Below are 46,140 nucleotides of genomic sequence, written 5' to 3' on the forward strand. Positions count from 1 at the left end.
TGGCTCGCGGATGGCGTAGTTTTCCAGAATCGTACAGACCTGATCGGTGATCTTGGACTCGCGACGGGACGTTTCGGAGGCGGCATCGTACTGGATGTCCTCCGGATTCACGACAACCTCAATGGTGTCAGAGTGGTCCAGTTCCTTCAGCTCCAGTGGAGTGAACTTTGCCTGAGCCGGACCGCGACGGCCAAAGACATGGACTTCGCGGGCGGCATTCTTTGCCAGGCCGTCGTAGACGTTGTCGGCGATTTCGGTGACGTGCAGCTCATCGGCAGTCTTGGCGAGAATACGGGCGACGTCGAGACCCACGTTACCGACGCCGATCACAGCGACCGACTCAGCAGAGAGGTCCCATTCGCGAGCAAACTCCGGGTGGGAGTCGTAGAAACCTACGAACTCACCGGCGCCGTAGTGCTCCGGCAGATCCGAGCCCGGGATGTTCAGATCGCGGTCGCCGGTCGCGCCAGTGGCGAAGATGATGGCGTCGTAGAACTGGCGCAGTTCATCAACGCTGACCTGCTTGCCGACGTCCACGTTGCCCAGCAGTCGAACCTGCGGCTTGTCCAGCACTCGGTGGAGGGACTTAATGATGCCCTTGATTCGCGGGTGGTCTGGCGCAACACCGTAGCGGATGAGGCCGAACGGCACTGGAAGGCGCTCGTAGAGGTCGATGGCGACATCGCGGCCGGACTTCATCAGCGCGTCGGAGGCGTAGATGCCGGCCGGGCCCGAGCCAACCACGGCTACACGCAGTGGCGTGGTGGAGTTGGCGAGATCGGGCAGTGAGGAAGCGGCCGTGTTCTGGGCTGCAGTCTGGTCGTTGGTCATTGGGTGGAATCCTTTTTCTACGTTTTCTTTGTCGCGATTGCTTATCGTAGACCAACCGGTCTATGCTTGCTGAAACAGAATATAGACAAACTGGTCTACAAAAAGCAAACACAAAACACCGCAAGAATCACTGCTTTGGCTTGAGAGGGTTTTGCTGCGCATCGCTTCTGCTGAATGAGCTCTGAAAGGGGCTCGTCGTGCGAGCATCGTGGCAACGGCAGGCTCTGGTTGGGTAAGCGGGGAAGGGCTTGTCATGGAAAAACTCATAGTCTTCGTGCTAATCGGCCTTGGCGCGCAATTAGTCGACGGCACTCTGGGGATGGCTTTCGGTGTCACCGCTACTTCGCTGTTTATTGTCGCTGGTAGTAGTGCTGCCACTGCGTCGGCGGTGGTTCACGTAGCAGAGGTGGGTACGACACTGGCCTCCGGTATTTCACACTGGCGATTCGGCAATGTCGACTGGCGACGCGCGCTGAGTCTTGGCGTGCCGGGTGCTATCGGTGCCTTTATTGGTGCGACCTTTTTGGCGAATCTCGACGGTGATGCCGCGACGCCTGTGACCTCGACAATCTTGCTTTTCCTCGGTCTGTGGGTGATTATCCGCTTCGCCTTTTTGGCCAATGTTAAGCGCAAGAAGAAGGCCTGGGGGGCGAAGAAGCTCGCTCCGCTGGGGCTCTTTGGTGGCCTGCTTGATTCCACTGGAGGCGGTGGTTGGGGGCCTGTTACCACCTCAACTTTGCTCGGCGCTGAGGCTGACCAGCCGCGCAAGATTATCGGTACTGTCTCTGCGGCGGAATTTCTCGTTGCCTTGGCGGCTGTACTGGGCTTTTTGCCCAAGCTGCGGGAGGAATTCACTCAGCATGCCGCACCGGTAATTGGTTTGTTGTGCGGTGGTGTGATTGCGGCACCCTTGGCTGCGTACCTGGTGGGGCGCATTAATCCGCGGCTGCTTGGGATTGCGATCGGCGGCGTGTTGGTGGGGCTGAATATTCGCACTCTGTTTTCGTCGCTGGTTTCTGGGGGCGTACTGACGACAGCGCTGCTCGTGTGGGCTTTTGTTGTCGTTGTGCTGGTGCTGTGGGCGCGTTCGCACGACACTCTTCCGGGGCTGCGTCAGCGGGTCCAACTTGAGCCGACTTCTCAGTCTTCCTCGGCTGATGTGCCTAGTTCTGGATCTCCATCACCCGCTTCGGTTGATGCCGGGGCCGAGGATGCTTCTGAAGGTGTCAAAGTGGGTGCGAAAAACGGTGTCCGCGTGGGCGAAGCGGAAGTCCGCTAGGTATCCGAGCGTGTCCCGGCTTGCACTAGCCAGACTGGTCGGTCTAATGTTGCCTGCAATGCAACGTAGACCAAACGGTCTATAAAGATTAGAAACTAATTCGGTCAACGAGAACAAAACGAAAGTGATTCGGTAGATTCCCCATGAGCTCTCCTACGAAAACCGCCGAGCGTCCAGCTTCCGCAGCGGCTACCCGACGTAAGAAGCGCGCACCGAAGCCACAGGGGCAGTGGCTTATCGACGGCCGCGAGCCACTTAACGACGACGAGCGCATTAAGAAAGAAGATGCTGGCATCGCCGTTAAGCAGCGTGTTATCGACATCTACTCCAAGCAGGGGTTTGACTCCATCCCCGCGGAGGACCTAGCGCCTCGCTTTAAGTGGATTGGCCTCTACACCCAGCGCAAGCAGGGGCTTAGCGGTGAGCACACCGGCGTGAAGACCAACGCCGAGCTGCAGGACAAGTACTTTATGCTCCGCGTCCGCCTCGACGGTGGCCAGACCACCACCGAGGGCATTCGCACCATCGGCGAGATTTCCCGCGACTTCGCCCGCGACACTGCGGACTTCTCCGACCGCCAGAACGTCCAGCTGCACTGGATTCGCGTCGAAGATATGCCGGAGATCTGGGACCGCCTTGAGCGAGTTGGTCTCGACACCAACTTTGGCTGCGGCGACGTTCCCCGCGTTATTCTAGGCAGCCCGGTTGCCGGTGTTGCGGCCGATGAAATTGTCGACGGCACCAACGCCATCCGCCGCATCAAGGAGGAGTACCTCTCCGGCGACGAGTTCTCCAACCTACCGCGTAAGTTTAAGTCGGCAGTTTCCGGTTCCCCGCGTCTCGATGTCACCCACGAGGTCCAGGACGTTGCCTTCGTCGGTGTCAATCATCCAGAGCACGGCCCCGGTTTCGACGTTTGGGTCGGTGGTGGTCTCTCCACCAACCCGATGCTCGCCCAGCGTCTCGGCGCCTGGATCCCAGAGGACGAGGTTCCCGAGGTATGGGCGGGCGTGTGCCGCATCTTCCGGGACTACGGCTACCGTCGCCTGCGCAATCGTGCGCGTCTGAAGTTCCTCGTTGCCGAATGGGGCGCGGAGAAGTTCCGCCAGGTACTCGAAGACGACTACCTCAACCGCAAGCTTATCGACGGCCCCGCACCCGAACCTTTCGAGGGCGACCGGGACCACATCGGCGTGCACAAGCAGGCCGACGGTCTCAACTACGTCGGTGTTAAGCCCGCTGTTGGCCGTGTTCCGGGCTCTGACCTGGTCAAGCTCGCCGACATCGCCGAGCGCCACGGTGTTTCCCGCGTCCGCACCACCGTGATGAAGGAGCTCATTCTCCTCGACGTCGCCGACGACCAGGTCGACTCCCTGCTCGCAGAACTCGACGAAATTGGCCTGTCTGCCAAGCCTTCTGCTTTCCGACGGGGCATCCTGGCCTGCACCGGCCTAGAGTTCTGCAAGCTCGCACTTGTCACCACGCGCCAGCGCGCAATTGATTTGGTGGGCGACTTGGAGGAACGCCTCGGTGACCTCGACGTCCCAATCACCATTGCGCTCAATGGCTGCCCGAATGCCTGCGCCCGCACGCAGATTGCCGACATCGGACTCAAGGGGCAGATTGTCACCGACGACGAGGGCAACCGTGTCGAGGGTTTCCAGGTTCACCTCGGTGGTTCGCTGGGGCTCGATGCCAACTTCGGCCGCAAGGTTCGCGGACACAAGGTCACCTCGGCAGAACTGGGTGACTACATCGAGCGCGTCGTCAATCACTTCAAGGAGCAGCGCCACGAGGGTGAACAGTTCCGCGAGTGGATTGTCCGCGCTGATGAGGAGGACCTGAAGTGAGTGAATCTCCCAATGGGGTTCGGTCGCAGGGGCCGTCGTCAAGCGAAAAAGACGAGACGCCAGCGCGACTGGGAATCGGTGGCCGAAGCGCACACCCCAATCCGAACCGGGGTGCGGTGATGCATTGCCCTTACTGCGGCGGTGATGATCTGTGGCCCGACCTGGAAACCGATTACGCCTGGCAATGCCGCGAATGCTGCCGGGTATTCACAGTGAAACTGCATGGTCATATTGATAGGAAGGTGGCGTCATGAGCACGGGACTGAAAACCGCTGAAGTCATTAAGACTCAGGAGGCGCTCGCGCGTCAGGATGTGCTGGACAATCCGGAGACCGCTCGTCGTCTGATCGAGCTCGCGCTGGAGTGGGGCTCCAAGCTGGAGACTGCCACTGCCGGGGAAGTACTGGAATGGGGTGCGGAGCACCTGCACACGCCACTGGCTGTGACCCTGTCGATGCAGGACACGGTATTGGCGGAACTGGCTGCTCGGCACGCGCCGGAAGCCGACCTGGTTTTCCTGGATACGGGTTACCACTTCCCGGAGACCCTTGATGTGGCGGAGCAGGTTGCACAGCGCTACGACAACCGACTGCTGTCGATTGAGCCGAAGCGCACCCGCGCCGAGCAAGACGCCGAAGAGGGCGTCGACCTGTACAAGACCGACCCGACGCGATGCTGCGCACTGCGGAAGGTCGAGCCGCTGTCAGCTGTGAAGCGCCCCTACGAGGGCTGGGTCACAGGTCTGAAGCGCGTCGACGCGCCGACCCGCGCACACACGCCGGTACTGGAAATCGATAAGACCGGTCGCATCAAGCTCAACCCGCTGGCCACCTGGACGGATGAGGACGTTGCCCAGTACATCGAGGACAACGACCTCATTGTGCATCCGCTGACACAACAGGGGTTCCCGTCGATTGGGTGCGCGACATGCACTGCGCGAGTGGCAGAGGGTGCGGATCCGCGCTCGGGCCGCTGGGCGGGCAGCGAGAAGACAGAGTGCGGATTGCATCTCTAGTTTGAGTGGCTGGCGGCTAGACGATACCGACAGCCACTAGTCACTAGCCAATTGCCGCTCATGGCTAGCTGCGACCTGCAGCTTATACAGACAGTTTTTTTTAAAACAGCCGAAAGGCTAACACAGCTAACACAGCCACAACAGAAAGAACCCCATGACAAGCTCAACCACCGTTTCCGTACAAAACCGCCTCGACCCGCGGCTTGCCGAACTGGAAGCCGAGGCCATCGACATTATCCGCCAAACCGCCGGCCAGTTTGACCGTCCGGCACTGCTTTTCTCCGGCGGAAAGGACTCCGTCGTCGTGCTCGAGCTGGCCAAGCGCGCCTTCGCACCGGCGGGTATCCCGCTAGAGCTGCTCCACGTCGACACCGGCCACAACTTCCCCGAAGTCATTGAATTCCGCGACAAGATTGCCGCTCAGCCGGGCATTAAGCTGCACGTAGCCAAGGTCCAAGACTGGATTGACAGCGGTGTGCTCACCGAGCGTGCTGACGGCACCCGCAACCCCTTGCAGACCGTGCCACTGGTGGAGACCATTGCCAACCGTGGTTACGATGCCGTCCTCGGTGGCGCCCGCCGCGATGAGGAGAAGGCCCGCGCCAAGGAGCGCGTGTTCTCCGTCCGCGACTCCTTCGGCGGTTGGGATCCACGCCGTCAGCGGCCGGAGCTGTGGGGGCTCTACAACGGTCGCCACGCCGCTGGAGAGAACGTTCGCGTTTTCCCAATCTCGAACTGGACCGAGGCCGACGTCTGGGCCTACATCGAAGCCCGTGACATCGAGCTGCCACCCATCTACTTTGCCCATGAGCGTGAGGTATTCAACCGCGGCGGCATGTGGTTGGCACCGGGCGAGTGGGGTGGACCCCGCGACGGTGAGACCCTAGAGGTTCGCACTGTCCGCTACCGCACTGTCGGTGACATGAGCTGTACCGGCGCTGTCGAATCGACTGCCACCACTATTGCGGAGGTCATGGAGGAACTTCGCACATCCAAGCTCACCGAGCGCGGCGCTACCCGCGCAGATGACAAGTTGTCCGAATCCTCCATGGAAGACCGCAAGAAGGAAGGTTACTTCTGATGAGCCAGCCAAATTCCCCAGCTACCCTGATTACCGCCGACCGCGCCACTCGCGCTCGTCGCACTCTTCGCCTGTGCACCGCTGGCTCCGTCGACGACGGTAAGTCGACCTTTGTCGGGCGCTTGCTGCACGACACGAAGAACATCCTCGCTGACCAGTACGAGGCCGTCGTCGCCTCCTCGCAGGCGCGCGGTCAGGAAAATCCTGACCTCTCGTTGCTGGTTGATGGTCTGCGGGCCGAGCGTGAGCAGGGCATCACGATCGACGTTGCCTACCGCTACTTCGCCACCGACGTCCGCTCGTTCATCCTCGCCGACTGCCCTGGTCACGAGCAGTACACCCGAAACACCATCACTGGTATGTCCACCGCTGAGGCCGTCGTTTTGCTTATCGACGCACGCAACGGCGTCGTGACGCAGACCAAGCGACACGCAACGGTGGCCGGTCTGCTGGGTGTTCGCCACGTAATCTTTGCCGTCAACAAGATCGACCTGCTGGACTACAGCGAAGAAGCCTTCCGCAAGATTGAGTCGGATGTAGCAGTGCTGGCAGAGCGTTTGGGTCTTCAGAACACCTTCGTTGTTCCAGTGTCGGCTTTGGTCGGCGACAACATTGTCGATCCGTCTGAGCACACCCCGTGGTACGAGGGGCCGACTGTGTTGGAACTGCTGGAAAACCTCAACATCGGTGCCGACCTGGAAACCGATGCCGAGGCCGACCTACGCCTGCCCATCGACTACGTCATTCGTGATCACGCCACTGAATACCGCGGTTACGCTGGCCGTATCGCCGCAGGCAGTGTGCGTGTGGGTGACACTGTCTCCGTAGACGCCAACCGTCAGGCTACGGTCACGAAGATCACCGTGGCAGCCGAGGATGTCACTGAGGCCGTGGCCGGTCAGTCGGTTGCCATCAGCTTGGATGCCGAGTTCGACCTCGCCCGTGGTGATCTCATCAGTGGCACCCGTCCGGAGGACGTCCGCCGCTTCTCCGCCGTGGCTGTCCACCTTGCGGACAAGCCGCTGGCAGTCGGCCGTGTCGTTGAGGTGCGCTACGGTGCCGCGCTGGTGCGTGGGCGTATCGCTTCCGTCGATGCCCTTATCGACATCGAGATCGGCGAGCCCACCGGCGTTGCCGACCAGCTCGCGGTCAATGATGTCGCTGAGGTGACCATCGAGGTCGCGCAGCCGCTCCCGGTCGATGCCTACCGCGTCGGTGGTCGTGTCGGTGCCTTCCTGCTTATTGAGCCGGGCACCGGTGACACCCTCACCGCAGGCCTCGTGCGTGGCGCTGCCCAGTAGAGCTGCCAGGTAGAGAAACCAGAAAGCACAGCTAGCGAGCCTGAGGAGACCATCGATGACCGCACTGATTCTGCTTGCGCACGGTTCTCGGCACTCAGAGACCAAACCGGTGCTCGAAGACGTGGTCGCGCTCGTGCGCGAGAAGATGCCGCTCACCCGTCTGGATGCGCCCTCTCAGATTCGCCTCGCCTGGCTGGACCTCGACGAGCCCTCACTGGATACCGTCTGTGCCGAGCTCGCCGCTGCCGGCGAGACTCAGGCACTGGCCGTACCGCTGCTGTTCACCGATGCGTTCCACTCGCGAGTCGACGTTCCCGAGCAGGTTCGACTCTGCGATCGGCATGGTGTTGACATCACAGTGGCTGAAGGACTCGGGCTTGGCGACGGCACGAAGCGCGCCGTCGTAAAGCGAATCATCGAAGCGGCGGAGAATGCATCTTTTTCCTGGCCGGTCGATGCGCTGGTGATGGGGGTCGGCTCCTCTGATGAGGATGCCAATGCGGCGGTGCACCAGTTTGCGGCAAACCTTGGCGGGATGCTGCCGGGACATGTGAGCGCGGCATTCGTGGTCGGTCCTGAGAAAATCAAGGGAGCCGATGCTGTGGCCGCGGCGCAGGAGCGCGCGGCCAAGCGCGGACGCGGACTCGTAGTGGTGCCGCTGTTTACCGCGCCGGGCCTATTGTGGGATCGAGTCATCGATGCAGGCGCTGCCGACGGTGCTGGTCAGGTGGCTTTTGGTGAGCCATTGGCCGAGCTGTTGGCGCCGATTGTGTGCTGCCGCTGGGACTCGCGCGCCGCGTACACGGACGTGAAGGTAGTGGCGTAGCCGACGCTTTTTATCCGTCCTAGTTACTCGCCGTTACTCGCCCTTGGAGTGGGTGACCATCTCATCCCACTCGACGTACTTCTTGCGTTCGCGACCCTCGGCCTCGCCGGCGGTGCGTTCGGCAGCATCGAGCTTGTGCCAACCTTCCCAGTCCAGGTAGTCGATACCCTTGGACTCCAGCAGCTCGTTGACAGCGGACAACTCCGGCTTCGACGGGTTGAATTTCTTGCCCTCGGCGGCATCGGCCAGCAGATTGGCTACGGCCTCGTTGGCATCGCCCTTGGTATTACCAATCAGGCCGACCGGTCCGCGGCGAACCCAACCGGTGGTGTAGAGGCCAGTGATGGCCTCGGCTGCTTCATCCTCGGTGTTATCGGATTCGATGACTCGACCACCGACGTTGGAAATGACATTCTTCACGTTGTCGAACGGGATACCCGGCAGCGCATCAGAGCGGTAGCCCACGGCGGAGTAGACAGCGCCGACCTTCCAGTCGGTGGTCTCGCCGGTCGGCCGCAGCCCGCCAGCACCGTCGTATTCCATGCGCTGAGTGCGCAAGCCTGTCACATGCTGCTGGCCGTCGGTACCCTCCTCGCTGAGGATTTCCACTGGCGACTCGAAGAAGTGAATGTAGAGCTTGTGCGGTGCGTTCTTTGGCTCACGGATGGCGTAGTTCTCCAGGATGGTGCAGACCTGGTCAGTGATCTTGGAGTTGCGACGCATAATCTCGGATGCGGAGTCGTAATCAATATCGCGCGGATCGACAACGACCTCGACGTTCGGTGAGTAGTCGAGCTCCTTGAGCTCCAGCGGGGTGAACTTGGCCTGTGCCGGGCCGCGGCGGCCGAAGACGTGGACTTCCTTGGCCTTATTTGTCTTCAGAACCTCGTAGACATTGTCCGGGATTTCTGTGACGTGCAGTTCCTCACCGGTCTTCGCCAGGATTCGGGAGACATCCAGCGCGACGTTGCCGACTCCGACGACGGCCACGGACTCCGCCGAGAGATCCCAGGTGCGCTCAAAGAGTGGATTGCCGTCGTAGAAGCCCACGAATTCACCAGCACCAAAGTGCTCCGGCAGATCCGCACCCGGCGTTGGCAGCGCGCGGTCGCCGACGGCACCGGTGGCGAAGATGACGGCGTCGTAATGCTCCTTTAATTCGTCGAGCGTGATGTCCTTGCCGAACTCAACGTTGGAAAACAGGCGCAGCTCCGGCTTTTCCATCACACGGTGTAAGGCCATAATGATGCCCTTGATACGTGGGTGGTCGGGGGCGACGCCGTAGCGGATTAGACCAAATGGAGCCGGCATCTTTTCAAACAGATCGACTTCCACGTCAGTACTGGATTTCATCAGTGCATCGGAAGCATAAACACCGGCCGGGCCAGAGCCAATTACGGCAACGCGGAGCGGGCGATTCATGAAGCGTGTCCTTCTTTCTCTAATGCTTTACGACGGCCACGAGACCGCGGCGTAAGTAGCTGCCAGCGGTGACCTCGTGGGGAAAGGAGTTATTGGTGAGCTATCGGTTTATTCGACATTCCCAATGGTAGCGCCCCCAATCGTAGCGATAACTTACGAAAAATCGAGAGGCGAGCATCACATCATCGGTGAGATGCTTTTGAAGGCGTACAAAACTAAATGTGACCTTAGTCACGTCCAATGTGGGAATTTGGGATAGTTCACTAGAAAAACCGCATAAAAGGCGCGATTGTGCGGGAAAATTGTTGGAATCTGTGGGGAAAAGTGTGGCTACCAGGGGTAACCAAAGGGGTTTGAGTCCGTCGTGAGATGTAAGGTGACTCACAATAAGATGAAAATAATGATTTGGGACTCAGCGGGATTGGAAGCTCAGCATGATCTTGAGCCTCCGGCAGTCCAATGGCTCGAGCCAAGTCAACGTTCAAATAAGTCAACGATTAAGCGCAGTGCGAGAAAGGAACGTCGGTGAGCGATAAGAACGCCCAAGCGTCCACCAACAACTCCGCAGTCCTGATTACTTCAGTGGACCGCGCAGACGATCTACAGGATGTCATTACGGCATTGTCTGAGGCACTGGGTGGGGCACGTTGCCTCCACACTGTCGGTGGGGCTCACGGCGCCACTGTGGATCAGGTTGTTGTGGATCCGGAATCCGCGCTTGACACCATCGTCAGTGCTGTTGAGGACGACCGCGCTGCTAACGAGGGGGCGGCTGTTCTGACCGGCTCCGGCAACCTCGATTTTGACTTCCGCATCGCCACCGTCGCCGGTGCCGGTGTCATCGTTGTCGCTGGTGGCGAGGGCTGTCACACAGAGGCCGCAAAGGCTCGCGTTCGTTTGGCGCTCAGCAGTGCAGCTCAGCGTCACAGCGAGGTACTCGCTGTTGTTCTCACAGGGGAGGAAGCAGTCGAGGCTGCTAAGACTCTCGATCTCGACGTTCCCGTTGTTGCCGTTGACGATGCTGAGGGGCTTCGCAAGGTCGTAAGCCGCGAGGTCACCGCAGTGATGACTCCACAGCGTTTCCAGTGGTGGCTGTTGCAGCGCGCCAAGACTGATAAGCGCCACATTGTGCTGCCAGAGGGGGATGATGACCGCATTCTTGAGGCCGCTGATTACCTCCTGCGCGAGGACATCTGTGAGCTTACTATCCTCGGTGACCCGGATGCTATGAAGGCGCGCGCCGCCGAACTGGGTTTTGACATCGACGCCGCCCATCTCTGGAACCCGCAGACCTCCGAATATGTTGAGCAGTTCGCGGAACAGTTCGCAGAGATGCGCAAGGCCAAGGGGGTCACGCTGGAGCAGGCCCGTGAGACGATGCGGGACATCTCCTACTTCGCGACGATGATGATTCACAACGGGCTTGTCGACGGCATGGTGTCCGGTGCAGCCCACACAACTGCGCACACCATTCGTCCGTCCTTGCAAATCATTAAGACCAAGCCGTCGGCTTCCACGGTGTCGTCGCTGTTCCTCATGGTTATGGACAACTCGCTGTGGGGTTTTGCGGACTGTGCGGTGCTGCCGAAGCCGGCTCCGGAACAGCTGGGTGAAATCGCGGTGGTATCCGCCGAGACTGCAGCTTCCTTCGGTATCGACGCCCGCGTCGCCATGCTGAGCTACTCCACTGGAGCATCCGGCACAGGTGAGGATGTTGACCGTGTGAAGGCGGGTCTGGCCAAGGCCAAGGAGCTGGCCCCGGACCTCGCTGTCGATGGTCCGCTGCAGTTCGATGCCGCTATTGACCCGTCTGTGGCTGCGAAGAAGATGCCGGATTCCTCCGTTGCGGGTAAGGCAACTGTTTTCGTGTTCCCGGATCTGGACGCCGGTAACATCGGTTACAAGATTGCCCAGCGCTGTGGTGGTGCATTGGCAATCGGCCCGATTCTGCAGGGCTTGAACAAGCCGGTCAACGACCTCTCTCGTGGCGCCACGGTGCCGGACATCATCAACACGGTTGCAATTACCGCTATTCAGGCTGGAGGAAACTAATTATTATGTCCCGTCACGTACTTGTTTTGAACTCCGGTTCCTCCTCTATCAAGTTTCAGCTGGTAGATCCAGAGAAGGACTCAACGCAGCCGCCGTATGTCTCCGGTCTGGTGGAGCGCATTGGTGAAGAAGACGGCATTATTAATCTGAAGTTCTCCGGACAGAAGATTGAAATCACTGAGCCTATCGCTGACCATGCCAGTGGCCTTGACCGCGCGTTCGAGCTGATGGATGAGCACGGTGTTGGTCCGGAGTCGGTGGATATTGCCGCCGTCGGTCACCGCGTCGTTCACGGTGGTCGCCTGTTCTCTGGACCGGAGCTGATTACCGACGAGATCGTGGGCATGATCCGCGACCTTATTCCGCTGGCGCCGCTGCACAACCCGGCCAATATTGTAGGCATCGAAGAGTCTCGCAAGCTGCTTCCCGACGTGCCGCACGTCGCCGTCTTCGACACTGGTTTCTTCCACACCATGCCGCCAGCTGCTGCTCTGTACCCGCTAAATGCAGAGGTCGCATCGAAGTTTGATATCCGTCGTTACGGCTTCCACGGCACCTCGCATGAGTTTGTTTCCAAGCAGGTGCCGGACCTTCTGAATAAGCCGGCAGAGGAAATCAACCAGATTACGCTGCACCTGGGTAACGGTGCGTCGTGTGCGGCTATCCGAGGTGGCCAGGCGGTGGATACCTCGATGGGGCTGACTCCGCTGGCTGGTCTGATGATGGGCACTCGTACCGGTGACATTGACCCGGGCGTCATCTTCCACCTCTACCGCAACGGCATGAGCATCGATGAGATCGACAATCTGTGCAACCGCCAGTCTGGTTTGAAGGGTGTCTCTGGTGTCAATGACTTCCGAGTCCTGCAGGAGCGCATGGATGACCACGACCCGGATGCTTGGGCTGCATACCAGATGTATGTTCACCAGCTGCGCCGCTACATCGGCTCGTACATGCTGATTCTCGGTCGTCTCGATGCCATCACCTTCACCGCCGGTGTCGGTGAGAACCACGTCGGTATCCGCCGTGATTCGATGGCTGAGCTTGAGAACTTCGGTATCAAAATTGATGACGAGCTCAACTCCCAGCCGAATGACGGCCCACGTCTGATTTCGGCGGATGACTCGAAGGTCAAGGTCTTCGTGGTACCGACCAATGAGGAACTGGCCATTGCCCGCTACGCAATGAGCTTCGTGGACTAGTTCTTTGGACCGGAACCCTGACGAGTAGGCAGGGTTGCGGTAACCCGTAATCGACGGCTGCCGTGTACCTCACCTGTTGAATCCGCGACTGTAACTCAACAAAAACTCAACAAAAATGAGCTCGCCCCCACTGTCCTCCAAACTGGAAGACTCTAGTGGGGCGAGCTCATTTTTCACCGCCAGGGAAAACTGCGCCTATGCCTCAATAGGCTCAGTCACCTGGTCATTATTTCAACGCATCAGTGCAGGTAACTACCAGATGTAGACGCCGTCGCCGACCTGCAGAGTGTTGAAGTACATCACAGCATCATCGTGATTCAGATGAATGCAGCCGTGGGACATCTGATTGACCGAACCCTCGTGGAAAGCTTCGCCGTCGTTGGTGAAGTACACAGAGAACGGCATCGGACCGTTGTAAGGAACCGACCACTCATCGCGAACCTTGCGGGTAACGCTCAAGTGCCCACGGGTGGTTTCGTAACCTGGCATACCGGAGGACATGGGCACCGGGCCGTAGGTGATGTTGCCGTTTTCCTGCAGCCAGGTCTTCTGGTTAGCCAGGTCAACGCATGCGCGGGCGCTCGGCGGGCACGGGTTGTTTGGCTCTGGACGTGGTTCAGGGCGTGGCTTCTGCTCTGGCTGTGGAGCGGGGGCAGGCGCCGGCTCAGGCTGCGACGGCTTGTCTTGGCCCTCCAGCAAACCGAAAATCTCGTTGACGACGCGGGTGGCTTCGGCCTTCTGCGCAGCTGGCAGCGGCAGGCTGTCGATGGCGTTCAGCAGCTGAGTTTTGACCTTGTCCGCCACCTGCTTGTTGTTTTCAGCGAACCTGAAGTTTTCATTGATTAGGGCGACGACCGAATCCGGCAGCTTCACCGAAGAGGAATCCAGAACCTCAGAGAGCTCAGGAGCAAGGTCGCCCGGGTTCAGAGTCGAGATCTCCGGCAGCTTGAGGTCCCGAACACTCTGGCTGAGCGACTGCAGGTCTGGGGAAACTGGCAGGGCAACGGCAGTGCCGGCCCCAATACCAAAGGCGGTGGTGAGAGCTGCAGCGCTGATAATGACACGCTTAGCGCTGCGGAGAGAGGATTTCGAAGAGGCAAACATAGAGGATATCTTAAACCACGAACGGCAATTCTCTCTTTATTCACCAATTCTGGGTTGGCGCTCACGCCCACAACCGCATGTTTGACCAGGTTCAGTAAAGAGCTGGTACAGAGCTAACGCCAAGTTCGTGGCCGAATGAGATTTGCGATATCCACCAAGTTGTAGCGGTGTCGCGGAAACTGTGAAGAGCGCGCCAGCATCCGTAAGTCTTTTTCCAGTCCTTCACGCAGGCCAGCCACGGTAAAGGGCGCATCGAAAAGACCATTGGAGCTAGCTGCATGGTCGAGGTTCGAGCTGCGCAACCAGTTCAGCGCGGACGCCATCACGGCGATGCGCAGCTGCGGCATGCGCGGTTCATTTGTTGGTAGCTCCACCAGGCGACGCGCAGCACGGCGAATTCTCGATTCGGTCAACTCGGAGGGCATCCCGGAGGTGAGCATCAGAATCGTCGTCAAACGTGCCATGCGATGGTGGCGGGAGTTACCGGGAACGCGGTCAAGCTGGGAGATAGCCATTTCGTGTTGGCGCTCAGAGGCCAGCTGACGAGCTAGCCCGAAGGCGGAGGATACCGTCGTCGGGTTGGCCGCCCACACGACGGCGTAGAGACGCAGGGTGTTGAAACGAATCGTCTGAGGCGACAGGGACTCGCTGGCCCAGGCGGGGGAGAAGATTTCGGGCGTATCGGCAGCGACATTATCCAGCGCGCTGCTCAAGTTCGCGGCGGCGCGGGCGACAGAGGGCTCGAGGAGAGATGCGTTGGCGATGCCCAAGCGCTGTTGAATCAACTCGAGAGTTGCGGCCAGCGCCAGCTTTGGCGCGGGCTCGCCGGGCAGCATTGTCAGCACGTGGTGGAACGAGGTGAGGGCATCGTTGAATTGGTCGAGAAGCAAATAAGTCACGCCCTCGTACCAGTGGTAACGCCAATCGCGCTGCAAGCGTTCAGAGACATCGCAGAGGCTGTCGCGGGCCTCATCAATTAATCCGAGGTCCAGTTTCGCACGCACGATGCCCAGCGGAATTTCCACCGAAGAACCATACTCGGGTTCGGACAGCGCGTTGGTCAGTGTTTCGATTAGTTCGTTGGGTTCCGTAAACGACGAGGCGCTCAGGATGCGCGCACCCGGATCTGTCGGGTTAATCAGTGGCACAGGCAGCGCGAAGGTCACTTCTTGTGGAGTGATTTCCACGCCGCGGGTGATGCCGTCGACAAGCTGGTCGGTGCGGAACACCAGGTGCTTAGTGCCGTACGTGGAACGCTGCGGCGAGAAATTCGACACCGCCTGTGGGAATTGCACGCCGTCGCGCACCGCCAGAATCTCGCGCAATACGCCGATGAGCTGCACACTCATCTCTTCGGCAGAACCGAAGCGAGCCTCCGGGTTCTCGTGGCAAGCGCGTAGTAGGAAGCGGTAGAGCGAGTAAAAACGGCGGAATAGAGGCTCTTCGACAGGTGAGGGTAGCCCCGGGTCGTAGATGCCGTTGGTCGCCGGCAACTTCAGAATCAGCGAGGCCAGCGTGCGGCCGACTGTGTAGATATCGCTGGCAATCGTTGGTCCCGTCGTGGCAATCTCCGGCGCCTGGAAACCGGGCGTGCCGTAGATATGGCCGTAGGCGCCGATGCCGGTGACCGCGCCAACGTCGATAAGCGTGACGTGGTCTTCGCTGAGCAGCACGTTGTCCGGCTTCAAATCGTTGTAGACAACGCCGCGCGAGTGCAGGTAATCCAGCGCGGGGAGCAGCTCCAGGATGTAGCCAATCGCTAGGTCACAGGGCATGACGCCGTCTGGGTAGCTCCGTCGCTGCTTGCGTAACGACGGGCCGCCGACGTACTCCATCACAATGAAGCCGGTGGCGCTGTTGGCGTCCGTCTCATCGATGAAGTTGATAATCTTCACAATTCCCGGATGCGAGATTTCCGCGAGGAACTCGCGTTCCGCCTGGACTACGGCGAAATCCTTCTCGTTTTTCGCTGCCATCATGCCCTTGAGCACGACCCAACGATCCGAGACATTGTGGTCAATCGCCAGGTAAATCCAGCCGAGCCCGCCGTGGGCAATCGGGCCCACGATCTCGTACTGATCCGCCACGATATCGCCGGCTTTCAGGCTCGGCGCCGGCTTATTCGTCGCTCGAATCTTCTCATCACTCATTACTGCATCGCGCGGATCCTGCGTTGTGATGTACGGCAGGTGCACCATGCCGTCGGCGACAGTGCGTCCGCGGTGTGCATTCGATCGCCTCCGGCGGAAGTCCTCCAACGCTTTCCGGTGCGAGGCCATCGACGGATCTGGCGTCTGGGCGCCGGGTTGGGTCGTCGCGCTTGACGACGAGCCCCCGCGCCCCAACAATTCGGCGATATCGAACTCTTCGTCATCGTCATCATCGTCCGCAAAAGGGTCGAAGGCGACAGCGGCAGTGCCGGGCTCTTGTTCGTCGTCTTCATCGGCGAATGGGTCGAAGGCGACGGCCTGAGTGGCAGCTGCCTCTGCCTCTGCGTGAGCATCCTCCTGGGGCTCCGGCGTGTACTGGGGATGCTGGGCTTGCTGGGCATGCTCGGAGTACTGGTTTTCGTCGCTCATCGGTTATCCACCTCGCCTTCTGGAGCAGCTTCCGGTGTGGGGGAGATTCCAAGTATGTCTTCGTCGTCGCTGTACTGTGGCGATGGCTGTGTACCGCTTGGCAGGAAGGGGCCGAACCAAGTGTCGTAGAGGGACTGCCAGGTGCCGTCGCTCGCCATACGCTCCAGGGTCGCGTTGATTTGGCGAACTAGGCCTGGGTTCCCCTTGGATACACCGGCCGCGTAGCTTTCCTCGTTCAAGCCCCGCTGGACAATGGCGGTAGCCGGATCTTGGTCGTTGATACCAGCGAGGATGGTGTCATCGGCAACGACAATCTCTGCCTGGCTGTTTTGAAGTGAAATGAGGCAATCCGACCAGTTACCGACCAACAGCAGCGTATTGTTCGGCGAGAGCCGTCGAATCAAATCCTCGGTAGTGGATCCCCGGGAGACACAGATGCGACCGTCCTCGACGTCCTCGGGGGAAGCATCGCCACCCGGCGAAGAGACTAGAACTCCAGCTCGTGCTGTCAAATACGGTGTGGAGAACAGCACCCTTTCGCGCCGGGCATCGGTGACCGTCATAGTGCGCAAAACGACATCGACAGTGCCGTCTTCGAGTGCGGCAGTGCGTTCGTTGCTGTCGACGAACCGAAACTCGACAGCATCGGGATTGTCAAAGATGTCCCGGGCAATCTCTTGTGCCAGGGATACTTCAAACCCCGAGAGCTCTCCGCTGCTGAAGTCGCGGAAGCTGAGCAGGTTCAATGATTGGTCAACACCAACGATGATGCGGCCGCGCTGGTAAATCTCCGGGATTCGCTCTTCCGGTGTTTGGTCATCGGGGGCGAGTGTGGACAGATCTGGGGTGTTGGCTTCTGCCGCAGGCTTCCTCGAGGAGGCTTTGTCGTAGAACGCGCCCGGTGGCAGGGGGAAGTCACCGGTGGCCTCCAGGATTGTGCGCGAGTAGGGATCGTCGGCAAGCGAATCGGTCGCGCAGGCACTGACGGTGAGCCCGGCGATGGCGAGTGCACCAAGGACGGCCCTGCGCCGCCAACCGGCGAGACTGTGGAGCGACGGGGAGAACGAAACAATCATAGGTACTCCAGAAGCCGGTGTCGGAAGCCGAAAACAACCAGAACTGCCGCGATGACGGTCAGCGTAACCGTGGCGAGGGACAGTGCCGCGATAGCGCGACGGGATTGGTCGAGGTTCTCACGGGCGGTCAGGCGGGACTCGGCGATGGAATTCTGTAGCGACTCATCGACCTGGTTGAACGCAGTCGCCGACGAGCTGGCATTATCCACATCGGTCGCGATGCGAACCGCACCGGCGTAGTCGCCTGAACTCAAGTGCTCCATCATCAGGTTGTGGCCGGACTCCCAGCTGTAGATACCGTGGATGGCGGCTCTGACATCGTCGTCCGGCGCGTTGGCGTCCACTCTTTCCAGCTCGCCGACCAGGGTGCGCACCGACTGCGAGAAGGACTCCGCATCCGCGGGCTGACGGCGCACTAAGCCGAGGGTTTCGCTGGCGCGTAGCTGCTGGGCATCAATGCGTACTTGGGTTAGGGCATGAACGTCCGGGCGCTGCTCTCCGAAGAGGGAGTTAGACTGCCACGGCTGAGTGGTGGCGATTCCCACACCGACAAGTGCGATGGCCATCAGCATGGTTGCACCAAACAGGCCGACGTTGAATAGTCGACCGGTGCGGCGAGTCAGCCACCACTGTGTGATTAGCAGCATCAAAATTGCCGCTGCCAGGCCTGACATCGAGAAAAGAGGTGGTTTCGATAGTTCGCGCTGCTCCTCATTAGTGGTGGTACTGGTGCGTTCGTAGAGCGATTTTGCAGCTGGCAGAATCTGGACCTGCATCAAGTTTGAGGCAGAGGCGAGGTACGCGACACTGACGGGGTTGCCCTGGCGCGCATTCGCGCGAGCTGTCTCGACCATGCCGGTGTAGACCGGCAACAGTCGCTGTACAGTCGCGACATCCTTCATCTCTGGATCATCGACGTTTTCAATGCCCGTAGCTGCGCGGGTAGCGGACATGGATGCTTGTGCGATGACATCGTCGAAGTTGCTGACCAAGTCCTGGCTGCTGTTGAGCGTGCCGCGGGAAAAAGCGGTGTTGGCCGACGCATCGGCAATCGTCAGCGAGGCATAGAGATTCTGCGAGGCATTGGCCATCGGCTCGCTCAGCTGCGAAATGCGGGTGAGCTGCTGCTGGCGTTGCGAGGTTGTTTGCCACATGGATAGGCCGGCGGCCAGGATTGCGACGATGAGGATGAGGGCGACTATGGTCAATCGGCCCGGCGACGTTATCAAAAATGACGCTGACCGGCGCACATACGTGGCCGACGGGCCGAGCTTGTCGTAGAGGCGCTCACCGAGAAAACGTGTCAATCTCCGGTTGCGCGGGCCAATCTCCAGGGCATCCACGCGCAAGTCTGTATCGCGCGGAGAGTCTGCTAGGGCTGTTGGGGTTGTGGCCGTTGCTGGGGCATTAGCCGAGGACTCTGTAGTTTCCAGAGCAGTTGATGGTGCCGCACTCTCGGTAGCCGGGGTGGTGTCGGGAGTATCTTTCGATTCTTTTGCCGCCTGAGCCGCAGTGTGTATGTCTAAGCTTTCGCCACCGGGAGTGGTGCGACCGCTGAAACGAGTTCGGCGTGGAGCACGATTCTTGCGGTGGAATGGGTTTCGGTTTTTGTCGTGGGCACGGGAATGAGGCGCACTTGAAGTGGTTTCACCCATGTGCACGTGTCCTTCCGACGTGACCGAAGTCGCCTGCGACGATCTCTCCGCTCAGAGCAACGTTAGTTCCTTGCAAATCTTAGTCGCTCGGGCTTGTGACGGAAAACACAAGGGTATCTGGCGTAGGGTGGAGACATGCTTCAGGATGGAAATGGTTGGGCAGCCGGCCCCAACGGTACGCGCTGCTGGGGACGCTTCGGAGCTGCAGGGCTGCTGATTGTGAGCCCTCAGCGCACGGTGCTTATGCAGTATCGAGCTGACTGGACATCGTTCCCCCTAACGTGGGGTGTTCCTGGTGGGGCTTGTGATTCTCATGAGACTCCTGAGGCGACCGCGCTGCGTGAAACGGCTGAGGAAACTGGGCTGCTGGAGCATCAGCTTCGCATCCTCGACACGCAGGTCACCACCGGGCCCTTCCCAGCCGATCCGAATCGCCCCGAGCTCGCCGGCGGCTGGAAATACCACACGGTCTACGCACTAGCTGCCGAAGAGCTGGAGACGAATCCGAACGAGGAGTCCCTAGAGTTGCGCTGGGTTCCGCTTGACGACGTCGACAGCCTCGATCTGCTGCCGCCTTTTGTGGAATCGTGGCCCCGGGTGCGCGCGCACCTCGAGAAACTGCTGGAGGCCCTTGACTAGGTGTCGGCTTCGCACCTACCGGCGCTCTCTGCGTCGACTACTTGGAGTCGGCAACTGCTGCTGCGCCAGCAGCCAGCGCGGTGACGGTCAGGACGGACGGCCATGCGCCAATCTTCTTAGCCAGCGGGTGTGAGAGGCCGAAAGCGCCGAGGTAGGCGGCCACCAGACCAGTGGCTCCCAGGGCGCCGGTCTTTGCGTTCCAGGTGCGTGCTGCATATGCGCCGGCGGCGCCCAAGATGACGCCACCGAGCGGGCGAATGCCTGTTTCGCGAGCGGTGAGCCAGCCGCCGATGAGGCCGGTGGCCACCAATGGAGCGGTCTTTACGTCTTTTGCCTTCTTCAAAGTAATAGCCATGAGCATCATCGTACCTAGTAAGAAGGGTTTAGCGGCGCGCTTTTAGAACGGCTCCTGGCGGCGCTGGTGCTCCTCAACATAGCTTTCCGAGTGCTCCGCCAGCTTCAGCAGCGAAGGCAGTGCCTTAATTAGCGCACGCACGTCCTTTTGCGACATTGTCCGCACAATTTCGTACACCAGCGCACCCCAGTGGTCGATAAGCTGCTCCAGCAGGGTCTCGCCATCGCTGGAGACATAGAGGTTCTGCGCACGGCGATCCTTTGCATTGTTCTCGCGTTCAATCAGCCCGTTGTCGAGTAGGCGGCGGACTGTTGCCGAAACGTTGGACGGGCGCAGGAAACGCAGGCGTGCAATGTCGGATACGCCGCAGCCCGGGTGGGTCGAAATAAAGTGCAGTACTTCCATTTCCGACTGGGAAATGTCCATCCTGGCATTCGGGCGCTCACCGAGGCGGCGAGTCGACGCAAGGAAGTCATACAGGCCGATGGAAATCTTCTGCACGCTTTCGCGCAGGGATTCATCGGACTCAGTTGGGTCATCCGCGGTGGGGAAGCCGCTCGCTGGCTCCGGGGTAGTGGTGCGCTGAGGGGAGCGTGCAGAAGTCATGATCTTCCTTCCCGACGTAATGAATTGATGTTCTGAATAAACACCTTATATCGTCGAAATAACTTTCTGTGGTGAAAATTTGTAGATTGAACAAAAAGTTAGACTCATAAGTGTTGTGCGGGTGCTTTATCGCCCATTTCTGCCCCTGATTTTAGGGGCTGGCAGCAAAGACTCCGCTTTACGACGGCCCCAGCGACACCCCCTAGTAGGAACTAGGCCTACGCGCTTTTCCGCCCGTTTATCTACACTTCGTAATCCACAATCACCGGAGCATGGTCGGATGCGCCTTTGCCCTGACGCTCTTCGATGTCGATGAATCCGGCGGACGCCTTTGCCGCGAGGTCGGGGGAGGCGAGCTGGAAGTCGATGCGCATGCCCTCATCCTTGAAAAAGCGGCCAGCCTTGTAATCCCAGTAGGTCCACTGGTTTGGGGTGAATTGGCGAGTTACTTCCTTCATGCCCGCCTGCTCCAGCGCATAGAAAGCTGCGCGTTCAGGCGGTGTGACGTGTGTTTTCCCTGCGAAGGCTGCCATTGACCAGACATCGCCGTCGGTCGGGGCAATGTTGAAGTCGCCGCCCATCATGAAGGTGGCCTCCGGGTCGTCGTCAAGCGTGGCGATGATGTGCTGACGGAGCCGCTCCAGAAATTCGAGCTTGTACTCGAAGTGCGGGTCGGTGATGTCGCGGCCGTTCGGGATGTAGAGGCTATGGACGCGCACGCCACCGCAGGTAGCGGCGATATGGCGGGCCTCCAATGCGGGAGTTGCGTCGGGGTCCTTGTTGAAACCCGGCTGACCGGGGAACTCTGCCTGGATGTCCTCAAGGCCGACGCGGGAGATGATGGCAACGCCATTCCACTGATTCAGGCCGTGGTGGGCGACTTGGTATCCCAGCTCTTCAAAAGCAGCGGTGGGGAATTGGTCGTCCTTGCACTTGGTTTCCTGGACGGCCAGGACATCAATGTCATTCCGGCGCAGCATTTCCACCATTCGGTCGAGGCGAGTTCGAGCCGAATTGACGTTCCAGACACAGATTCGCATATCAACGATTGTAAAAGGGGAACGAAACGGCGGCCTCATGCGTTGAACAAAGCAGTGACAAAATAGGCGGACAAAAACGGATAAGGTGGGCGGAAGCCCGGTAGGAAAGGGAGTTTCGAGGTTGGCTAACTGGGACGATCGCCGTTACGGCGGCGAGTACAGTCCGACGGATTACCTGGGTAGTAGTGGCAGGAACGCTTATCGGGAACACGACGCATATGCGGCGTACGATGCGGCAATGCCGTATCAGGAAGTGCCATATCCGGTAGCAAACATTCCGGTCGGCTATGAAAGCGGGTACCCCGCTAGCTATGGGGTGTCTTCCTTCGGTGAGCTCAGTGCCAATCCCAAAGTCGCGCCGCTGACCGCTCAAATGGCAGTACACCTGGGCTTTGACCCCAATCTGGCCAATGGCTCAGTGGCACGTCGTGGTGGTGCGCTGTTGGTGGATTCTGTCATCTACACTGCATTGATTGCCTCCATTGCAGTTCTCACTAGCATCGTGGGGACATCGGACAGCGGCGTAATGGTGATGCTGATCAGCCTCTTCCTCGGTCCCGGTGGTTTTTACCTCTACCGCGTGGCGGGGGACTCCATCTTCGACGGGTCGCCGGGTAAACACGCCATGGGCATGAAAATCGAAGGTGCACACGGGATGCCAGTCTCAGCCCGCGATGGTTTTGTGCGCAATGCCTGGATTCTGCCGTCGATGATTCCGGTCGCCGGTTGGTTTGTCTCTGCGGGCCTGGCCGGCTGGATTGCAATGGCTGCCTCACGCGATCCGCTGGGGAGAGGTCGTCATGAACTCTCGGTCCACACCCGTGTGGTGGAAAAGCCGGAGACGCGCGAGCTGCCGCGTGGGCAGCGCCGCATGGGCAATCGCATGGGTAGCAAAGAGCAGCAGGGCAAGCAGCTGAAGCGGATTAAAAGGGTTAAGCGCGGGAAGTAGGGCAATCAGGGCGAGCAGCGCAGGGCCGAAACGTAACCCCCGGCCCCTAAGCCCCTGTCAGCTCCGCGTAGCGGTGCCGGTGGTGCTCGGTAAAACCGAGTGTCCGGTACAGCGCAATGCCAGCCTCATTTGAGCCCAATACCTGCAGATATGCAGAATCTGCCCCGTGTTGTGTGCCCCAGTGCATCATGTGAATTCCCAGTAGGGTGCCAAGTCCTCGGCGGCGCATATCGGCTGCGACTTCCACAGCGGAGAACCCGAGCCACACACGGCCGTCGTCCGATTCGGTCAGCGTGCCGCGCGTAATGGCTACCGTGCGTATGCCTTCAGGCGCATTGTTGTCAGGCACTTGCAGGCGTCCGAAGCACATGCGGCCATCAATTTCATTGCGCAGAAGCTGTAGTGCATGCTCGGGCAGCGTGGTACCGCGGAAATGGTAGAGCCCCAGCCAGTCGTCGTCAGGTTGATCAGCGATATCCACCTGCACGTCTGCAAGCTCGACGCTGTGCTCATCGAGCACCTGTACGGCGCTGTGCTCATCAAGCACCTGTACGGCGCTGTGCGATTCAGCTGCCAATTCAGCAGGCGGCAAATCCCCATCGAGTGAGCGCGTCATAACCACAATGTCCGGCCCGACCGTCCACTCCGGCCCCGCGACCAGCGCCTGTGCAGGTTTGGCGATTCTATCCGGAATCGCAATCCGCACCGGCAAATCGTGGGAATCGTAAAACGACTTAATCTTCTCCAACGGCACCGGCTGAGTGCTGGCTCCGGGTTCGAGCGGCAGCGCGGAGTTGGAACGCTCCGTAATGCCATCGCCGGCTCGCAGCAGCCAGCCCGACTCCACCACATGCGCGATACCCGGGAAGGCCTTCGCTGTCGCAGTTTCCACGGCGCGAATATCCGAATTGCGCACCGGATGATCCGGCAGGGCCTTCACAATCAAAATGTGCTTATCGCTAAAGTCCACCGCTGCCACGGATTCGTCGGCACGCACGCCAGCACGAACCTGCGGACGCACGACGAACGGATCCATGCTGAGCACATGCCCAATGACGTCCGTAGTCTTCTTGCCGCTGGCCAATGCTTCTTCATCGGTCAGCGCGTGCCGCACAATGACACGACGTCCCACCGCCACTTCACCGACGCCCCAGCGGGAAATCGGTAGCTTCTGTGCTGCATTTTCGCTTGCCGACGACTCCAATTGCCTATCCGCCACGATCTAATCCTCGTGGCCGAACGGATCGGGATCCACGCCCGGCATCCAGGTCAGGCCGCCCTCGGTCCAACCGGCACGCTTGATTTCCTTCTTGGCCATGCGCTTCCAGCGGCCCGTGAGACAGTCGGTGTAAAGGAACCCATCCAGATGGCCGACCTCGTGCTGCATGCAGCGAGCGAGGAAACCGGTGGCCTCGATGCGGACCTCGTCGCCGTTTTCATCCAGGCCGGTGACGACAGCCTTCTCCGCGCGGTTGGTGGGGAAGGACAGGCCGGGTACAGAGAGGCAGCCTTCGTCATCGGAACCGTCGTCGTTAGGCATGGTCTTCGGGATTTCACTGGTGGTCAGCACCGGATTGATGACGCAGCCGCGGTGCCAGACGTCGTCATCATCGGGGCAGTTGTAGACGAACAGACGCTTGCCGACGCCCACCTGGTTGGCAGCCAGCCCCACACCGTGGGCGCGGTCCATGGTTTCGTACATGTCCTCGATGAGCTCACGCAGCTCGGAGATGTCCTCGGTCACCGGCTGGGTAGGAGTGTGGAGAACGGGGTCTCCGGCAATCACAATGGGACGGATAGTCATGTCGCTGATTCTACTCGGCGTCCATCTTTTCTAAATCGCCTGGTGATGTCAGGGGTCTTGGAGACGTTGGGCGATGTCGGAAGTGGTATGTAGGGCTGGGTGGCTGAGCCTTACTATGTATCTTCACTAAGTATCTGCATAAGCAGTGTCGTGCAGAATAGAAAATCAGGGCGACTGAGAAGGAAAGCGGGGTGCAGAAAAATGGTGAGCAAGAAGCCCATAGGCGGCAGCCACGAACCTGAGACTGAGTTGCGGCCTGACTCATCCGAGCATCCCGGACTCGCGGGCGATACCGGCGGCATTGAGCCCATTTTGGCGCAGAAAATGCTGGATTTTGAGAAGGAATGGCTGAAAGTTGCCCGCCGTGGGCCGCGTATGGCCGGTGCGCGGCAGGAGGCAATTCGGCGTCGCTTTGCCGAGGACTTCGGCAACAACACAATCCGTTACCACCAGGTACTTTCGCGACTTCTCGATTCTCCGGCAGCCGAAGCGGCCGAACCCGTGTTGGTTCATCGGCTGCGCGCCGTGCGGGACAACCAAGACGCATAAGGTTCAAGTTTCACTTCACGGTTCGGCGGCAGAACATATAGGATGTGGGATGTGTCTGACCAACTAAACCCTCAGAATTCGCCGCGTCCGGGCCGTCATCGACTCGATGACGACTTCGACGACTTCGATGAGTACAGCGATTACGCGGAGGCTCCCGCCGCTGGCGGCGCCCATGCGTACTCCGAGCCGTCGGATGCTCAACACACAGCGCCAAAATCTGCGGCTCCCGCCGCTGGTGCAGCTGCTGCTGGTGCCACCGCCGCCTCGACCGGTGCCAGCGCTGGGGCTGCTAGCAATTCCGCAGCTGCTGATGGTGTTGATGACGGCGACATCGGCGACGGTGCCGGTGATGGCCGCTACATGCGCGTTCTCGCTATCGTGCTGCTCGCTATCGGCGTGTGCCTGGTCGCCTACGGTGCCTATGCACTCAGCACACGTGGCGACGATGCCGAGAACACCGGCCAGAATGACACCTCGGCATCCGCTCCGGTTGACTCTGGTGCGCCTGCTGACTCGGCCAACGGCAGTGATCCGGCAAAGGATGGTGCTGTTGGAGATGGTGACGGCGAGGTTCCGCCGCCGCCACCGGCAAATGAGCCAGGCAAACCGGTTCCTCCCGCTGAGAATCCGCCGGCACAGGATGAGGCCAACGAAGCGCCCCAGATTGACCGCAAGACTGTCAAGGTCAGTGTCCTGAATAACTCTGAGGTCGTGGGCCTCGCCGATGACCTGTCCAAGCAGATGGGCGAGCAGGGCTGGGGCGCCGGCGAGACCGGCAATGCTCCTGAAGAGAAGATGGGTGTGTGGGAGAAGACCACCGTCTACTTCGACCCGAGGAACGAAGAGGAAAAGGCCGCCGCTGAGCAGATCGCGCATGACAACGGTTGGGAAGCCGCACCTCGCGATGACCGCCTCCGGGACGCTCCGGCGGGAATCGTCGTGGTCGCCACTGACCCGGCTCACTAGACTCCCGGCCCACCAGGCTTTGGTCTCTCACTAAGGTTTGCGGCCTAAGTCTCAAAACCTGCCGCCGTGGTGCGAAGCCCCATAGCTTTCCAAGTCCCGCGTAAGCCACACATTTCATGGCCTACGCGGGGCTTTTGCATATTTTGCAGTCTCAAACAGATCACGGCTGAAAAAGGGGTACTAGTATTCTGCTAGTAGCCAGTGAGGTCTGTGAGGTTTTTATGTTCGCCGTAAAGCGTCGTCGTGTTGCTGTCGCCACCGCGTTGGGTTGTGCTGCAACACTGTTGGTGTCCTGCTCGGGGGTTGAATCCAGCAGCGACAAGGACGGGAACGCAGGCGCGTCGACAAGCACTGCGCCAGTGAGCGTAGATCCGGCTGCACCGAAGCTGACCGAGCGAGTCAGCGCCTATAACTTCATCCGAACAAACGACGACGGATCAATGAAAATGCTGGCAACTGTACAGGTCATGAGCGCCAAGGGATGGATGGGCCTTTCCGACGAAAAAGGTCAGTTCACTACCTTGGATAAGGGCAAGTACACAGTGCAGGCGCGCGGTGCATCTGGCTGCAGTGGCATCGGCAGCCCCGCAACCGAAGGGTTGGGTGTCATCGGCGAAGTGCACGTCGATGACAAACGGAATGCAGATGTCTGGAACGTTCCGTCCAAGGTGGATGAAGACAGTTTCACCACAGTTGCGCTTGTCGATTCCAACGGTGACCTTGCCTCCTGCGCAAAAACCGTCACCTGGACGGAGCCAACTGAGGAAAACGACTCCTAGTGTGAAAAAATAGCGGTATGACTGAGCAATTTTCCGGATCGGCGCAGCCATCACTGGGAGTGGAATGGGAAGTGGCGTTCGTTGACCGACGAACGCGCGACACCGCCCCCGCTGCCGCCGAGGTGCTCGACATCATCGATGCGGAGCATCCCGGACATGGGCTCCAGCGAGAGTTCCTCGCCAACACCGTAGAGCTCGTCACCGGTGTGCACACGAACGTGCCCGGTGCCGTAGCGGAGCTCCAAAGCCAGCTGGACATGGTTCTCGAGGCCGCTGATCGCGTTGGGGTGGATGTGTGGTCATCGGGCTCGCATCCGTTCGCCCGCGGTACTGCTCAGCAGGTCAGCGCTAAGGGGCACTACTCCGAAATCATCAACCGCACTCAGTGGTGGGGTAACCAGATGATCATCTGGGGAGTCCACGTCCATGTTGGCATTAAGGACTCCGAACGCGTTTGGCCGATCATTCAGGCCCTGGCAACGAAGCTGCCGCACATGTTGGCGCTGTCTGCCTCCTCACCGGCCTGGAACGGTGAGGACATGGGTTACGCTTCCAACCGAAGCCTGCTCTACCAGCAGCTTCCCACCGCTGGTCAGCCGCCGGCGATTTACACGTGGCCCGAGTGGGAGTCCTACATGCACGACCAGTCCCGCTCCGGCGTCATCAATCACACCGGCTCGATGCACTTGGACATTCGCCCGGCATCAAAGTACGGCACCATTGAGATTCGTGTCGCTGACGCTACCTCTAACCTGCAGGAACTCGCCGCTATCGTGGCATTGACGCACTGTCTGACGGTTTACTACGACCGCATGTGGGAGGCTGGCGAGGAGCTACCGTCGCTGCAGTCCTGGCACATCGCCGAAAACAAGTGGCGCGCCGCCCGCTACGGCATGGACGCGCTGGTCATCGTCAATCGCGATACCGACGAGCGGTGGGTTCGCGACGAACTCCGTGAACTTGTGGTTCAACTCGCCCCGCTTGCCGACGAACTGGGTTGCCGAGCCGAACTGGAATTCGTCAACAACATCGTGGAAATGGGCGCGGCATACGAGCGGCAGCGCACTGTGGCGGATGCGGCCGGGGCGCTGCCTTCCATGGCTACCGAGGACGACGTACGGGCGAACGAAGAGCGCATTGGCCACACCCCGTGGCGTGCCGCCGTGGATCTTGCGGTGCAGGAACTGCGCGCCGGGCATCCGATAGCGCCTGCAGATTTCCACGAGCAAGTAGACGACTAGCCGTCGTTAAGCGGTGTGTGCCCAGACAAAAATTAGTGACTAGGCCTATAGCACTTTTGGGGTGCATAAACCTAGCCACTAACTGAAGAAAGGCGCCCCCCCTGGGCGGCCCCGGTCGAACCCGGTTCCGCTCCAGGTCGGGGTCCAATCTTGACGGGGAGTGTCCTCTCGTTATTCCCGGCTGTCATCGCGGGCGAGGCTGTCCTCGTCGACGAGCCTCTCTTTGAACGCCTCGTGGCCAACGCGGTTACTAACAATTGGCGATGTACCCAGAGCAAACAGGATAATCAGGGTCAACAGAGCCAAGTCACTACTAGTAGTTGTGTGAGCTGACGCGTGCGTGGCGACGTGCAAAAGCGAACCCGACAGCGTCAGAATTAGCCCCAGCGTTTGTGGCTTGGAGGATGCGTGCATGCGACTGATGGTGTCGCGGAAGCGTATTAATCCCACGGACGCTGCAACGCACAGTAGCATTCCGGTGATAATGAGTGCGATGGCGATAATGTCTGCCACGAGAATCATTTGGGCTCTCCCTTCACTGTTTTCGGAGCTGCTGTCGGTGTTGCCTTAGGCGCTGCTTTCTGTGCGGTTTTCTTTGTGGCGACCTTTCCGGCTGCTTTCGCCACACCCTTTCGGGAGCCCTTCGCGGGCTGCTTTCCGTCATCCGGAACACGGAACTTGGCGACTGCCAGCGAAGACAGGAAACCGAGCAGCGCAATGATGAGCATTGGGTAGACCACCGAAGTGTCCAAACTCCATGCCATGAACGCAGCGAGCATGCCCTGCAACATTGCAGTCATGGACTCCAGCGCCACCAGGCGGTCCAGCGAGTTTGGTCCTGCGATCATGTGCCCGAGGGTAATCATCACCGCAATGAAATAGCCTGCAGCAGCTACGCCGAGCAGAATGTTAAAAACTTCCGGGTTCATCGGCTGCTCCTTTCTCCCCTTTTTCGCTGCTCGTTTCGCCTTGCTCGCCGCTTTTCGCACTGCTCGGCTGCTCTTCGCCAGAGCCTGGCTTAGTCGGTTGCTCATGTACATCGCGGTTCTCAAACGCGCGAATCACCCGTCGCTCGATTCGGGTCAACTGGTTGATTTGTTCAGCTACCTTGCCTGTCGACGAAGCGTCGAGAAGATGCATGGTCAGCGTCTTTTTTCGCTTATCGATGTCCACGATGATGCCGCCCGGCTGCAGATTAATTAGTGCCATTGCAGTCGTGAGCGAAATATCGTCATTGGTCCGCATGGGGACCTTGATAATGGCAGTCGGTGGCGGATCATCTCGTCGGATGGCCAGCCAGGCGACACTGATAGAGGCCTTCACGAAGTCGATTGTCCAAGAACCGAACAGTCGCACCATGCCACCGAAGTTGATATCCAGCGCGCTGTTTGGCGGGATAGGCATGGCGAGGTTCAGCAACGTGGCTACAAGGATTCCCGAGAGCACATTGGCAAATGTCACCTCGCCCCACAGCATGACCCAAATAATCACTGTGAATAAGAAGAGCAGGATTGAAATACGTGGTGGTCGCTTTGCAGCCACCTTGGCGCGCGCTTTACTCATCAGCTTTCACCTGCTCCTTCCAGCGTGCTGGTGGCACGTTCGGTCGCTGAATCCGACTTCCATGGGCTCTTGGTGCGGCCTGGGTTTTCCAGCTGCTCCAGGCCCTTGTCATCGGCCGAGTCGATACCGAGGACCGCTGCGCGGTACTCATCAACATTCGCGACGTTGCTTGCCGCTTCGGTAGCCACATTGGACAGTGGCCCGGCCAGAACGGTAACCCCCACAGAGGCAATCACCAGCAGGGCCGTCGGCATCACCATGCCGAGTGGCATCTTGCCGACGTCGTCACGCTCTGCGATAGCAACCATCTGAGTCCTTTCCCGGAGCGCGGCTGGCTGCGCAAGCACGGTGTCGCCCTCGGGGGCGTCGGAACGGTCGCGCCAGAAGGCCTTCGACCAGACGAGAATCATGGTGTAGAGGGTCAGCAGGCTGGTGATGATAGATCCCGCAACCAGAATCCATGCGGTGGCGGATCCGTTCTGTGCGCCGGCCTCGATGAGCATGACCTTGCCCAGGAAGCCTGAGAACGGTGGGATACCACCGAGGTTGAGCGCGGGCACGAGGTATAGCAACGCCAGCAGCGGCGACGTCTTGGCCAGGCTACCGAGGCTGCGCAGGGAGGACGAGCCCGCCTGGCGCTCGATAAGCCCGACCACCAGGAACAATGCCGTCTGCACCAGAATGTGGTGGACGATGTAGAAAATCGCGCCGCCGAGTCCCAGCGTATTGCCGACGGCAATACCGAAGATCATGTATCCGATGTGGGATACCAGCGTAAAAGACAAGAGACGTTTAATGTCATTTTGGGCCATGGCACCGAGAATGCCCATGAGCATTGTCGCTAGGCCAGCCCACATCAGGACGTCGTCAAGCCTGCCGTCTGGGAAAACGACACTGCGCGTGCGGATGATCGCGTAGACACCCACCTTCGTCAGCAGCCCCGCGAAGACCGCGGTAACCATCGACGGTGCGGTGGGGTAGGAGTCTGGCAACCACGCCGACAGCGGGAACACCGCCGCCTTCACTGCGAAGGCGACGAGCAGCACTGCGAAGATCGCGGTGCGGGTGCCATCGGGGATGTCCTCCATGCGCAGGGAAATGTGTGCGAAGTTCACCGTGCCGACCGCTTGATAAACCAGGCCAATCGCCAGCAGGAACACCATCGAGGACAACATGTTGACCATCACATACGACACGCCTGCGCGAATGCGTGACGACGATGCCCCCAGCGTGAGCAACACGTAGGAGGCTACGAGCAGAACCTCGAAGCCGACGTACATGTTGAACAGATCGCCGGCCAGGAAGGCCATGGAGACGCCCATGTTGAGCAGCATGTACGTCGGAACGAAGACGGAGATCGGCTCATCTTCGTCACCATCGCTAATACCCTGGCCGATGCCGAACCACATCACGGCAAAGAGGACCAGCTGAGAGACGGTGATCATCAACACTGCGAGGTTGTCGGCTACGAGCGTGATGCCGATTGGTGCGTCCCAGCCGCCCACCTGGACCGTGTGGACGCCGTGCGCGTAGATGAGATACACCAAGGCGCTGGCGACTCCCAGCAGGCTGCCGAGCGAGATTAGCGCGATCGCCTGCTGTGCTTTGGGAAAACGTGCCAGCAGCAGAGCAATTGCGGCGGTGGCGGCGGGGACGATGATAGGCAGCGGAATTAGTGCCAGAATTATTTGCTCAGTCGTCATCGTCGTCACCTCCTGGGGAGTTTGATGGCGGGGTCACGGGCTTTTCGAAACTGGCCGGACCGAAGCTATCGCCGGCCTCTGTGGGACGACCGGTGGTGGGATCGTCGGACTTGTCGTGGTCCGGAGCAGCTGATGGGTCGCTGGCCCGACGCATTGCCAGGCTGCGGTCCTCGTGGTCATCTTGCACGTGATCGCCGATGCGGTAGCGGTGCTGGCGATAGAGCAGAGCCAACAGGAATGCGGTCATGCCCATGGAAATAACAATTGCGGTGAGGATAAAGGCCTGGGGCAGTGAGTCTGCCTGAGCATCGCTGACCAGCGATTCCCTATCCCAAATTGGTGGCCGTCCCGGCGAACCAGAGCCAAGCAGGATGAGCAGGTTGATACCGTTGCCCATCAGCAACAGTCCCATGAGCATCCTGGTCAACGAACGATCGAGGAACAGGTACACCCCTGTAGCAATCAGCGTGCCGACAGTTGCTAGCAGAACAAAATTGAGAATCACGGGTGTGTGTCCTTTCCTTCGGTCCTAGCTGGGGCTGTCGGTTCTGAAGCCTCTGAGGTGGCTGTGTTGGCAGAGTCTGCGGGTTTAGTGCCGGCAGGTTTAACGCTTGCGGGATTAGCGCCTGCGGACTTAACACCTGCGGGCTTAGCCGCCGCCAACTTGCTGCGCAGCTGGCGGGACTGGCCGAGTGCGGCTCGATTCACACGACGTGAACGATCACGCTCAGCGCGAAGGTTTATCTGAGCGTCGATGCCACCGCCCAAACTGCGGAGGATGTAGACAATCGTGCTAACCACGATCATGTATACGCCCAGGTCAAAGAGCATCGGGGAGACAACAGTGACATCTCCGAGCAGCGGAATTTCCCGCGAGCCATACGTAGAAGTTAGCGGTGCCCACCCCACAAACAGTGGCCACAACGCGCTGAGTGCCGACACCAGCAAACCGCCGCCGAGAAGCATCTCGTTAGGAATCGGCAGAGTTGCCGCCAACTCACGACGACCACCGATGAGATAACGCATGGTCAGTGCCAGCGCAGCCACGAGACCACCGGCGAAGCCACCGCCGACATCGTTATGGCCGGCAAAAAAGAGATAGAAGGAAACCACCATCATGGCGGGGAAGAGCACGCGCGATGCCACCAGCACCATGATCGGGTAGCGCAACCGCTCGGCTTCACCGGACTCATCGAGAGTGTTCAACCAACGGTTGGTGCGGCGAGCTCGATTCCGCTGCGGCTTAATCTTTGAACGCATATGCATGGTATGCGTGCGGAAGACCAGTGAGGTAATCCCCAGAGCCACCATCACCAGCACGGTGATTTCACCGAAGGTGTCCCAGGCGCGGATGTCGACAAGCAGTACGTTGACTGCATTCTGGCCGTGTCCAATATCGTGCGCCAGCGGCGGAATGTCGCCCGAGATTGGCTCAGTACGACGGGAGCCCATGGCGTAGGCGGCCAACACGGGAACCGTGACACCGACTGCAATGGCCAACCAAGCACGGTGTCGTGTCCACCTCGGGTTCGATGCCGGTGCCCGCGGGGAGAGCGTACGCAACACCAACACGAAAATAATCATTGAGACCGTCTCGACCAGCAGCTGCGTCAGGGCCAAGTCAGGAGCGCCGTACATGGCGAAAATAATGGCCAAGCCGTAGCCTGTCACGCCTACCAGGATGACCCCGGAAAGCCTGTTCTTCTGCCGGGTAGCGGCCAGCGCCGCGATAATCATGATGAGCGCAACTGCACCCTGCGGAGCAGAGTCCCACAGTTCCATTCGCAGCTCATCGCGCTCGCCGAGCAACAACGCACCGATGGACAGCACGATGAGGGTCAGCAAAATGACCGCTTCATTCAACGGGAGGGAACCACGCTGGGTCGCAGCAGTGACACGGAGAGAAAGACGGCGGGCCAAGTCCAGGATTCCGTCGTAAAGCGCATCGGCACTACCGAGAGCCGGCTGATCAAACTGCAGCTGACGCACCAGATTACGCTGCCAATGCATGATGGCACCCACGAGTAGAATTGTGGCCGTCAGTGCCAGCGGAAGGGTGAATCCGTGCCAGAGCGCCAGGTGCGTTTCTGCTTCCGTATTCGGGAATGCGCTGGTGAGGTAGGGCGAGATAATCGAGTCGAGGACGCGGGGAACCAGGCCGAAAACCAAACCTGCCAGCGCCAACAGCCAAGCCGGGCCAATCTGATCCCACGTCGGGGAATCCATCTCTGCCACGGCAGGGGAAGTGCCACCGCCGCTGGCGTGGGTGCTGGACTTGGTCGCAAACGCGGCGCGCAGCAGGTACAGCGAGTACGCTACGGTCAGAATCGAACCCACGACGAGGCCAATGGTGGTAAACACCGACGGCATCCCATGCAGCGGATCAGCATTGAGCGTGGCCTCCAGCGCAGCTTCCTTGGCGACGAAGCCGAAGAACGGCGGCACACCCATCATCGATGCAGCGGCGAGAATCGAAATCACCAGCAACTGCGGCGACTTTCTACCGAGCCCAGAGAGCTCACGGATATCGCGCGTACCAGTCAGCCTGTCAATTGTGCCCGCGACCATAAACAGCGCGGCCTTGAACATGGCATGGCCGAGCGTCAGTGCCAGGGCTGCCAGCATCGTCGCACGCGTGCCTATCGACGCGACTGTGATGATGAATCCCAACTGGCTGACAGTGCCATACGCCATAATCAGCTTGAGATCCTTCTGGCGCAGGGCCATCCAGCCGGCCATGATCATGGTCAAGAGGCCGAGCGGGATGATGATTGGCTGCCACGCGTTGGTGTCATTGAAGGTCGGCGCGAGCCGGGCAACCAGGAACACACCGGCTTTGACCATCGCTGCCGAATGCAGGAAGGAAGAAACCGGGGTAGGGGCGGCCATTGCACCGGGTAGCCAGAAGTGGAAGGGCGCGATAGCGGACTTCGACAGCGCACCAACGACCAGCAGGATTGCGGCCGTGGATACTGCCGTGGAGTCCAGCTGTGCCGCTGTCAGAGCGCCAGGCGCGGTGAGTTCGGAGAAGTTCCAGAAACCGGTGGTCACTCCCATCAGAACGATACCGACCAGCATGATGAGGCCACCCAGCGTCGTGACCAGGAGCGCCTGGCCTGCTGCGCGACGGGAGGAGGCGCGCTCGGCGTAGTAGCCCACCAGGAGGAAGGACAGAACCGAGGTAATTTCCCAGAAGACGAACATCAGCATGATGCTGTCGCTGATGACCAGGCCGTACATCGCCGCAGCGAAGGCGATCATTTGGGCTGCGAAGGAACCTACGCGGCGACGTTTGCCGAGTGGCGGGTTGATGAAGTAACCGGAGCAGTACACCAGTACGAGAAAGCCGATGGTCAAAACCAGCGTGCCGAAGAGCGATTCAATAGGACCTAATCGCAGGTTTACATCCAAGTGGATAATGGGCATCCACGAAAAATGCGTGACGGCGGGTTGCGTGAGTGCGGAAGTTTCCCCGTTGCCATTGTCTAGAGCTAAGCGAACGAGATGGGTGCCGGTGTAGATGGCACCGCCTGCCAGCGGGAGGCTGAGTACGAGGAACCCGCGGGTTCCGAGCCACTTAATCGTCCATGGTGCAAGCGCTGCCGTAACGAACAGGATGCACAGGAGAGAAGTCACTATTCCATAATGATTGGAACACGCCAGTTCATGCAACCCCGTTTTAGGGACTTAAGCATTTGAAGCGGTGTTAACCGAGTGTGTGAAAACGGTCAATTGTTTCTGGGAAAGTGAAAATTTGGGGGTGAGTTGTGGGGGGGGGCGGAAGTTGGGCATTTTTTGGGGCTTGAGCGGCTGACTGCTCAAGCCCCAAATCAGTGCCATTACTGCCCCCAACACCACCCCACCCCAAAGGTCAATACATTGAACTTGGTGATTCATTGAACTGACCACTATTCTTGGCTGCCATGAGTATTAGCGTCCAGAACTTGAGCGTGAGCTACGGCGCGAACACCGCGATTCGGAACATCAGCTTCACCCTCGACTCCCCCGGCATGCACGGCATCATCGGCCCCAACGGCTCAGGCAAATCCACCCTCATGAAGGCGATGCTCCAGATCCTGGACAAACACAACGTCCACGGCACAGGCCCCACCGGCGCCCCCGCCGGCTACCCCGTCACCCTCGACGGCAAGGCCCCCGCCGAGCAGCGCCGCGCAATCGCTTATATCGAGCAGCGCTCTGACCTCGACCGCAACTTCCCCACCAGCGTCTTCGACACCGTCCTGATGGGCACTTACCCGCGCCTGGGTCTTTTCCACCGCCCCGGCAAGGCCGAACGCGAAGCAGCCACCCAGGCTCTCAAGGACGTCGACATGTGGGACTTTCGCCACCGCCACATCAGCGAACTCTCGGGCGGACAGTTCCAGCGCGTCCTCTTTGCCCGCGCCATCGTCCAGGACGCGGAGTACATCTTCCTGGACGAGCCCTTCGTCGGCATCGACGTCCCCAGCGAGAAGACGATCGTGACCCTGCTGCGGCAGATGGCGGACGCGGGCAAGCACGTCGTCGTCGTGCACCACGACATGAACACGGTGCGCGGCTACTACAACGACCTCATCGTCCTCAACGGCGAGCTCGTCGCGGCGGGTCCCACCGAGGAGGTCTTCGTCCCCGACGTGCTGCAGAAGGCCTTCGGCGCGCTCGTCATCCGCGAGCCGTCAGCACCAGCCCACCCCACGCCACGGCAGGCAGCCCTCCAGGAGGAGACAGCATGATCGCGGAGTTCCTCGACTCACTACTCAGCCACGGCTACCTGCAAAAAGCGCTGATCACCTCGGTGATCGTGGGCGTGGCCTGCGGCATCGTCGGCAGCTTCATCGTGCTGCGCGGCATGGCCCTGATTGGCGACGCCATCTCGCACGCCGTACTACCGGGGGTCGCGGCCTCCTACCTGCTCGGCACGAACCTCTTCCTCGGGGCGGTGGTCGCGGGTCTACTCGCCACACTGGCGATCGGGCTGATCAGCGAACGCTCCACTGTGAAGAACGATTCGGCGATCGGCATCGTCTTTTCCACCTTCTTCGCGATCGGCGTGCTGCTCATGGCGAAAGCGCAGACGGCGACGGATCTGACGGAGATCCTCTTCGGCAACGTCCTGACCGTTCAGGACGCCGACCGCAACCTCTCGATCGGTATTGCCGCTGCCGTGCTGATTCTCACGCTGGTCTTTTACAAGGAGCTCAAGCTCAGCACCTTCGACCCCGTCATGGCGCAGTCGGCTGGCGTGCCCGTGCGGGCAATCCACTACGGGCTGATGGTGGTGCTCACGCTGGTGACGGTCATTTCCCTGCAGACGGTGGGCGTGATCCTGGTGGTCTCCCTGCTGATCACTCCGGCGTCGGCGGCGTACCTGCTGACGAACCGGCTGGGAGTGATGATCGGGCTTTCAGTGGCGATCTCGGCGCTCAGCTCCGTAGTGGGGCTGTTCCTGAGCTATAGCTACAACGTGTCCTCCGGCGTGACGATCGTGCTGACCGCCAGCGCGCTGTTCCTGCTGGCTTTCCTCTTCGCGCCAGGCAAGGGACTGATTGCTCGCTCGCTGGGCAATAAGCCACTGGCCGCGCTGTTGGCCCTCCTGGTGGGCGGTGCCCTCGTGTTCGGGGCCGTGACCTTCTCGACGGAGGAGAAGGCAGACGGTGAGCAGCTGAACGTCGTCACCACCTTCACGCTGCTGGCGGACCTGGTGGAGGAGATCGGCGGCGAGGCGGTGGACGTCCATAACCTCGTGCCGACCGGCACGGACCCGCACGACTACGACCCCCTGCCCGCGGACCTGGATGCGACGAGCGACGCCGACCTGCTGTTCTACAACGGGCTGAACCTCGAGGGCGGTGAGCACGGCTGGCTCGCGAAACTGAAAAACACCGCGGGCCTGGACGATTCCCAGATGGTCGAGGCCACCAAGGGCGTGGAACCGAAGTACCTCAAGGACGAAAAGGGCAATCAGGAGATCAACCCGCACGCCTTCCTGGACCCGACCGTCGGCATCGCGATGGCCGAGAACGTGACCGCGGCGCTGGCCGAGGCCCTGCCCGAGCGTGCCGAGCACATCGAGGAGAAGGGGGCGGAGTACAAGGCCATGCTGGAGAGCATCGACGCCGACTACCGCGAGCAGATCGGTGCGCTGCCGAAGGAGGATCGTGTGCTCGTGGCCAGTGAACATGCCTTCCAATACATGGTCGACACCTACGGCATGGAGCAGCTGTATATCTGGCAGATCGACACGGATGAAAACGGCTCCCCCGCGCAGATCGGACACCTCGTGCGCCAGCTGAAGGACAAGCGCCCGAAGCACCTGTTCGTGGAGTCGAACGTGGATACGCGCCCCATGAAGACCGTCTCGAAGGAGGCCGGGATTCCGATCTTCGACGAGCCACTGCACTCCGATGAGCTCGGCAAGCCGGGCACGGTCGCGGGAACCTACGAGGATTTCCTGCGCAGCAACTTGAAGACCATGATCGCGGGGCTGAAGCGCTAAAACGCGAATGCTCGAGGCCCACATGCGTTGGGCTTCCCCGGTCGCATTCCCGTTACCTTGTGAGTGTCCCCGATAATGGGGATAGTCGCTGGTCCCGGTATGGCTTACCTGCCCTGTAGTTTCCATAATCCGGGGGGGGGTGTTGCCGCCGGGTGCCAGGACTTTCGATGACAGCTGATAGGGACACGGCCAGTTTTAAACTAGGTCTCTTTGTAACGTGGGTGCTTGCAACGAAGGTCATGACACCAGCGACTGGAACAACGCCATACCCATCTCGTTTTCTAGGAGCTCATCATGTCTCCGGAGCATTCCATCGACATATTCCTTGGGTTAGACGTCGGCAAATCTGAACACCACGCCTGCGCCTTAGACCGTGATGGCAACAAGGTCTTCGACAAACCGTTGCCTCAACTCGAATCCGAACTAGCAGGCGTTTTTCACCAGCTTCAGAAGCTTGGCACCGTGCTCGTGATCGTCGACCAACCCAACACCATCGGCGCACTACCGATTGCTGTAGCCCGGGACTGCGGTTGCGAAGTCGGATACCTGCCAGGTCTTGCGATGCGCAAAGCTGCAGATCTCTATCCGGGACGTGCAAAAACAGACAAACGCGACGCATTCATCATCGCCGACACCGCCCGCACAATGCCCCACACGCTACGTGCCGTCGACCGCAATGATGAGGTACTCTCCGCCCTAAAGATGCTGTCCGGCTTCGATGATGACATCGCCCGCGATTGCACTCGCACTGTCAATCGGCTTCGCAGTGTCCTCACCCAGATCTACCCCAGCCTGGAACGAGTTTTTGCTGGTAGCACCCTGACTCGCACGCCGATCCTGGAATTATTGATCCATTACAAGGGACCGCAGGGGCTAAAAAGAGCCGGATACCAACGAGTGTTGAACTGGATGATCAAGCGCACACGTAAAGACCCCACCCCGCTGGTAGACGACATTTTTACAGCGCTGAAAGCTCAAACAGTCACCGTGCCTGGAAGCGATGCCGCCGAGTTAGTAATTCCTCAACTGGCTGCAAACATCCAGGCCCTCAAAGAGCAACGAAACACCATTGCTGAGCAGGTTGAAGAGATGCTCGCTGATTTCCCTCTTTGTGAGGTCTTGATGAGTATGCCCGGAGTCGGCATCAAGACCGCAGCGCAGATCCTTCTTGCGATCGGTGATGGCTCCGACTTCGCTAGTGCTGGCCACTTAGCTGCTTATGCTGGAATAGCACCCGTGACTAGACGATCCGGTTCGTCGATCAGAGGTGAATTCCCGGCACGGTCAGGCAATAAACGACTGAAAAACGCCTTGTTCTACTCCGCATTCGCAGTTATCCGCAGCCACGAACCGTCACGGCGGTATTACGAACGCAAACGCGCTGAAGGAAAACGCCACAACGCAGCAGTCATCTGCCTGGCACGACGCCGATGCAATGTCATCTACGCGATGCTGAAAAACAAGGAGTTCTTCCGCGAAATCCCGCCACGCCCCGTCGCCGCATAAAGCCCCAAAGACGAAGCCGACCAGCACACGCTGGCCGGCTCCTAGGCACGCCTAAGAAACTACTCCCAAGACTGTGCTCGTCAACATCGGTCTGGCACTTGACAAAAACATAGGGACACCCCCCGTTTACTAAACGAGCAGCATCCGCGTCCTACCCATGCAGGCGGTTAGCAGCGCAGACCAAAGCGGAAAGCACGGAAGCCTCCGGAGTCTGGCCGAAGCCCATGGTCCACACATGGTCATTGTTGTGACCTGCATAGACAAAGGTAGCGGTAGCTTCGAAGATTTCGAACTGGTGGAATTCCACGATTTCCACGCGGTAACCTGCATCAGCCAGCAGATTAGTGCAAGCCGACACCGGCCCCATAGCGGTAATCTCCTGGGTGAAGGTGTGGGTGTGGTCGTCCTTGTCGGTCAGTGTTAAGTCAGCGTTGAAATTCCAGCGCCCCAGGGTGCCGCGGGTTGCCTCGAAATTCTTGATCTGAACCGGGCCGCTCGTGGGGGAGTAGGTGTCCTTGAACTTCTGCCAGTTCATGCCACGAGCTTCTTGCCTTAAGCCTCGAGGCAGGCGATGTCCGAATCGAGCCCTAAATGGATCGTCGGAATAAGTTCGCACATTGCCGTCGTCCTGGTGCTCCAACGAAGGGCGCTTGCCCGTGAACGTCGTCGAAGTGGACATGTTCTTCTGGGTGCGAGTGGGAAACATTCTTTTCTGGTCCTTTGCTTAGTTGCTTTTGCTGTGAGTGGCGGACCAACCAAGTGCTTTGAGAAGTTGCGGCCAGAGACCCCGTGTGGAGGGGTCAGTCCTGTCGGCCTCCACCGGGGTTCGTAGCCTTCGCTACTCGAATAAGAATGTTCTGCTGCATGGGTGGAACCTTACTACAGGTAAAAGATGTGACACAAGTCATTCAATCAATATCTTTGGTGGATTCTTTGCTGTCCCCGTTAAATTCCGTTGACAGAGGCCAGGAAAACCGCCTCGCCAATAGCGATGTCGCGAATCTCGTTCGGGTCGACCGATTCATCAGCCGAGTGGATGCGAGCCTGTGGCTCCTCCACGCCGTAAAGCGCGATGTCAGCACCTGGTACGGCGTCCAGCAGGGTGGCGCACAGCGGAATTGAGGCGCCCTCGCCCATGCTTGCGGTCTCCTTGCCATAGGCGGCCGACAGGCTGTCAGCGACCAGTTGCACAACCTTGCCCTCAACGTTGGCCCGGAACGGGTTAGCCAGCTCGTCGCGTTCGACCGTCACCTTCACGCCCCACGGAGCATGTGCGCGCAGGTGATTTTCCAGCGCGTCCTGCGCCTCAGCCGGATCAACGCCGCCTGGGATGCGGAAGTTAATGTGCGCCATGGCGGTCGACGAAATCGCGTTGACAGCATTGGTTGCCGGTGGGCAGTCGATGCCGGTCACAATCACCGACGGGCGCGCCCAGGTCAGATCGGAGACGGAAGTGTCCTCGTTGCTAATCAGGCCCACTCCATTGAGCACGCCGGCGTCAGCGCGGAAAGTCTCTGGCGCGTAGTCCAGGCCCTCCCACCGCTGCGAGCAGTCCAGTCCATCAATAGAAGTAAAGCCATTTTCATCGCGCAGGCTGTCGAGCATGCGAATCAGTGCCGCCAGCGCATCCGGGGCTGCGCCGCCGAACATGCCCGAGTGAACCGGCTGCTCCAGCGCATCGACGCGTACTTCCACATCGGCGGTGCCGCGCAGAGTGGTCACGAGCGTCGGCTGGCCAACCTCGGCATTGCCGACATCCGCAATGAGGATGACGTCGGCGTCGAAAAGCTCTGGCTGTGTGGCGATGAGGTTGTTCAGGCCCGCCGACCCGCGCTCCTCGGAGCCCTCCACGATGAGTTTGATGTTTGGCATGTCGACGTGGCCCGCAAGAGCGTCGTCGCGCAGCGCGCGCAGCGCAGCCAGGTGCATGACCACGTTGCCCTTGCAGTCGGCAGTACCGCGGCCGTACCAGCGACCGTCGCGCTCGTCGAGCGTCCATGGATCTGCGGTCCAGGCGGATTCGTCGCCCGCCGGCTGAACGTCGTAATGGGAGTAGAGCAGTACGGTCTTCGCGCTTTCCGACGACCCGGGGACGAAACCCGACAGTGCAATCGAGCCGTCGACGGTGTGGTGCGCCTCCAGTTCGATGCCCAGCTCTGCGTACATGTCGGTAACCGCCTTAACTGCGTCAATGCAGGCCTGCTTGGTTTCTTCGGTGCCGTGTACGGAGGGGAAGGCCACCAGCTCGGTCAGCTGGGTGCGGATGGTCTCGCGTTGGCTGGAGATGTGGTCTCGCAGGGTCTCCGTGAGTTCCTTATTAATAATGCTCATGTGCGACAGTGTAGGCGCACAACCATGATGGCGTTGGAAGTGGCATAAGGAGTGACGCCAGGAGTGACAATGCTTAACCTTGCACTCGATGGGGTTGAGTGCTAGAAAAGTGAATTAGCACTTGCTCTAATTGAGTGCTAATAAAAACAACTTCACACCTTGTGTATGCGTGTGCTGAAACAAGTGTTGAAAAGTCGTTAAAAAGTACAGTGTTGACTCCGGTGATGGAGAGGGCGGCGCTTCCCTCGAATCACATGCCGTCGCGGGCGCCTGGGTCAACTTCCAATGTAAGTGCCACATAAATAGACGGAGGATTCTTCAAACCTCATGGCTAAGATGATTGCATTTGACGAGGAGGCCCGCCGCGGTCTCGAAACGGGTCTGAATACCCTGGCAGACGCTGTCAAGGTTACGCTGGGCCCGAAGGGTCGCAACGTAGTCCTCGAGCGCAAGTGGGGCGCACCGCTAATCACCAATGACGGTGTCTCCATTGCACGTGAAATCGAACTTGAGGATCCTTACGAGAAGATCGGCGCTGAGCTGGTCAAGGAAGTTGCCAAGAAGACCGACGACGTCGCTGGTGACGGTACTACTACCGCTACCGTTCTGGCTCAGGCTCTGGTTTCCGAGGGTCTGCGCAACGTTGCTGCTGGCTCCAACCCGATGGGCATCAAGCGCGGCATCGAGAAGGCTGTCGCGGCTGTTACCGAGAAGCTGCTGGAGTCCGCTAAGGACATCGAGACCAAGGAGCAGATTGCTGCTACCGCTGGTATCTCCGCTGCTGACCCGGCTATCGGTGAGCTGATTGCCACCGCTATGGACAAGGTCGGCAAGGAAGGCGTCATTACCGTGGAAGAGGCCAACACCTTTGGTCTCGACCTGGAGCTGACCGAGGGTATGCGCTTCGACAAGGGCTACATCTCCGGTTACTTCGCCACCGACATGGAGCGCCAGGAGGCCGTTCTGGAGGATCCGTACATCCTCCTGGTTTCCGGCAAGATCTCCAACATCAAGGACCTGCTGCCGCTGCTGGAGAAGGTCATGCAGTCCGGCAAGCCGCTGCTGATTATTGCTGAGGACGTCGAGGGTGAGGCTCTGTCCACCCTGGTCGTCAACAAGATCCGCGGCACCTTCAAGTCTGTCGCTGTGAAGGCTCCGGGCTTCGGCGACCGCCGTAAGGCAATGCTGCAGGACATGGCTATCCTGACCGATGGCCAGGTCATCTCCGAGGAGGTCGGCCTGTCGCTCGAGACCGCTGACCTGCCGCTGCTGGGTCGCGCTCGCAAGGTGGTCGTCACCAAGGACGAGACCACTATCGTCGAGGGCGCTGGCGAGCAGTCCGCTATCGAGGGCCGCGTCAACCAGATCCGCGCTGAGATCGAGAACTCCGACTCCGACTACGACAAGGAGAAGCTGCAGGAGCGCCTGGCTAAGCTCGCCGGCGGTGTTGCAGTTATCAAGGCTGGCGCCGCAACTGAGGTCGAGCTCAAGGAGCGCAAGCACCGCATTGAGGATGCCGTCCGTAACGCAAAGGCTGCTGTGGAAGAGGGCATCGTCGCAGGTGGCGGTTCCGCACTGCTGCAGGTCTCGCACGTGCTTGACGACGAGCTGGGTCTGACCGGCGACGAGGCAACCGGTGTCCGCATCGTGCGTGCGGCTCTCGCAGCTCCGCTGCGCCAGATTGCTCTGAACGCTGGTTTCGAGGCCGGCGTCGTTACCGAGAAGGTTGCTTCCCTGCCGCAGGGTGAAGGCCTGAACGCTGCTACCGGCGAGTACATCGACCTGATGGAAGCTGGCATCAACGACCCGGTGAAGGTTACCCGCTCCGCACTGCAGAATGCCGCTTCCATTGCGGCTCTGTTCCTGACCACCGAGGCTGTTGTCGCTGACAAGCCGGAACCGGCTATGCCGGCAATGCCGGGTGGCGACGAGATGGGCGGCATGGGCTTCTAAAAGAGGTCCCGACTGCTTGAGTTAGCCTAAAAAGCGCCGCTGAGGGAAATCCTCAGCGGCGCTTTTTGCTGTGTAACTTGAGAAAGTTTTAAGTCCCCGAACCCACCCTCGTTGCATCAGACGCCTCAGCGCTTGGTAGTGAAAAATAACCGATGATCTGTACCCATGTACGCAATGACGAGGACTGTCTGTTATTAATCCTGCTGCCTCAGTACAGGTGAGATCTTTAGGTGTCCCTTTAAGGCCAGAGACAGGCCGTCGCGCTCGCCGACAATCTGGATGCAACTACCGACTTATCAAAATGTGAAATTCTTCTGGTTTCGCTACCGAACCCTGCCACTTTGCTATTCGGCCGGCTTATTCGCGGCCTCGATAAGCTCGGTTGACCAGTTCGCCTGCTGAATACGGGTATCCAAGTCCCGGTATTCCTTCGCCGCCTTGTCGGCTTTCTGGCGCAGCGACCGGATATCCACAGTGGCGACATAGCGAATCTCCGAAGCTGAGTATCGATCCCGCCGACCCGAGCCCTGATCGGCTGCGGAGGTGTAGAACCGCCGCCGTGTTAGCAGGTGGTCGCGCTTCGCAAGTGCGTCGCTAAGCGTTCCGTCCTCGAAGGCAGTAGCGGAATTCGTTGCGTTAATCGAGCGCACCAGCCATTCGAAGCGCGCCATCAGACGCTCGGCTTCGGCAATAAGCGCTTGCGGATCTTCATCAGGCGTATCGCCTTCCTGCACCTGCGCCACCAGCGCGAGACGGCGATTAATCTCAGCCAGCCGGTCGGAAACTTCGGATCGTGCGGCAAGAGCCTCGGATAACAACATGGCATTTATTGTACGCGCAGTGCTTATCGACGGTCGCTGCGTGCAGTCCCACCCCCTCAATTTCGGTAAGACGGAACGTTAACTGCTGGGAAATTGCAGGTAAGGGCACCCGCATGGGGGACGTGTGGTAGAGAAATTCAGTAGGATAAGGGGTATGGCTGACAAGAATGAAGAGGAATTCCACATCGTCGATTTGGCGAAGACCGAAGGTTACGTCGTCGATGATTCTGATGAGGACGATCCGGTACTGGTCACTCCAGACGGTGAGCGGGTTGATACCTGGCGCGATGGCTACCCGTACGAGGAGCGCATGACGCGCAAGGAATACGAGTCTATTAAGAGGAAGCTGCAGATTGAGCTTCTGAAGTGGCAGAACTGGACCAAGGAAACTGGTCAGAAGCACATCATCCTCTTCGAAGGCCGTGACGCCGCTGGTAAGGGCGGTACCATTAAGCGCTTTAACGAGCACCTGAATCCGCGTGGTGCTCGAACTGTGGCTCTGGAAAAGCCGTCGCCGCGTGAGTCCACCTCGTGGTACTTCCAGCGCTATATTGAGCATTTTCCGTGCGCTGGCGAAATCGTCTTCTTCGACCGTTCTTGGTACAACCGTTCGGGCGTTGAGCGCGTGATGGGTTTCTGTACTGAGTCTCAGCATGCAGAGTTCCTGCGTGAGGTTCCGATGCTGGAGAACATGATTCTGGGCTCCGGTATTTCGCTGACCAAGCTGTGGTTCTCGGTGACCCAGAAGGAGCAGCGCACTCGCTTCGCTATTCGCCAGGTCGACCCGGTACGTCAGTGGAAGCTCTCTCCGATGGACCTCGCATCGCTGGACCGTTGGGGTGACTACACCCGCGCGAAGGAAGAGCAGTTCCGTTACACGGATACCGATGAGTCCCCGTGGATTACCATTAAGTCCAACGACAAGAAGCGTGCCCGCATCAACGCGATGCGTTATGTGCTGAGCAAGTTTGAGTACACGGAGAAGGACCACGAGCTGGTCGGTACTCCGGATCCGAAGATTGTTAAGCGTGGCCGTGACCAGATTGGTGACTAGCTCGGTGGTCCGTGACTGACAAAGTTCTTGTCTAGAAGAAACGCCCGTAGGAGTGCTCAGGCACTCGGCGGGCGTTTTCTTATGGCTGGCGGCGGCGGGGCGATGCCCTTACGGCTGACGACGGCGGGCCAGTGCAAGTTAGTGACTGAGTTTATGTCAAAAACGGCCAGAAAATTGGCCGGTAGGTTCAGGCGGTGAATGCATCACCACTTTCGACCAGGAGAAGTAGTGAAGCAAACCCGCCGAACGAAATACAGTGCCATCAAACCGATTGCGCTTCAACACATCGCCAACGGGGCATCAGCAAGCGCAGTTGGACGTGAGTTAGGGATACCCTCACCAACTGTCAGGCGGTGGGCGCGACAAGCCGGAATTGAGATCCAGCACCAATCGCACTACCCGAAGGTCTCGATGATGCATAAGCATCGCGTGATCTACGAGATGCTTATGGCCGGCTCATATAGTGTTGCCGAGATTGCCGCGCAGGCTGGGGTGTGCACAACCACGGTGTA

The 46,140-nt window shown here is 59.6% G+C and carries 40 protein-coding genes (1 of these 40 only partly in view); 20 read left to right on the forward strand and 20 right to left on the reverse strand.

Annotation, left to right across the window (positions count from 1 at the left end):
* Window positions 1-831: the 5' portion of an FAD-dependent oxidoreductase gene (locus ADM64_RS07780; protein WP_049189473.1), read on the reverse strand. 675 nt of this gene lie to the left of the window's left edge; 831 of the gene's 1,506 nt are visible here — the first part of the coding sequence; it begins with the start codon at window positions 829-831; its stop codon lies off the left edge, out of view.
* A 253-nt stretch (window positions 832-1,084) separates the two neighbouring features.
* Between ADM64_RS07780 and ADM64_RS07785 the strand changes: the two genes are divergently transcribed.
* The 6 genes from ADM64_RS07785 to ADM64_RS07810 all read left to right on the forward strand — a co-directional run bounded on the left by ADM64_RS07785 (window position 1,085) and on the right by ADM64_RS07810 (window position 8,183).
* Window positions 1,085-2,110 (forward strand): sulfite exporter TauE/SafE family protein, encoded by a 1,026-nt coding sequence (locus ADM64_RS07785; RefSeq protein WP_049193775.1) that lies wholly within the window; start codon window positions 1,085-1,087, stop codon window positions 2,108-2,110.
* A gap of 143 nt (window positions 2,111-2,253) precedes the next feature.
* A complete protein-coding gene (locus ADM64_RS07790; protein ID WP_016421533.1) occupies window positions 2,254-3,960 on the forward strand; it encodes a nitrite/sulfite reductase in 1,707 nt (568 codons plus the stop codon).
* A 250-nt stretch (window positions 3,961-4,210) separates the two neighbouring features.
* Window positions 4,211-4,975 carry a phosphoadenylyl-sulfate reductase gene (locus ADM64_RS07795; protein WP_049193776.1) on the forward strand — a complete coding sequence of 255 codons (765 nt, stop codon included), beginning with the start codon at window positions 4,211-4,213 and terminating at the stop codon, window positions 4,973-4,975.
* A 154-nt stretch (window positions 4,976-5,129) separates the two neighbouring features.
* Entirely contained in the window at window positions 5,130-6,056 is a 927-nt protein-coding gene (gene cysD, locus ADM64_RS07800; RefSeq protein WP_038626730.1) for a sulfate adenylyltransferase subunit CysD, read from the forward strand.
* Window positions 6,056-7,357, forward strand: coding sequence for a sulfate adenylyltransferase subunit 1 (locus tag ADM64_RS07805; RefSeq protein WP_049193777.1), 1,302 nt, complete (start codon window positions 6,056-6,058; stop codon window positions 7,355-7,357). The genes cysD and ADM64_RS07805 overlap by 1 nt, the downstream gene beginning before the upstream one ends.
* A gap of 55 nt (window positions 7,358-7,412) precedes the next feature.
* Complete coding sequence (locus ADM64_RS07810) at window positions 7,413-8,183, forward strand: sirohydrochlorin chelatase (RefSeq protein WP_049169883.1); 771 nt, start codon at window positions 7,413-7,415, stop codon at window positions 8,181-8,183.
* A gap of 33 nt (window positions 8,184-8,216) precedes the next feature.
* On the opposite strand, the gene ADM64_RS07815 is transcribed toward ADM64_RS07810, so the two are convergent.
* A complete protein-coding gene (locus ADM64_RS07815; protein WP_049169886.1) occupies window positions 8,217-9,605 on the reverse strand; it encodes an FAD-dependent oxidoreductase in 1,389 nt (462 codons plus the stop codon).
* A gap of 726 nt (window positions 9,606-10,331) precedes the next feature.
* Here ADM64_RS07815 and pta point away from each other — a divergent pair.
* Both pta and ADM64_RS07825 read left to right on the forward strand, forming a co-directional pair.
* On the forward strand, window positions 10,332-11,657 hold the full coding sequence (gene pta, locus ADM64_RS07820; protein ID WP_241486351.1) for a phosphate acetyltransferase: 1,326 nt from the start codon (window positions 10,332-10,334) through the stop codon (window positions 11,655-11,657).
* A gap of 5 nt (window positions 11,658-11,662) precedes the next feature.
* Entirely contained in the window at window positions 11,663-12,859 is a 1,197-nt protein-coding gene (locus ADM64_RS07825) for an acetate kinase (protein WP_049193781.1), read from the forward strand.
* A 252-nt stretch (window positions 12,860-13,111) separates the two neighbouring features.
* Here ADM64_RS07825 and ADM64_RS07830 read toward each other — a convergent pair whose 3' ends face one another.
* The 4 genes from ADM64_RS07830 to ADM64_RS07845 all read right to left on the reverse strand — a co-directional run bounded on the left by ADM64_RS07830 (window position 13,112) and on the right by ADM64_RS07845 (window position 19,273).
* Window positions 13,112-13,963 carry a L,D-transpeptidase gene (locus ADM64_RS07830; protein WP_049193782.1) on the reverse strand — a complete coding sequence of 284 codons (852 nt, stop codon included), beginning with the start codon at window positions 13,961-13,963 and terminating at the stop codon, window positions 13,112-13,114.
* Between the two features lie 113 nt (window positions 13,964-14,076).
* Window positions 14,077-16,542 carry a serine/threonine protein kinase gene (locus tag ADM64_RS07835; protein WP_049193783.1) on the reverse strand — a complete coding sequence of 822 codons (2,466 nt, stop codon included), beginning with the start codon at window positions 16,540-16,542 and terminating at the stop codon, window positions 14,077-14,079.
* Window positions 16,539-17,618 (reverse strand): glutamate ABC transporter substrate-binding protein, encoded by a 1,080-nt coding sequence (locus tag ADM64_RS07840; RefSeq protein ID WP_049193784.1) that lies wholly within the window; start codon window positions 17,616-17,618, stop codon window positions 16,539-16,541. Before ADM64_RS07840 ends, ADM64_RS07835 begins: the two co-directional genes overlap by 4 nt.
* On the reverse strand, window positions 17,615-19,273 hold the full coding sequence (locus tag ADM64_RS07845; RefSeq protein ID WP_049193785.1) for a hypothetical protein: 1,659 nt from the start codon (window positions 19,271-19,273) through the stop codon (window positions 17,615-17,617). The genes ADM64_RS07840 and ADM64_RS07845 overlap by 4 nt, the downstream gene beginning before the upstream one ends.
* Window positions 19,274-19,408: 135 nt before the next feature.
* Here ADM64_RS07845 and ADM64_RS07850 point away from each other — a divergent pair, with 135 nt between their 5' ends.
* Window positions 19,409-19,912 (forward strand): NUDIX domain-containing protein, encoded by a 504-nt coding sequence (locus ADM64_RS07850; protein WP_049193786.1) that lies wholly within the window; start codon window positions 19,409-19,411, stop codon window positions 19,910-19,912.
* A 37-nt stretch (window positions 19,913-19,949) separates the two neighbouring features.
* Here ADM64_RS07850 and ADM64_RS07855 read toward each other — a convergent pair whose 3' ends face one another.
* The 3 genes from ADM64_RS07855 to ADM64_RS07865 all read right to left on the reverse strand — a co-directional run bounded on the left by ADM64_RS07855 (window position 19,950) and on the right by ADM64_RS07865 (window position 21,913).
* Window positions 19,950-20,267, reverse strand: coding sequence for a hypothetical protein (locus ADM64_RS07855; protein ID WP_172620224.1), 318 nt, complete (start codon window positions 20,265-20,267; stop codon window positions 19,950-19,952).
* Between the two features lie 42 nt (window positions 20,268-20,309).
* Window positions 20,310-20,873, reverse strand: a complete 564-nt coding sequence (locus tag ADM64_RS07860) for a MarR family winged helix-turn-helix transcriptional regulator (protein ID WP_049193787.1) — start codon at window positions 20,871-20,873, stop codon at window positions 20,310-20,312.
* A 242-nt stretch (window positions 20,874-21,115) separates the two neighbouring features.
* A complete protein-coding gene (locus ADM64_RS07865) occupies window positions 21,116-21,913 on the reverse strand; it encodes an exodeoxyribonuclease III (RefSeq protein WP_038626705.1) in 798 nt (265 codons plus the stop codon).
* A gap of 121 nt (window positions 21,914-22,034) precedes the next feature.
* Here ADM64_RS07865 and ADM64_RS07870 point away from each other — a divergent pair, with 121 nt between their 5' ends.
* The gene (locus ADM64_RS07870) at window positions 22,035-22,862 is read left to right on the forward strand and encodes an RDD family protein (protein ID WP_222865185.1); all 828 of its coding nucleotides are present in this window, start codon (window positions 22,035-22,037) and stop codon (window positions 22,860-22,862) included.
* 46 nt (window positions 22,863-22,908) lie between these two features.
* Here the strand turns inward: ADM64_RS07870 and ADM64_RS07875 are convergent, their stop codons facing one another.
* Window positions 22,909-24,081 (reverse strand): N-acetylglutamate synthase, CG3035 family, encoded by a 1,173-nt coding sequence (locus tag ADM64_RS07875; protein ID WP_049193790.1) that lies wholly within the window; start codon window positions 24,079-24,081, stop codon window positions 22,909-22,911.
* Window positions 24,082-24,084: 3 nt separating this feature from the next.
* Window positions 24,085-24,666, reverse strand: a complete 582-nt coding sequence (locus tag ADM64_RS07880) for a peptide deformylase (RefSeq protein ID WP_049193793.1) — start codon at window positions 24,664-24,666, stop codon at window positions 24,085-24,087.
* Window positions 24,667-24,867: 201 nt separating this feature from the next.
* Between ADM64_RS07880 and ADM64_RS07885 the strand changes: the two genes are divergently transcribed.
* The 4 genes from ADM64_RS07885 (at window position 24,868) to ADM64_RS07900 (ending at window position 28,201) form a co-directional block, all read left to right on the forward strand.
* On the forward strand, window positions 24,868-25,215 hold the full coding sequence (locus ADM64_RS07885; protein WP_016421513.1) for a DUF3263 domain-containing protein: 348 nt from the start codon (window positions 24,868-24,870) through the stop codon (window positions 25,213-25,215).
* 42 nt (window positions 25,216-25,257) lie between these two features.
* A complete protein-coding gene (locus tag ADM64_RS07890) occupies window positions 25,258-26,181 on the forward strand; it encodes a LytR C-terminal domain-containing protein (protein WP_222865186.1) in 924 nt (307 codons plus the stop codon).
* A gap of 221 nt (window positions 26,182-26,402) precedes the next feature.
* Window positions 26,403-26,960, forward strand: a complete 558-nt coding sequence (locus ADM64_RS07895) for a hypothetical protein (RefSeq protein ID WP_049169906.1) — start codon at window positions 26,403-26,405, stop codon at window positions 26,958-26,960.
* Between the two features lie 17 nt (window positions 26,961-26,977).
* A complete protein-coding gene (locus ADM64_RS07900; RefSeq protein ID WP_049193794.1) occupies window positions 26,978-28,201 on the forward strand; it encodes a glutamate--cysteine ligase in 1,224 nt (407 codons plus the stop codon).
* Between the two features lie 171 nt (window positions 28,202-28,372).
* Here ADM64_RS07900 and ADM64_RS07905 read toward each other — a convergent pair whose 3' ends face one another.
* The 6 genes from ADM64_RS07905 to ADM64_RS07930 are packed head-to-tail and all read right to left on the reverse strand — an operon-like array spanning window position 28,373 to window position 35,106.
* Window positions 28,373-28,723, reverse strand: a complete 351-nt coding sequence (locus ADM64_RS07905) for a monovalent cation/H(+) antiporter subunit G (RefSeq protein WP_038626688.1) — start codon at window positions 28,721-28,723, stop codon at window positions 28,373-28,375.
* Entirely contained in the window at window positions 28,720-29,130 is a 411-nt protein-coding gene (locus ADM64_RS07910; RefSeq protein ID WP_049193795.1) for a monovalent cation/H+ antiporter complex subunit F, read from the reverse strand. The genes ADM64_RS07905 and ADM64_RS07910 overlap by 4 nt, the downstream gene beginning before the upstream one ends.
* Window positions 29,111-29,764 (reverse strand): Na+/H+ antiporter subunit E, encoded by a 654-nt coding sequence (locus ADM64_RS07915; protein WP_049193796.1) that lies wholly within the window; start codon window positions 29,762-29,764, stop codon window positions 29,111-29,113. Before ADM64_RS07915 ends, ADM64_RS07910 begins: the two co-directional genes overlap by 20 nt.
* Window positions 29,764-31,467 carry a Na+/H+ antiporter subunit D gene (locus ADM64_RS07920; RefSeq protein ID WP_049193797.1) on the reverse strand — a complete coding sequence of 568 codons (1,704 nt, stop codon included), beginning with the start codon at window positions 31,465-31,467 and terminating at the stop codon, window positions 29,764-29,766. Before ADM64_RS07920 ends, ADM64_RS07915 begins: the two co-directional genes overlap by 1 nt.
* The gene (locus ADM64_RS07925; RefSeq protein ID WP_048760372.1) at window positions 31,457-31,972 is read right to left on the reverse strand and encodes a Na(+)/H(+) antiporter subunit C; all 516 of its coding nucleotides are present in this window, start codon (window positions 31,970-31,972) and stop codon (window positions 31,457-31,459) included. Before ADM64_RS07925 ends, ADM64_RS07920 begins: the two co-directional genes overlap by 11 nt.
* Entirely contained in the window at window positions 31,969-35,106 is a 3,138-nt protein-coding gene (locus ADM64_RS07930) for a Na+/H+ antiporter subunit A (RefSeq protein ID WP_049193803.1), read from the reverse strand. Before ADM64_RS07930 ends, ADM64_RS07925 begins: the two co-directional genes overlap by 4 nt.
* A 284-nt stretch (window positions 35,107-35,390) precedes the next feature.
* On the opposite strand from ADM64_RS07930, the gene ADM64_RS07935 reads away from it, so the two are divergent.
* From ADM64_RS07935 to ADM64_RS07945, 3 genes are all read left to right on the forward strand, one after another.
* Window positions 35,391-36,200, forward strand: a complete 810-nt coding sequence (locus tag ADM64_RS07935; RefSeq protein WP_035006260.1) for a metal ABC transporter ATP-binding protein — start codon at window positions 35,391-35,393, stop codon at window positions 36,198-36,200.
* The gene (locus tag ADM64_RS07940) at window positions 36,197-37,963 is read left to right on the forward strand and encodes a metal ABC transporter solute-binding protein, Zn/Mn family (RefSeq protein ID WP_222865187.1); all 1,767 of its coding nucleotides are present in this window, start codon (window positions 36,197-36,199) and stop codon (window positions 37,961-37,963) included. The genes ADM64_RS07935 and ADM64_RS07940 overlap by 4 nt, the downstream gene beginning before the upstream one ends.
* Window positions 37,964-38,257: 294 nt before the next feature.
* Window positions 38,258-39,469, forward strand: coding sequence for an IS110 family transposase (locus ADM64_RS07945; protein ID WP_011273191.1), 1,212 nt, complete (start codon window positions 38,258-38,260; stop codon window positions 39,467-39,469).
* A gap of 151 nt (window positions 39,470-39,620) precedes the next feature.
* On the opposite strand, the gene ADM64_RS07950 is transcribed toward ADM64_RS07945, so the two are convergent.
* Together ADM64_RS07950 and ADM64_RS07955 are read right to left on the reverse strand one after the other, a co-directional pair.
* Entirely contained in the window at window positions 39,621-40,175 is a 555-nt protein-coding gene (locus tag ADM64_RS07950) for a hypothetical protein (protein WP_048731724.1), read from the reverse strand.
* A 239-nt stretch (window positions 40,176-40,414) separates the two neighbouring features.
* The gene (locus tag ADM64_RS07955) at window positions 40,415-41,800 is read right to left on the reverse strand and encodes a dipeptidase (protein ID WP_049193798.1); all 1,386 of its coding nucleotides are present in this window, start codon (window positions 41,798-41,800) and stop codon (window positions 40,415-40,417) included.
* A gap of 327 nt (window positions 41,801-42,127) precedes the next feature.
* Between ADM64_RS07955 and groL the strand changes: the two genes are divergently transcribed.
* Complete coding sequence (gene groL / locus ADM64_RS07960; protein ID WP_049193799.1) at window positions 42,128-43,753, forward strand: chaperonin GroEL; 1,626 nt, start codon at window positions 42,128-42,130, stop codon at window positions 43,751-43,753.
* Between the two features lie 344 nt (window positions 43,754-44,097).
* Here groL and ADM64_RS07965 read toward each other — a convergent pair whose 3' ends face one another.
* Window positions 44,098-44,574 carry a DIP1984 family protein gene (locus ADM64_RS07965; protein WP_049190643.1) on the reverse strand — a complete coding sequence of 159 codons (477 nt, stop codon included), beginning with the start codon at window positions 44,572-44,574 and terminating at the stop codon, window positions 44,098-44,100.
* Between the two features lie 154 nt (window positions 44,575-44,728).
* Here ADM64_RS07965 and ppk2 point away from each other — a divergent pair, with 154 nt between their 5' ends.
* A complete protein-coding gene (ppk2, locus tag ADM64_RS07970) occupies window positions 44,729-45,628 on the forward strand; it encodes a polyphosphate kinase 2 (protein ID WP_005510168.1) in 900 nt (299 codons plus the stop codon).
* A 198-nt stretch (window positions 45,629-45,826) separates the two neighbouring features.
* Window positions 45,827-46,140 (forward strand): helix-turn-helix domain-containing protein (locus ADM64_RS10815; RefSeq protein WP_241486319.1); only part of this gene is annotated, 314 nt, incomplete at its 3' end.

The sequence above is a fragment of the Corynebacterium sp. 401_CJEI genome, assembly GCF_001076435.1.
GTDB classification, from domain to species: Bacteria; Actinomycetota; Actinomycetes; order Mycobacteriales; family Mycobacteriaceae; genus Corynebacterium; species Corynebacterium jeikeium_D.

What these genes read in the sequence shown, in the direction of transcription:
- ADM64_RS07840 (WP_049193784.1), bottom strand. Translation starts at nt 17,618, where the DNA reads ATGATTGTTTCGTTCTCCCCGTCGCTCCACAGTCTCGCCGGTTGGCGG.
- ADM64_RS07815 (WP_049169886.1), bottom strand. Translation starts at nt 9,605, where the DNA reads ATGAATCGCCCGCTCCGCGTTGCCGTAATTGGCTCTGGCCCGGCCGGT.
- ADM64_RS07900 (WP_049193794.1), top strand. Translation starts at nt 26,978, where the DNA reads ATGACTGAGCAATTTTCCGGATCGGCGCAGCCATCACTGGGAGTGGAA.
- ADM64_RS07790 (WP_016421533.1), top strand. Translation starts at nt 2,254, where the DNA reads ATGAGCTCTCCTACGAAAACCGCCGAGCGTCCAGCTTCCGCAGCGGCT.
- ADM64_RS07830 (WP_049193782.1), bottom strand. Translation starts at nt 13,963, where the DNA reads ATGTTTGCCTCTTCGAAATCCTCTCTCCGCAGCGCTAAGCGTGTCATT.
- ADM64_RS07965 (WP_049190643.1), bottom strand. Translation starts at nt 44,574, where the DNA reads ATGTTGTTATCCGAGGCTCTTGCCGCACGATCCGAAGTTTCCGACCGG.
- ADM64_RS07890 (WP_222865186.1), top strand. Translation starts at nt 25,258, where the DNA reads ATGTGGGATGTGTCTGACCAACTAAACCCTCAGAATTCGCCGCGTCCG.
- ADM64_RS07955 (WP_049193798.1), bottom strand. Translation starts at nt 41,800, where the DNA reads ATGAGCATTATTAATAAGGAACTCACGGAGACCCTGCGAGACCACATC.
- ADM64_RS07825 (WP_049193781.1), top strand. Translation starts at nt 11,663, where the DNA reads ATGTCCCGTCACGTACTTGTTTTGAACTCCGGTTCCTCCTCTATCAAG.
- ADM64_RS07785 (WP_049193775.1), top strand. Translation starts at nt 1,085, where the DNA reads ATGGAAAAACTCATAGTCTTCGTGCTAATCGGCCTTGGCGCGCAATTA.
- ADM64_RS07850 (WP_049193786.1), top strand. Translation starts at nt 19,409, where the DNA reads ATGCTTCAGGATGGAAATGGTTGGGCAGCCGGCCCCAACGGTACGCGC.
- ADM64_RS07845 (WP_049193785.1), bottom strand. Translation starts at nt 19,273, where the DNA reads ATGGGTGAAACCACTTCAAGTGCGCCTCATTCCCGTGCCCACGACAAA.
- ADM64_RS07895 (WP_049169906.1), top strand. Translation starts at nt 26,403, where the DNA reads ATGTTCGCCGTAAAGCGTCGTCGTGTTGCTGTCGCCACCGCGTTGGGT.
- ADM64_RS07865 (WP_038626705.1), bottom strand. Translation starts at nt 21,913, where the DNA reads ATGCGAATCTGTGTCTGGAACGTCAATTCGGCTCGAACTCGCCTCGAC.
- ADM64_RS07810 (WP_049169883.1), top strand. Translation starts at nt 7,413, where the DNA reads ATGACCGCACTGATTCTGCTTGCGCACGGTTCTCGGCACTCAGAGACC.
- ADM64_RS07920 (WP_049193797.1), bottom strand. Translation starts at nt 31,467, where the DNA reads ATGACGACTGAGCAAATAATTCTGGCACTAATTCCGCTGCCTATCATC.
- ppk2 (WP_005510168.1), top strand. Translation starts at nt 44,729, where the DNA reads ATGGCTGACAAGAATGAAGAGGAATTCCACATCGTCGATTTGGCGAAG.
- ADM64_RS07935 (WP_035006260.1), top strand. Translation starts at nt 35,391, where the DNA reads ATGAGTATTAGCGTCCAGAACTTGAGCGTGAGCTACGGCGCGAACACC.
- ADM64_RS07855 (WP_172620224.1), bottom strand. Translation starts at nt 20,267, where the DNA reads ATGGCTATTACTTTGAAGAAGGCAAAAGACGTAAAGACCGCTCCATTG.
- ADM64_RS07905 (WP_038626688.1), bottom strand. Translation starts at nt 28,723, where the DNA reads ATGATTCTCGTGGCAGACATTATCGCCATCGCACTCATTATCACCGGA.
- groL (WP_049193799.1), top strand. Translation starts at nt 42,128, where the DNA reads ATGGCTAAGATGATTGCATTTGACGAGGAGGCCCGCCGCGGTCTCGAA.
- ADM64_RS07805 (WP_049193777.1), top strand. Translation starts at nt 6,056, where the DNA reads ATGAGCCAGCCAAATTCCCCAGCTACCCTGATTACCGCCGACCGCGCC.
- ADM64_RS07940 (WP_222865187.1), top strand. Translation starts at nt 36,197, where the DNA reads ATGATCGCGGAGTTCCTCGACTCACTACTCAGCCACGGCTACCTGCAA.
- ADM64_RS07915 (WP_049193796.1), bottom strand. Translation starts at nt 29,764, where the DNA reads ATGAGTAAAGCGCGCGCCAAGGTGGCTGCAAAGCGACCACCACGTATT.
- cysD (WP_038626730.1), top strand. Translation starts at nt 5,130, where the DNA reads ATGACAAGCTCAACCACCGTTTCCGTACAAAACCGCCTCGACCCGCGG.
- ADM64_RS07945 (WP_011273191.1), top strand. Translation starts at nt 38,258, where the DNA reads ATGTCTCCGGAGCATTCCATCGACATATTCCTTGGGTTAGACGTCGGC.
- ADM64_RS07835 (WP_049193783.1), bottom strand. Translation starts at nt 16,542, where the DNA reads ATGAGCGACGAAAACCAGTACTCCGAGCATGCCCAGCAAGCCCAGCAT.
- ADM64_RS07860 (WP_049193787.1), bottom strand. Translation starts at nt 20,873, where the DNA reads ATGACTTCTGCACGCTCCCCTCAGCGCACCACTACCCCGGAGCCAGCG.
- ADM64_RS07950 (WP_048731724.1), bottom strand. Translation starts at nt 40,175, where the DNA reads ATGTTTCCCACTCGCACCCAGAAGAACATGTCCACTTCGACGACGTTC.
- ADM64_RS07880 (WP_049193793.1), bottom strand. Translation starts at nt 24,666, where the DNA reads ATGACTATCCGTCCCATTGTGATTGCCGGAGACCCCGTTCTCCACACT.
- ADM64_RS07910 (WP_049193795.1), bottom strand. Translation starts at nt 29,130, where the DNA reads ATGAACCCGGAAGTTTTTAACATTCTGCTCGGCGTAGCTGCTGCAGGC.
- ADM64_RS07885 (WP_016421513.1), top strand. Translation starts at nt 24,868, where the DNA reads ATGGTGAGCAAGAAGCCCATAGGCGGCAGCCACGAACCTGAGACTGAG.
- ADM64_RS07795 (WP_049193776.1), top strand. Translation starts at nt 4,211, where the DNA reads ATGAGCACGGGACTGAAAACCGCTGAAGTCATTAAGACTCAGGAGGCG.